Here is a 55,769-nt window from a genome sequence, read left to right on the forward strand (position 1 = left end):
CCGCCCCCACCCCCACCCCGAAACCGGCATACCGGACATACGAGGGTGGTTCGTACGTGACGCGGACCCTATGGGCGGCCTCACACCACCCACCCGTCCGCATCACCGAGGGTGAGGGCGTTTTTCGCGACGGTGAGGGACTCCTCGGAGGGGCCCTGGCCAGGGTTCTCGGTGGCGAGCGCCTGGTTGAGCGCGACGAAGGGGCGCATGCGCTCCTCGTACCGGAGCAGCGCGTCGGCCACCGACGCGGGGGACGCGCCCAGCTCGCGGGCGAGGACGTACGCACCGACCAGGGCGAGGCTGGTGCCCTGGCCGGAGAGCGGCGAGGGACAGTACCCGGCGTCGCCGACCAGCGCGACGCGGCCCCTCGTCCAGTGGTCCATGCGGACCTGCGCCATGGGCGCGAAGTAGAAGTCGGGGGCCGTGCGCATCGCGTCCAGCAGGGTGCCGGTGTCCCCGCCGAGAGCGGCCGTGTTCGCGGCCAGCAGCGCCTTCTGCTGCTCGGGGTCGCGGTGGTCGTAGTCGAGCGGCGGCGACATGAAGCCGAGCGTGGCGCGCAACTCGGTGTTCCCGCGGACGGGGTAGAGGCAGTAGCTCGCCCGCTCGTCGCGGACCCACACCTGCCAGTTGTCGAGCCCGAGGAAGTTGTCCGTGCTGAAGACGGCGACGTGTGCGCCGAGGTGGTGGAGGTACCGGTCGGAATCGGGGCCGAAGGCGTGTCGGCGCACTCCGGAGCGCAACCCGTCCGCCCCCACGACGAGGGAGAAGGTGCGGGTCAGACCGCTCGCGAAGGTGGCGTGGACGCCGCCTTCCGGGTCCGACTGGTCGAGGGCGGTGACGGAGTCGCCGAACAGGAACTCGGTACCGCCCTCCTCGTCCGTGTCCGCGCGGACCCGCCGGTGGAGGAGTGCGGTCAGGTCCTCCCGCAGGAGTTCGATGTCGTCACTGTCGAGCCGGCCGCTGCTGTAGGTCATCTCGGTGGAGCGCCACAGTTCGTTGCCGTCGCCGTCGTGCATCGACATGCCGCGCATCCGGGTGCGGGCCCGGCGCGCGTCGGCGAGGAGGCCCATCCGGTCGAGGACTTCGAGGGCGACTCCGCGCACGTCGACGGCGTGTCCGCCGGGCCGCACCGAGGGAGCGCGCTCGACGACCGTGGGCGCGAGTCCCGCCCGGCGGAGCCAGTGGGCGAGGGCGAGTCCGGCGATTCCGGCACCGGAGATCAGAACGTTCCGCATGGCGACTCCCGCACTGCTGGACGCAGGCGCCGTACAACGTACGCACCCCTGCGGCGCGCTCGCTGCGCACGACCCTGAACGTACGGCGTACACACAGCGCTAGCAAAGCAGTCTCTGCCCATCTGATCTAGTACAGAGAACCCCCGAACCCCCTCCAGTACTGCTAGCGTCTGTCCTAGTACAGGAAATCGGGAGGAGCAGACGTGGCGCAGCTCACACCGCCGTACGCGCGGATCGCGGCCGAGCTGCGGCGCCGCATCGCCGAGGGGGAACTCGCCCCCGGCGACCGGGTGCCCTCGACCCGGCAGCTCGCCCGCGAGTGGAACGTCGCCCTGGCCACCGCGACCAGGGCGCTGACCGCGCTGCGCCAGGAAGGACTCGTGCGGGCCCGGCCGCGGGTGGGCACGGTGGTCGCCCGGCGGAGCCGCCGCACGGCCGACGCCTCCGCGCCCTCCGGGGACCCGGCAGCCGTGGCCGGCGGCGCGGCGGCAGGTGCGCAGCCGCGTGCCGACCGGGAGCTGTCCCGGGAGCGTGTCGTCGGCGTGGCGGTCGGCATCGCCGACGCCGAGGGACTCACCGCACTGTCCATGCGGAGCGTCGCCGCCCGCCTGGGCGCGGCGACGATGGCGGCCTACCGCTATGTGCACAGCAAGGACGAACTGGTCCTGCTGATGGCGGACACCGTCTTCGGTGAACTGCGGCTGCCCCGGCACCCCGCGGCCGGGCCGGCGCCCGAGGACTGGCGGGCCCGGCTGGAGCTGGGCGCCCGGGCCCTGTGGCGCGTGCACCGGGACCATCCCTGGCTGGCCCAGATCGGTCCGCTCACCCGTCCGCTGCTGCTGCCCAACCTGCTGACGTACTCGGAGTGGATGCTCGGCGCCCTGGACGGCTGCGGCCTTGCCCCGGCGACCGCACTCGACCTGAACGCCCTGCTCTACAGCCATGTCCTGGGGCTGGCCATCCAGCGCGAGCGGGAGACCGCCGCCGAGAGCAGCACCGGTCTGACGGAGGACGACTGGATGGCGCAGCAGGCGGCCACCCTCGCGTCGCTGACGGCCTCCGGCGCCTATCCGACGTTCGCGCGCCTCCTCGACGCGCTCGGGGACGACGGCTACGACCTGCGTCTGGACGGGCTCTTCGAGACCGGGCTCGCCGCCATGCTCGACGGCGTGTCCCGGCTCGTCGAGGGGCGGTAATCCGCTCGCGCCCGCTGCCGGGCTTCGGCACCCTTGGCCCATGGAAGCCGACATCTGGCCGCTGCACGGGCTGCGCCTGACAACTCCGCGCCTGGAGCTGCGCCTTCCGGACGACCGGACCCTCGCCGAGCTGGCGCGGCTCGCCTCCGGGGCTGTGCATGCCGACTCCGAGATGCCCTTCGGCGTCCCGTGGACCGCCGCGCCTCCCGCCGACCGCGCCCGCGGCTGCTTCCAGCACGTCCTGGGCACCATCGCGGGCTGGCGGCCGGAAGAGTGGACGCTGAGCCTCGCCGTCCTGCACGGCGGCCGGGTGATCGGACGGCAGGATCTGAGCGGCACCGACTTCGCCGTCGTACGGGAGACGCACACCGGCTCCTGGCTGGGCATGGAGCACCAGGGCCGGGGTTTCGGCACCGAGATGCGCGCCGCGGCGCTGCATCTGGCGTTCGACGGGCTGGGAGCGCGCAGCAGCCTCTCGGCCGCGATGACGGACAACCCGCGCTCGCGGCGGGTTTCGGAGAAACTGGGCTACCGGCCGGACGGTCTGCTGACCGAGTCCGTACTGGGCCGGGCCCGCACTCTCGAACGGCTCCGGCTCGACCGGGCCGGCTGGGAGGCGCACCGCACGGTACCGGTGGAGACCGCGGGACTCGGAGCCGCCGCTCTGGCACTCTTCGGAGTCCGCGGGCCGGGCGTGCCGGGCGCGGACGCAGCAGCACCGGACGAACCCCCGAGCGAGAGGACCGCGTCATGACCACACCGGGCAAGGGCCACACGATCACCGTCGAGGAGGGCACCGAACGCGTGCGCGTCGTCACCCGCGACGGCCGGGTGCTGGCGGAGAGCAGCCGGCCGCTGCTGCTGCGCGAGACGGGCTACCCGGTGCGGTACTACCTGCCGCCCGAGGACGTCCGCACCGATCTGCTCGCGCCGTCCGACACCCGCACCCGCTGCCCCTTCAAGGGCACCGCGGCGTACTGGTCGCTGGCCGACGGTACGGCCCAGGACGTCGCCTGGTCCTACCCCGAGCCCCACGACCAGGTGGCGGCCATCGAGAAGCACCTCTGCTTCCCGGACGTCCAGGTCAGCTGACGGCGGTGGCCGCCGCGGGCTGAGAACCGGAGCCCGGAACCGGTGGCCCGGAGCCGGAGCCCGGACAGCCGGAAGGGCGGGCACCCCGTGGGGTGCCCGCCCTTCCGCCGCCCTCGGCGGGCGGTGGTGGTGCTGTGTGCGGCTCGGACTCAGAAGTCCATGCCGCCCATGCCACCGGCGGCAGCCGCGTCGGCGCCGGCGGCGGCCTTCTCCGGCTTGTCGGCGATGACGGCCTCGGTGGTGAGGAAGAGCGCCGCGATGGAGGCGGCGTTCTGCAGCGCGGAACGCGTCACCTTGGCCGGGTCGAGGATGCCCTCGGCGATCATGTCGACGTACTCGCCGGTCGCCGCGTTCAGACCGTGGCCCGGGGTCAGGTTGCGCACCTTCTCCACGATGACGCCGCCCTCGAGGCCGGCGTTGACCGCGATCTGCTTGAGCGGGGCTTCCAGAGCCAGCTTGACGGCGGCGGCACCGGTGGCCTCGTCGCCCGCCAGGTCCAGCTTCTCGAAGACCGAGGAGGCCTGCAGCAGGGCGACGCCACCGCCGGCGACGATGCCCTCCTCGACGGCCGCCTTCGCGTTGCGGACGGCGTCCTCGATGCGGTGCTTGCGCTCCTTGAGCTCGACCTCGGTGGCGGCACCGGCCTTGATGACGGCCACGCCGCCGGCCAGCTTCGCCAGCCGCTCCTGGAGCTTCTCGCGGTCGTAGTCCGAGTCGCTGTTCTCGATCTCGGCGCGGATCTGGTTGACCCGGCCGGCGACCTGGTCGCTGTCGCCCGCACCGTCGACGATGGTGGTCTCGTCCTTGGTGATCTGGACCTTGCGCGCCCGGCCCAGCAGGTCGAGGCCCGCGTTCTCCAGCTTGAGGCCGACCTCCTCGGAGATGACCTGACCGCCGGTGAGGATGGCGATGTCGTTGAGCATCGCCTTGCGGCGGTCGCCGAAGCCCGGAGCCTTGACGGCGACGGACTTGAAGGTGCCGCGGATCTTGTTGACGACCAGCGTGGACAGGGCCTCGCCCTCGACGTCCTCCGCGATGATCAGCAGCGGCTTGCCCGACTGCATGACCTTCTCCAGCAGCGGAAGGAGGTCCTTCACGTTGCTGATCTTGGAGTTGACGATGAGGATGTAGGGGTCCTCGAGCTCCGCCTCCATGCGCTCCATGTCGGTGGCGAAGTAGGCGGAGATGTAGCCCTTGTCGAAGCGCATGCCCTCGGTGAGCTCCAGCTCGAGCCCGAAGGTCTGCGACTCCTCGACGGTGATGACGCCTTCCTTGCCGACCTTGTCCATGGCCTCGGCGATCAGCTCACCGATCTGGGTGTCGGCCGCGGAGATGGAGGCGGTGGAGGCGATCTGCTCCTTGGTCTCCACGTCCTTCGCCTGCTCCAGCAGAGCGGCGGAGACAGCCTCGGTGGCCTGCTCGATACCACGCTTGAGGGCCATCGGGTTGGCACCCGCGGCGACGTTGCGCAGACCCTCGCGGACCAGCGCCTGGGCGAGCACGGTGGCGGTCGTCGTGCCGTCACCGGCGACGTCGTCCGTCTTCTTGGCGACCTCCTTGACCAGCTCGGCGCCGATCTTCTCGTAGGAGTCCTCGAGCTCGATCTCCTTGGCGATGGAGACACCGTCGTTGGTGATCGTGGGGGCGCCCCACTTCTTCTCCAGAACGACGTTGCGGCCCTTGGGGCCGAGCGTGACCTTGACGGCGTCGGCAAGCTGGTTCATGCCACGCTCAAGACCGCGCCGCGCCTCCTCGTCAAAGGCGATGATCTTGGCCATGTGGGTTGGTCCTCCCTGGCTTCCCCCATGCGTCGAGCGCAAGGGGAGGGTTGGATTTCTCCGGACCGCGTGGCGCCCGCGACGGACGGCCTGAGACCCGGCGGTTCCTTCCCCACCCGGCTGCGGCCTCACCGACCCGGTCCTTCTTTGTCACTCTCACTCGCAGAGTGCTAACCCAATGATTAGCACTCGGGCATGGAGAGTGCAAGCGACGGCGGAGCCGTCTCAGGGTGGGGTGGTGGTCGGTGGGAGGCCCCCGGCCGGAGGCCGGAGGGAAGGCGCGGGCGACCGCGGGGGGCGTCCCGGCCGGGGGTGGCGGAGTCGCTCCGGGCCCGGGAAGCGGAACCCGGGAGGGGATCCGGGACCCCGGGGAGACACCAGTCCCGGCGGGCGGCGGACGGGACAGCGGTCAGCGGACAGCAGACAGCGGAGAAGGGGCCGCACCTCGGGCGCGACCCCTTCTCCGCTGTGTCTGCAGCTCTGCGCAGTCCGGCGACACTCAGCCGGTCACGCGGACCATGTCCGCCTGCGGCCCTTTCTGACCCTGCGAAATCTCGAACTCGACCCGCTGCCCTTCGTCGAGAGTGCGGTAACCGTCCATCTGGATCGCGCTGTAGTGGACGAACACGTCCGCACCACCGTCGACCGCGATGAAGCCGTACCCCTTCTCCGCGTTGAACCACTTGACGGTGCCCTGAGCCATTCCTAACTCCCCTATTACTGGCCCTTGCGCGAGCCCGCACTTCGCGAACCCGGGTCAGACCTCACCCCCATGAGCAAGCGGGGGCGTGCGCCGGAACGCGTCGACCGCCGCTGAATGTATCTGCACGGACGCCCTGTGCAACAGGTCAATCGGACGAGAATTCTGGGCACGACTGATCGGAAATAAGCCTCAACTGCCCCTGAAGCGGGGCAAGTCGGGCCAGACATTTGGAGTCTTCGCGACAATTGACGTCCGGTTTTCGACCGTAACTTGTCCCGTTGTCGTCGCGGCGCTGTCCGTCCTCGGCCGTGCCCGCCGCGGGCTGCGCGGCGGTCGGCGGGTGCCGGGTGGGGGAACTCCCGTCACTCTACCGCCTCCCGAAACACGGAATCGCCCCCTCCGTTTCTCTTCGGAGGGGGCGACGCCACGGCGTAGGCCCTGCTGGCGAGCGGTGGTCCGGGACCGCGCGGACCACCGGTGGTCCGGCCGCGTACCGCCCGGTCCGGACCGGGCGCGCGGGCGACCGGTCACCCGCCGGCGACCGCCGGGATGATGGAGACACCGGTGCCGTCCGGGGTGGGGGTCTGCAGACCCTGTTCGAAGCGGACGTCGTCGTCGTTGACGTAGACGTTGACGAAGCGGCGCAGCTTCCCGGCGTCGTCCAGGACGCGGGCGGAGATGCCCGTGTGGTTCTTCTCCAGGTCCGCCAGCACCTCGGCGAGAGTCCCGCCCTCGGCGCTGACCTCGGCCTGGCCGCCCGTGTAGGTGCGGAGGATGGTGGGGATCCGGACGTTGACGCTCATGTCGATCTTCCTCACGTGTAGGGGGACGCGTCCCAGGGGCCCGCTCCGGCACTCCCGATGCGGAACACCGGGCAAACACCGGGGGGCGGATTTCAGCCGTTCGAGGCGCTGCGGGCCTGCGAGGCCCGCGGCCCTCCGAGGCACCGCGGTGGCTTCCGGGGCACCGCGCCCCGGAAGACCCCCGGTCGGGCCGTCAGGCCAGACCGGCCTCGCGGAAGGCGGCCAGGTTGGGGCGGATCACGGCGGTGGGCCGCGCCGTGGCGGCCACGGCGTCGAGAGTCTTGAGTCCGTCGCCGGTGTTCAGGACGACCGTCGTGAGCGTCGGGTCGATGGCACCGGACTCGATCAGCTTGCGGGTCACGCCCAGCGTGGCACCCCCGGCCGTCTCCGCGAACACCCCTTCGGTCCGGGCCAGCAGCGCGATCGACTCCACGATCTCGGCGTCGTTCACGTCGTCGACGGCGCCGCCCGTGCGCGTGCAGATGTCGACCACGTACGGCCCGTCCGCCGGGTCCCCGATGGCCAGCGACTTGGCGATGGTGTCCGGCTGCTTGACCGGCCGGACGGCGCCGGTGCCGTCCTTGTACGCGCGGGACACCGGCGAGCAGCCCTCGGCCTGCGCCGCGTAGATGCGGTACGGCTTGTCCTCGACGAGCCCGAGCCGGATCAGCTCCCGCAGCCCCTTGTCGATCTTCACGAGCTGGCAGCCGGAGGCGACGGGGATGACGAGCTGGTCGGGCAGCCGCCAGCCGAGCTGCTCGCAGATCTCATACGCCAGCGACTTCGAGCCCTCGGCGTAGAACGGCCGCAGATTGACGTTCGTGAAGCCCCACCCCTCGCCCAGCGGGTCGCCGATGAGCTCGGAGCAGAAGCGGTTCACGTCGTCGTAGGTGCCGTCGATCGCGACGAGTTCGCCCCCGTAGATCGCGGCCATCACCACCTTGGACTGCTCCAGCCCGTCCGGGATGAACACGCACGAGCGCAGTCCGGCCCGGGCGGCGGCGGCACCCACCGCGCCGGCCAGGTTCCCGGTAGAGGAGCAGGAGAGGGTGCTGAACCCGAAGGCGCGCGCCGCCTCCAGGGCGATGGCGACCGGACGGTCCTTGAAGGAGTGGGTCGGGTTGCCGGAGTCGTCCTTGACGTAGAGGCCGCCGGTCACGCCCAGTTCGGCGGCGAGCCGGTCGGCCTTCACCAGCTGGGTGAGGCCGGGGTTCAGGTTCGGCTTCTCGGCGACGTCGGCCGGCACCGGCAGCAGCGGCGCGTAGCGCCACATCGAGGCGGGCCCGGCGGTGATGCGCCGCCGCAGCTCCTCCGGGTCGCCGGAGGGGAGCTCGTAGGCCACTTCCAGCGGGCCGAAACACTCCAGGCACACGAAGCTGGGGCCCAGCTCGGTGCGGGTGCCGCACTCGCGGCAGGAGAGGGCCACTGCGGCACCGAGGTCGTAGGGGGTGCTTCCGGCGGTGCCGGTGGAGGTGGTGCTGTTCGCTGCAACTGTCTGCACAGCCATGGAGGCGAGGCCCTTTCTCCTCATCTTCCCCGTGGCGTATCTCGTCACGGGCCGGAATTGGCACCGTCCCCACGAGGCGGTCTCGCCTTTGAGTCCGCGTACGCGCGGATCGCGGGATGGTTGCCGGGGCTTCAACGGGCCGTTCCCTCTGCCCCTCTGGATGAGCTGCACTATGGCTACGGGCGGCCGACAGCCGCCCGGGCGTTTGTGTCGCGGCGACCCCGAGATGCGGAGGTCACCTGCGCTGTTCAAGACTGTAACCGACGGCGGTCACGCTTGAGGGGGACGTCCGAACCGCGAGATGGATCTTCCACTGCCCGTCGTCCCCGGTCCGGGGCGGCAACGGCACCGCCGGGCGCTCCTCGGCACGCCCGACCGGACCGACCCGACCGCCCGACCGCCCGACCGCCCGACCGCAGAGCAGACCGACCACCCGACCACAGGGCCGACCGGACCGACCAGCCCGACCACGGACCCGACCGGACCGACCACAGGAAGGCGCGCACGTGCTCGACGAAGTGGGCCGCTGGCTGCGGCGCCGTTCCTGGCGCGTCGCGGACCGGCCGCTGGAGGACCTGCTGGCGGTCAAGCGCCGCACCGGCACCACCGTCAGCGTGGTGCTGCCCGCGCTCGACGAGGAGGCCACCGTCGGCGACATCGTCTCGGTGATCCGCCGCGAGCTGGCCACACCGCACCCCGGCACCGGGACGGCGCTGGTGGACGAGCTGATCGTGATGAACTCCGGCTCCACCGACCGGACCGCCGAGGTCGCCGCGGCCGCCGGGGCCGAGGTGGTCCACCGGGACGAGGTGCTGACCAGGCTGCCGCCCCGCCCCGGCAAGGGCGAGGTGCTGTGGCGTTCCCTGCTGGCGACCAGCGGCGACATCGTCTGCTTCGTCGACGCCGACCTGCGCGAGTTCTCGCCGGACTTCGTCACCGGCATCGTCGGGCCGCTGCTGACCGAACCGGACGTGCACCTGGTCAAGGCGATGTACGACCGTCCGCTGCGGGACAACCCGGCGGGCGGCGGGCGGGTGACCGAGCTGGTGGCGCGTCCGCTGCTGAATCTGCACTGGCCCCGGCTGGCCGGCCTCGTCCAGCCGCTGGGCGGCGAGTACGCGGCCCGTCGTTCGCTGCTGGAGCGGCTGCCGTTCCCGGTGGGCTACGGGGTCGAGCTGGCGCTGCTGGTCGACACGCTGGAGCTGGTGGGGCTGGACGCGCTGGCCCAGGTCGATGTCGGGGTCCGGCGGCACCGCAACCAGGACGGGCAGGCGCTCGGCCGGATGGCGACCGCCATCCACGCGGCGGCCGAGCGCCGCATCGCGCGGGGCCCGGCTACGGTGGACGGCGCGCGCGGCGGGATCGAGGCGCTGTCGGGCGGCACGGCGCTGACCCAGTTCGAGCGGGACGGGACGGGCTGCTTCGTCCCCCGCGGCCACCTGGTGGACGTCGAGGAGCGCCCTCCGATGTGCACCGTGCCCGAGTACGGGCAGCGGATGGCGGCCTGAGCGGCCCGGAGGTACCCCTGTCCGTGTTCGGGGGCCGACGGGCACGTTTGAGCGGTTTCGGCTGTGGCTAGGCTCAGCGGCATGGTCGCTGGAGGAACACCGCCCGGAGCAGCACCGCAGGGAGCAGCACCGCGGGGAGCAGGGGAAGCGCCGGGGGCGCGGCAGGCCGGGGGCGGCTCGGCCCGGGTGCTGGTGGCGTCCAACCGCGGACCGGTGTCCTACACCCGCGCCGACGACGGCACGCTCTCCGCCAGGCGCGGCGGCGGCGGGCTGGTCTCCGGACTGTCGGCCATCGGCCCGGAGGCGGACGCGCTGTGGGTGTGCGCCGCGCTCGGCGACGGCGACCGGGAGGCGGCCAGGGCGGCGCGGGGCCGGCTCGACACCGGGGACACCGGCGGGCAGCCGGTGCGGATGCTGGACATCCCGGCCGACACCTTCGAGGCTGCCTACCACGGCATCGCCAACTCCGTACTGTGGTTCACCCATCACATGCTGTACCACGTCCCCCTGGAACCCGTCTTCGACCAGGACTTCAGCGGCCAGTGGGCCGGGTACGAGGCGTACAACGCCGCTTTCGCGGAGGCGCTGGCGCAGGAGGCCGACGCCGGCGCCGCCGTCCTGGTGCAGGACTACCACCTCGCGCTGGTGCCCGGCATGCTCCGCGCCCGCCGCCCCGACCTGCGGATCGGCCACTTCTCGCACACGCCGTGGGCGCCCGCCGACTACTTCCGGCTGCTCCCGGACGACGTCGCCGCGCAGCTGCTGCGCGGCATGCTCGGCGCCGACCGCACCGCGTTCCTGACCGCGCGCTGGGCCCGGCTGTTCGCCGAGTGCTGTGCGCGGGTGCTGGGTGCCACGGTGGAGGGCGGCGGCTCCCCGGGCGGGGACGCCGCACCGCCGGGCACCCCGGGGGATGACTCCGCACCGGAGGACTTCTCGCTGACGGTGACCTACGAGGGCCGTACGACGCGGATCGGGGTGCATCCGCTCGGTGCGGACGGCGACTTCCTGCGCGAGCGGGCGCACCGGAGCGACGTCGCCGACCGGCTGGCGCAGTTGCGCGACCAGGTGGGCACGGGCCCCGAGGGGGCCCCGCGCCGGGTCCTGGTCCGGGTGGACCGCACCGAGCTGTCCAAGAACATCGTCCGGGGCCTGTACGCCTACCGGCGGCTGCTGGCCGACCACCCGGAGTGGCGCGAGCGCGTCGTCCACCTCGCGTTCGCCTACCCCTCGCGGCAGGACCTCGCCGTCTACCGGGACTACACGGCCGAGGTGGGGCGGGTCGCCGAGGAGATCAACCGGGAGTTCGGCACCGGCGGCTGGACGCCGGTCGTGCTGCATGTGAAGGACGACTTCGCGCGGTCGCTGGCCGCCTACCGGATGGCGGACGTCGCGCTGGTGAACCCGGTACGGGACGGGATGAACCTGGTGGCCAAGGAGGTCCCCGTGGTCTCGGACGCGGGCTGCGCGCTGGTGCTCTCCCGGGAGGCGGGCGCCCATGAGGAGCTGGCGTCCGACGTGCTGTCCGTGAACCCGTTCGACGTGCGGGAGACGGCGGCCGCCCTGCGCACCGCGCTGGAGGCGGACCCGGCCGACCGCGCGGAGCGGACCCGCCGACTGGCCGCGACGGCCACCTCCCGGCCACCGGCCCGCTGGTTCCTCGACCAGTTGGAGGCGCTGCCCGGCTGAACCCGCCCGCACGGCCGGCCCGCCCCCGGATCCGCGCGGGCCGCCGGGCGGTGGCAGCCGGCCGATGGCCGCCGGGGCGTGCCGGCTGTGCGGTGTCCGCGGGTCAGTGCGGCGGCTGGATGCCGTCCGCCAACGCCCGCAGCCAGGCCACCAGTCCGGCCGGGCCCGGGACCCGGACGTCCGCTCCGTCGCGGAGTTCGGGAACCGCCTCGGCCGCCGCCTCGGGCGCGCTGTAGAGCAGCAGTCCCGGTACGCCCTCGGCGCGCAGGGCCGCGACGGCGGCGTAGGCGGGCAGGTCGCCGCGGTCGTCACCGGCGTAGACGACGGCGGTGGCGGACCGCTCGCGGACGAAGCCGGTGAGCGCCGCGCCCTTGTCGGCGCCCGGCGGCCGGAGTTCGAGCACCATGCGGCCCGGCTCCACCACGAGTCCGTGCCGTTCGGCCAGCGCGTACAGCGGCTCCCGCAGCCGGTCGAGGGCCTCGTCGGGCGAGGCGGCGCGCCGGGTGTGCACGGCGAGTGCCCGGCCCTTGTCCTCCGTCCAGGTGCCCTCCGGTGCTTCGGACGCCCGCAGCAGCCCGGGGAGTTCGGCCCGTACCGCGGCCACGCCGGCGGGTGGTTCGGGGGCGCGGACGACCGCGTCCGCCGCGTCCCACCGTTCGGCCCCGTAGCCGCCCAGGACGGTGAGCCCCTCCAGTCCGGCGGCGCCGTCGAGGCCGCCGTACCGTACGGCTTCCGCCGCCGGGCGGCCGGTGATCACGGCGACGCCGGCCAGCCGCGGGGCGAGCCGCGCCAGCGCGGGGACCGCCTCGGGGTGCGCCCGGGCCTCCCGCGGATCGCCGACGATGGGCGCGAGGGTGCCGTCGAAGTCGAGCGCGAGCACGGTGCGCGCGGGGTCGGCGCGGACGGCGGCGAGCCCGGCGCGCCCCGTCTCCGTCTCGGGTTCGGGCAGCGGGGGATGCGCGGAAGGCGGCGGAAGCGACATGTCCGCACCCTAGCGAGCGGGCGGGTGCGGGGCCCGCGGGTCCGGCGGAATGTGCGGTTCTAGTGGGTGCGGTCCCGGGCGGCCTGCCGGAGGCGCCGCAGGCGGTTGACCGTCACCGGAGCGTGCCGGGCCGCGCGGGGGTCGTCGAGCAGCGCGTTGAGGTACTGGTAGTAGCGCACGGGCGACATGCCCAACTGCTCCCGGACGGCGCGCTCCTTCTCGCCGGAGGAGGGCCAGCCGCGGGCCGCGAAGGCGAGCACCGCGCGGTCCTCCGCGGAGAGGTCGCCCGCTGCCGGGTGCGCCGCGCCGTCGGGACCGTCCCCGGCCGCGTCCGCGGCGGCGTCGGCAGGCCGGTCCGGCGTACCGGACGCGTCCGTCCCGCCGTCCGCGCCGCCGCTGTCCCGCACGTCCTCCGTACCGCTCACGCTTCCACCGTACGTGCCGGGGCAGTCGCCGCGGTCGCGCGGGAGGGGCGCTCGGCGTCAGCGGGGGCCGCCCGGCGCAGAGAGAGCGGCGCCTCGGCGCCCGCAGCCGCGCTCGGCGTCAGGAGGGCTTCGCCTCCTCCTCGGCTTCCGCCTTGCGCTGGAGTTCGGTGAGCACGGCCTTCGGGTCGCCGCCCTTGACGGCGGCCTGCCCGATGGATTTCTTGATGGTCGCGTTGGTACTCGCCCAGGAGACCTTGCCCACCGGGTAGAACTCGGCGCCGGCGAGTTGGTCGAGGAAGGGCCAGAGCTTCTTCTGCTCCTTGTCCTTGCGCATCTTCTCGGAGGCGCTGGTGGTGACGGGCAGCAGTCCGTACTGGGAGACGAAGGAGTAGTGGTTCTTCGTCTCGAAGACGAAGGCGAGGAACTTGCCGCACGCTTCACGGTGGCCGTTCTTCTTGAACGCCATCATCCAGTCGGCGACGCCGAGGGTGCCCTCGGCGGGGCCCTTGCTGCCGGGCAGCTTGCCGGTGCCGTAGGAGATGTCCTTCTCGTCGGCCTGCTGCATCAGGGTGGGGTGGCCGTTGAGGATGCCGACGTCGCCCTCGGTGAACGCGTCGAACAGCTTCTGCCGGTCGGTGCGCTGGGGGCTGGGTTCGGTGTAGCCGGGCGTGACGAGGTTGTCACGCAGCCACTGGAACGTCTGGATGTTCTCGGGGGAGTTGATGGTGTAGTTGCCCACGCTGTCGACGTAGGCGCCGCCGTTGCCGAGCATCCACATCAGGGACTCGCCCTGCGCCTCCTCCGGGCCGAGCGGCAGCCCATAGGGGATCCGCACCCCGGCGGACTTCAGGGCGCGGGCCGCCGACTTGAGCTCCTGCCAGCTCTCCGGCGGCTTCTCGGGGTCGAGTCCGGCCTTCTCGAAGAGGTCCTTGTTGTAGAAGAGCACCCGGGTGCTGGCGACGAACGGCAGTCCGTACTGGACGCGGCGCACCTCACCGGCCTCGGCGAGGGAGACGAGGAACTCGGCCTGCGCGGGGATCGGGAGCAGCTCGCTGACCTTGTAGAGCTTTCCCTCGTCGGCCCAGTCGGCGTACGAGTCGACCTGGGCGATGTCCGGCGGGTCGCCCTTGTCGACCATCTCGGTGAGCTTCTTGCCGATGTCGTTCCAACTGTGCACGGTGACATCGATTTTGATGTCGGGGTTCTTCTTGGTGAAGGCGTCGGCGAGCTTCTGCCAGTAGATCTTGGAGCTGTTCTCGGCGCCGGGGTTGCCGTAGTCGGCGGCGACGAGCTTCAGCGTCACCTCGCTCGATCCCGGGCCGGCGCCGCAGCCGGACAGTGCGGTCACACCGGCCGCCCCGGCCACACCGGTCGCGGCCATACCCAGGAATCGACGCCGTTCCATCTTCTTCATACCCCTCAGCCCTGCGAACCCTCAGAACATACTGCGAGCCCCATGAGTGCCTCAGTTCCCCCCTGGCACCACCAGCCCCCGGCCCGTCCGCCCGGAGTCTCCCTCTCCGAGGGCCCGAGCGTCCACCGAAACCGGATACCAGTACGGATCAGGTTGGCTTCCATTCGGATCACGAATGAAGTCCGGATGCGGACGAACCGCTCGCCGTACCGCACGGAACGCCCGGCAACAGGAAGAAGCCCCCCGAGTGGACTAGACCTTTACACTCCTCACGCGGGACACTGTCCCGCGTGAGTACCCGTGACAAGGCCCCCCGTGCGTCCGCCGCGGCCGGCGACGCCTCCCGGACGCAGACCCGGGAAGCGCCCCCCGTGCCGTACGTCATCGCTCTCGACGTCGGCGGCACCGGGATGAAGGCCGCCCTCATCGGCACCGGCAACGAACTGCTGCACGAGGCGCGTCGGGCCACCGGCCGGGACCGCGGCCCCGAAGCAGTGGTGGCGGGAATCCTCGACTTCGCCGCCGAACTGCGCGCCGAGGGCGTACGGCGGTACGGCACCGAACCGTCCGCCGCGGGCGTCGCCGTCCCCGGCACCATCGACGAGGAGCACGGCATCGCCGTCTTCTCCGCGAACCTCGGTTGGCGCGACGTGCCGATGCGCGCGCTGCTGGGCGAACGGCTCGGCCGGGGCCGGGACACCCGGCTGCCGCCGCTGCCGGTCGCGCTCGGCCACGACGTGCGCACCGGCGGGCTCGCGGAGGGCCGCATCGGCGCCGGGGAGGGCGTGGACCGCTACCTCTTCCTCCCGCTGGGCACCGGCATCGCGGGCGCCATCGGCATCGGGGACCGGGTCGAACCCGGGGCGCACGGCAGCGCGGGCGAGATCGGCCACATCGTCGTACGGCCCGACGGCCCGCCCTGCGGCTGCGGCCAGCGCGGCTGCCTGGAACGCCTCGCCTCGGCGTCCGCGGTCGGCGCGGCCTGGGCGACGGCCTGCGGCGACCCGGAGGCGACGGCCGCCGACGCCGCCGCAGCCGTGGCCGCGGGCGATCCGCGCGCCCAGCGGGTGTGGGCCGACGCCGTCGATGCGCTGGCCACCGGCCTGGTCACGGGACTCACCCTGCTCGACCCCCGCACACTGATCATCGGCGGTGGCCTCGCCGAGGCGGGCGACATCCTCTTCGTCCCGCTCCGGGAGGCGGTGCGCGAGAAGGTCACATTCCAGCCACTCCCGACCATTGTGCCCGCGGCCCTCGGAGACGCCGCGGGCTGCCTGGGCGCGGGTCTCCTCGCCTGGGACCTACTCTCCGCGGAGGTTGCGAGCCGATGAGCAAGCGAACGGTGCTGACCGGTGCCCGGGTGGTGGTACCCGAAGGGGTACGCGAGAACGGCAGCGTGGTGGTCGAGGGCCGCACTCTCGCCGGCATCGGCCCCGGAGGGCCCGCCGGCGCGGACGCGCCGGACGCGCCCGCGCCGGTCGCCGAGACGCTCGACCTGAGCGGGCACTGGATCGTGCCCGGCTTCGTCGACCTCCATGTGCACGGCGGCGGCGGCGCCTCCTTCTCGGCGGGCAGCCACGAGGAGTCGCTGACCGCCATCCGGACCCACCGCGCACACGGCACCACCACCATGGCGGCCTCCACGGTCACCGGGGACCTGGACGACCTGTGCCGACAGGCGGCCTCGCTGAGCGAACTCGCCGAACAGGGCGATCTGGCCGGCGTCCACTTCGAGGGCCCCTTCATCTCCTGCAACCGGCGCGGCGCGCACGACGAGTCCCTGCTGCGCGACCCCCACCCCGGCGAGGTGCGCAAGCTGCTGGACGCGGCACGCGGCCGGGCCGTGATGATGACGCTCGCCCCCGAACGCCCCGGCGGACTGGACTCGGTGCGGCTGCTCGCCGACAGCGGCGTGATCGCCGCGATCGGGCACACCGACGGCGACTACGCGGGCACCCGGGAGGCCGTCGACGCCGGCGCCACCGTCGCCACCCACCTGTTCAACGCCATGCCTCCGCTGGGCCACCGGCAGCCGGGACCGATCGCCGCGCTGCTGGAGGACGACCGCGTCACGGTCGAACTGATCAACGACGGCACCCATCTGCACCCCGCCGTGCTGGGGCTGGCGTTCGAGGCCGCGGGCCCTGACCGGGTCGCCTTCATCACCGACGCGATGGGCGCGGCGGGCATGGGCGACGGCCGCTACCCGCTCGGCGGCCTGGAGGTCGTGGTGCGCGACGGCGTGGCCCGGCTGGTGGAGGGCGACTCCATCGCCGGTTCCACCCTGACCCTCGATCAGGCGTTCAAGCGCGCGGTCACCGTCGACCGGCTGCCGGTCGCCGACACCGTCCAGGCGCTGTCGGCCAACCCGGCGCGCCTGCTGGGGGTCGCCGACCGGACGGGCTCGCTGGAGCCCGGGAAGCTGGCCGACCTGGTGGTGCTGGACGAGGAGTTCACCCTCACCGGCGTCATGCGCCAGGGCTCCTGGATCGTCCGCCCGCCCGGCTGAGCCGAACCGCGCGTCGCCCCGCGCGGGTTCCCGGGGGCATCTCCCGCCCATAGGCTGGGTGAGGCATGATCGCTCGCGCGGTCGCGGCAGGCCGCGGGCCGCGCAGGGCCCGCGCGTGCCGTGCCCGGCGGAAGTGTCGTCTGCCCTGGGTTGTATGTCATGAATCGTCGTTGGACGGGTGAGGGTGGTGCGCGCGGATGATCCTGACCGTCACGCTCAATGCCGCGCTCGACCTCACCTACCGAGTGCCCCACCTCGTCCCGCACGCCTCGCACCGGGTGCGGGAGGTGACCGAACGCCCCGGCGGCAAGGGGCTGAACGTCGCCCGGGTGCTCGGGGCGCTCGGCTTCCGGACGACCGTCACCGGCTTCGTCGGCGGTGAGACGGGCCGCACGCTGCGGACCCTGCTCGCCGCGGACGGCGACCACGGAAGCGGCGGAATCGGCGGGGGCAGCGGAGTCGGCGAAAGCGGGGGAAGCGCCGCTGTCACGGACGCGCTGGTCGAGGTCGCCGGGGCCACCCGGCGCACCGTCGGCGTCGTCGACGAGAGCACCGGCGACACCACCCAGCTCAACGAGCCCGGACCGCACGTCTCGCCGGAGGAGTGGGAGGGCTTCCTGGCCGCCTACCGCCGCCTGCTGGAACAGGGCGTCGAGGCGGTGGCCCTGTGCGGCAGCCTGCCGCCGGGCGTCCCCGTCGGCGCCTACGCGACACTCGTGCGCGAGGCGCGCACGGCCGGGATCCCGGTCCTGCTGGACACCAGCGGGGAACCGCTGCGCCGCGGCCTGGCCGCCCGCCCCGACCTCGTCAAACCCAACGCGGACGAACTCGCCGGGATCACCGGCACCGCCGAACCGCTGCGCGCCGCGCGCGCCGCACAGCGCCGCGGCGCCCGCGCGGTCGCGGCCTCGCTGGGGGCCGACGGGATGCTGCTGGTCACCCAGGACGGCGCCTGGAGCGCCGCCGTCCCGGAACGGTTGGTGGGCAATCCGACCGGCGCCGGTGACTCGGCGGTCGCCGGTCTGCTCTCCGGCCTGGCCGAGGACCTGCCCTGGCCGGAGCGACTGGCCCGCGCGGTCGCCCTGTCGGCGGCGACGGTGCGCGCTCCGGTGGCGGGCGAGTTCGACGAGCAGACCTATGCCCGGATGCTGCCCTCGGTCCGGGTCCGCGGCGCGGAGACTCCCTGACGGACGACCCGCTCCCCGCGGACGCCCGGCCGCCCCGCCCGCGTGCGGCGCCGGGGCGCTACGCGCCCGGCGTCGGGCGGCGGTGCGGCCCGGAACGTCGGCCGCCCGGGTCCGCACCGGCGCGTCAGCCGCCGGTGCGGACCCGGTGTGTCAGCCCTTCCAGCCCTTGGTCAGCCAGACCTGGTCGAGGTTGACCTCGCACTTGTTGCCGTCCTCGCAGGAGATCTTGACCGAGTTCTGGCCCTTCTGGAGCTGGATGTTCGACCAGGTGTTCTGCCAGCCGTGCTCCCAGTCGCCTTCCTTGGCGCCGGAGAAGTTCTTCATCCGCAGCGGCCGGCTCTCGGGCTTGCCGTTGACGGTGAGGGTGGCGTCCGCGTCCTTGCCGGGCACGCCGTAGCGGACGTGCAGGGTGTACTTGCCGCCCTCGGGGATGTCCTTCAGCGCCCAGGTCGCCGAGGAGCCGGGCTGGTTCATCCCGCCGACGTACGCGCCGCCCTGGCCCTTCGCCCCCGACACGTCGGTGGCCGCCGTGGCGCCGCCGTCCAGCCGGAGACTGGCCGCGTCCTCCTTCGGCAGCTTCTTCGACGCGGGCTCCTGGTCCTTCTTCTCCTTGTCGCCCTCGTCCTGGCCCTGGTCGTCCTGCTGCGAGCTGCCGGTGTTCCGGGCCTGCGGCTCGTCGGCGTCACCGTCGTCGTTGAAGACGATGGCGGCGCCGATGCCGATCACCACGGCCGCCACGACCGCTATCGCCCCGATCAGCAGACCGGTCCGGTTGCGCCCGCCGCGGCCGGGGCCGCCCTGCTGCCGAGCGGCGGCCCGGCCGCCGGGCACCGTCTCGGGCGCGGCGTAATGCGGGCTGGGCTGGTGCTGCGGGGGCGCCGGCTGCTGCGCGGCGCCGTACCCGGGCTGCTGGGGATAGCCGTAGCCGGACTGCTGCTGCGGGTAGCCGTAGCCAGAGCCCTGCTGCGGGTAGCCATAACCGGAGCCCTGCTGCTGCGGCTGCTGCTGCGGGTAGCCGTAGCCGTACTGCCGCTCGCCGACGGCACGGACCTGGTTGTAGGAGCGACGGGGAACGCCGGGCTGCTGTCCGGACGCGGGCTGCTGGGCGCCGCCCTCCTGCCGGTACAGATACGCGAACGGGTCGTCGTCGCCCCCCTCCGGCGCAGCGCCCGTGCCGTTGTTCTCGGCGGTCATCCCCTCACTCCCTACTGCGTCAGGTATCCGGGCGAGCCTACCTCTCCTGGGTGAACCTCTTGGCCCTGTTGCCGACCGATCGCCGACCGGATTGCCGACCGATTGCCGACCGGGCATCCCGGGCTGCGCTAGCCCGCCCGGCGCTGTCCCTTGGACCGGGACCGCTTCTCCACATACATGCGCTGGTCAGCGGATTGCAGGACTTCTTCGGCCGTCATTCCGCAGCCTGCCCAGCCGATGCCGAAGCTGGCGCCTACCCGTACCGTCCGGCCGTCAATCTGGATCGGCGGGATGATCGCGTTCCGCAGCCGCACCGCGAGGTCCTGCGCCTCGGCCGGGCCCAGCCCGTCGGCCAGCACCACGAACTCGTCGCCGCCCAGCCGCGCGACCGTGTCGTCGTCCCGGACCCCCGCCTCCAGGCGACGGGCCACGGCGATGAGCACACCGTCCCCGCAATGGTGGCCGTAGCGGTCGTTGATGGACTTGAAACCGTCCAGATCGCAGAAGAGGACGGCGAGCCCCTTCTCACCGGGCCCGTCGCCCTTCGGCGGCACCACGTGCACATGGTGCGGATCCGCTCCCCCGTCCGCGCCGGGCCCGCCGAATCCGCCGGCGCCCGGGGAACCGGGGGGACCGCCGGGTGCCACGGCGGTCGCGTACGGCGCGGGGGCCTGCCGGCTGCCCGCGGTCTGCGGGCCGGTGCCGGGTTCCGCCCCGGCGCCGGGTATCCCTCCCAGACCCTCCAGGTCCCAGAAGCCACCCCCCTGCCCGTACAGCTGGCCGGGCCCGCCCTCCGCGTACCCGGAGGGGCCGGCGCCGGGCAGGACGCTGGACTGGACCGCCGGCCGGTCCGGCCGCGCACACAGCCTGCTGCCCAGCCGCGCCCGCAGCTCGGCGCTGTTCGGCAGCCCGGTGAGCTGGTCGTGGCTGGCGCGGTGCGCGAGCTGGAGTTCGTGCCGCTTGCGCTCCTCGATGTCCTCGACGTGGGTGAGCAGGTAGCGCGGCCCGTCGGCGGTGTCGGCGACCACGGAGTTGCGCAGCGAGACCCAGACGTAGCTGCCGTCGCGGCGCGCCAGCCGCAGCTCGGCCCGGCCGCCCTCGGCCGAGGTGCGCAGCAGGGTGCGGATGTCCTCGGGGTGCACCAGGTCGGAGAAGGAGTAGCGGCGCATCGCGGCCGCCGGGCGGCCCAGCAGCCGGCACAGCGCGTCGTTGATCCGCAGCAGCCGCCCGTGCTGGTCCCCGCCCATCTCGGCGACCGCCATCCCGCTGGGCGCGTACTCGAACGCCTGCCGGAAGCTTTCCTCGCTGGCCCGCAGCGCCTGCTGCTCGCGCTCCAGCCGCACCAGCGCGCGCTGCATGTTGGACCGCAGCCGGGCGTTGCTGATGGCGATGGCGGCCTGGGAGGCGTACATCTGCAACGCCTCGCAGCCCCAGGCGCCGGGGCGCCGGCCGTTGCGCGGACGGTCGACGGACAGCACCCCCAGCAGTTCGCCGTCGGAGGCGTACAGCGGCGCGAAGAGGCGGTCCATGGGGTGCCAGGCGTCCGGGGTGTCCCGCACCGGCGACGGTGCGTGCCACTCCGGCACCTCGTCGTCGTCCAGGACCCAGCCCTCGGTGTACGGGACGAAGTGCAGCGCTCCCCACTGCTGGCCCAGCGACAGCCGCCGTTCCCAGGCGGTGCGCGACCCGGAGCGGCCCGCCATCATCGCCTCGGCCGCGGCGCTCCCGGCGACGGCGGCCACGACCAGTTCGCCCTCGGCCCGCACCAGGTGGACGGCGGCTATCTCGAAGCCGAGGCCCTCGACCACCCCGTTGGCGACCGTCTGCAGGGTGTCGGCGAGGCTGCGGGCCGTGTTGAGCTGCGCCACGACGTGGTGGAGCTGCCGCAGGCTGGCGAGGCGGACGTAGGGCTCCGACTCGGTTTCCATAGCCCTCCCCCTGAGCCTTGCTCGTCAACTCCAGGTGCTCGTGGCGTCGCTTCCGGGCCTCACTGACTCAGTGCTTCGGCTGTCTTTCGGCTGCCACCGCCACTGAATCACAGCGAGCTGTTCACTCGGTACACAGGGTCAACAATTAATGCCCTCTGTGACTCAAGTCACAACAGTCCGCGATTAGTTGATTGCGCAACGTGTACCCCCGCAGGACAGCGGTATACGCCGCGTACATCTCGTGCACATTCCCCGCATGCTCCGGACGGCCTCGGCCGGTCCTAGTACCCGCCTGGTCCCCGAGTCCGATGCGGGGTCGGGAGAGCGCCCGTTAGCGTAGCCGACGTGTCCCACGCAGTGCAGCAGCAAACGACCCCCGTGCCCCCCGGCCCCGCCATGCCCCATGCTGATGGGGTGAGCGACGAGGAATTCCGCGCGGCGATGGCCCGGCTCGCGTCCGGGGTGGTGCTCGTCACCGCACACGACCCCGAGGAGGGCGTGCGCGGTGAGGACGTCGGCATGACCGCCACCGCGTTCCTGTCCGTCTCGCTCGACCCGCCCCTGGTGCTGGTCAGCGTGCGCGAGGACTCCCGGATGGACGAGCTGCTCTCCCGCCAGAACCACTGGGCCGTCTCCCTGCTCACCGAGGCCCAGCACCAGACCGCCGGTCGCTTCGCAATGAAGGCGCGGCTCAGCGACCGGCTCCTCTTCCAGGAGCTCCCCCACACCCGCGGCCCCGTCAGCGGCGCACCCCTGGTCGACGGCGCGCTGGCGGCCGTCGAGTGCCGCACCGAGCAGCGGGTCACCGCGGGCGACCACACCCTGGTCATCGGGCGCGTCCTGGCCACGCGGCTCACCCACGGGGAGAGCGGGCCGCTGCTCTACCACAGCGGGCGGTACCGGTCCTTGCGCTGATCCGCGGGCCCGCGGCCCCGAGCCGCCGTCAGTCCCAGCCGCGGCCCGTCCGGCCCCGCTTCAGATCGCTGCGCTGCTTCTTCTGGCGCAGCCTGCGCTCATTGATCCCGCGGGGCGTCTTCTTCTTGCGCCGCGGCGGCGGAGGGGGCGCCGTGGCCTCCGCGAGCAGCGCCGTCATCCGGACGGCCGCCGTCTCCCGGTTCCGCCACTGCGAACGGTGCTCACTCGCCCGCACGACCAGCACCGCACCGTCCACCAGCCGGTTCGCGAGCCGCTCCAGCGCACGGCGCTTCCACACCTCGGGCAGCGCCTGGGTGCGGGCCAGGTCGAAGCGCAGCTCCGCCTGGCTGTCGCTGGTGTTCACATGCTGGCCGCCCGGACCCGACGAACGGGTGAAGCGCCACGTCAGCTCGGCCTCGGGCAGGGCGACGTCGCCGCGGATGAAGTGGGGACCGGACATGCTCTCCATGGTCCGGCCTCCGGGCGCGGCCGTCATCCGCTTTTCCGGACACCCGCGCCAGCACCGCTCCTGCCCCTGCTCGGCCCCGGACGACGCCGCGAAGGTAAAGAACGCAAAGTGGCCCGGGAAAGCTGGAACCCGTCCGTCCTCCGGCTGCGTTGTGCAGGGTGTGAGGCGTACGGCCGCGGACCCCGGTGAGGTTCCGTTCCGGCGCCGGTGATTCCCTCGGAGTCACCACCAGAGCCAGACACGACAGAAGGGCACCCCATGGCTGTAAGCCTGTCCAAGGGCGGCAACGTCTCGCTCACCAAGGAGGCACCGGGCCTGAGCGCCGTCACGGTCGGCCTCGGCTGGGACGTGCGCACCACCACCGGTACGGACTTCGACCTCGACGCGAGCGCCATCGCGGTGACCGCCGAGGGCAAGGTCTACTCCGACCAGCACTTCATCTTCTTCAACAACAAGGCGACGCCGGACCAGTCGATCGTGCACACCGGTGACAACGTCACCGGTGAGGGCGAGGGCGACGACGAGCAGATCAACGTCAACCTGGCCGCGCTGCCCGCCGAGATCGACAAGATCGTCTTCCCGGTCTCGATCTACGACGCGGAGAGCCGCAGCCAGAACTTCGGCCAGGTGCGGAACGCCTTCATCCGCATCGTCAACCAGGCCGGCGGCACCGAGATCGCCCGCTACGACCTGAGCGAGGACGCCGCCACCGAGACTGCCATGGTCTTCGGCGAGCTGTACCGCAACGGCGCGGAGTGGAAGTTCCGCGCGGTCGGCCAGGGCTACGCCTCCGGCCTCGTCGGCATCGCCCAGGACTTCGGCGTCAACGTCTGAGACCTGCGGCCGCCGCCCGGCACGCCTCACCTCGGCGCACCGGGCACCCGCCCGACCCCGGGCCCTCCGGAGCCCAGGCCATCTGGCGGGGACCGACCGGGCACCGGCGGTGGGGGGGCCGGGGCCCCCGCGGCCCCCCCCCCCCCCGCCCCCCCCCCCCCCCCCCCCCCCCCCCCCCCCCCCCGCCCCCCCCCCCCGCCCCCCCCCCCCCCCCGGCGGGGGGGCCCCCCCCCCCGCGGGCGCCCCCGGCAACCAAAAAAAAAGGCAGGCGCCCCCGGGGCCCCCCCCCCGCCCCCCCCCCCGGGGCCGCCCGGGCCCCCCCCCCCCCCCGGGCCCCCCCGGCCCCCCGGCCCGGGGGGGGGCCCCCCCGGGGCCGGGGGGGGGGCGCCCCCGCCCCGGGGCCCCCCCCCGCACGCCTGCACGCCCGCACACCCCGACCGCGCAAGAGCCGCCCGGCGCACGACCGGGACGGCCCGACGCCCGGAACCACGCGGCCGGAACCGCGCGGCGGCGGGAGTCCGGCGGGCGTGACACCATCGCGCCGTGCTCGACATCGGCTACGCCCTCTCCCGCCGCTTCCCCGACCCGCCCCAGACGGACTACCGCACCGCCGACGTGCGGACCCTGCGGCACGATCTGTTCTGCGGCGACATCTACCTCGCCGACACCGACTCCGACCGCGAACTGTCCACAGCCTGGGGATGGGTGCCGGTGCTCGACTTCGCCTGGGCGCTCTGCGACATCGCCGAGGAACTGGACCGCGACCCGCTGGGGAGCCGCTCCCCGGGTCCGCACCGCGCCACCCTGGACTTCACCGAGTCCGCGGAACTGCTGCGCTTCACCCGCCGGTTCGGCTGGGTGGAGATCACCGCAGACTGGTCGCCGGACGGCGAGGAACCGCTCTCCTTCTCCCACAGCGCCCTGCGCCGGGAGGCCCGCGACTTCCTGCACGACCTCGTCGCGGACCTCACGGACCTGCACGAGGACCTGGCCGCCAACCCGGCCGTCCACGTCCTGACCTCCCGCTTCCCCCGGGTGCCCTGACTCCGTGCCCGTGCGCCGGGGCGCTCGGCGCCGCGGCCTCAGGGCTCCACCCGCACTCCGATCCGCGCCGCGAACGCGGGGGCCAGCTCCATCAGCTGCCCCGGGTTGATGGTGGCGCCGGCCAGCCGCTCCACACCCGAGGCGATGTCCAGCTCGGTCGCTCCCCGCAGATCCACGTCCTTGAGCCGCACCTCGCGCAGCTCGGCCCGGCGCACCGTGCAGTCGCGGAAGGCCACCCGCTCCAGCGCGGCACCCGCGAAGTCCGGCTCGTCCAGCACACAGCCCTCGAACGTCACGTCGGTGAGCGACGCCTGCCGGAGGTTCAGGAAGTCGATCTTCCCACCGGACACCAGCACCCGGTTCCACCGCGCCCCGTGCAGCCGGACACCGCCCAGCCGCGCATCCCGCAGTTCCACGTCACGGAACTCGGCACCCGCCAGCTCCGTACCGACACCGCGGACTCCCTCCAGCACCGAGTCGATCACCCGGAGCCGCCCCAGCCGGGCCTCGTCCAGCACGCACCGGTACATCCCCACGTCCAGGAACGTCGCACCGCCGCCCTCGGTTTCGCTCAGGTCCAGTTCCTCGAACCGCACCCCGTCGTAGTCCCCGTCCGGCTCCAGCTCCCGCCCCTCGAAGGGCCGCAGCTCGGGAAGGGAGATCTGCGGGCGCCGCGCCGCCCGTACTGCCGATGTCGCCATCCCCTCATGGTGCGGCCGGCCACTGACAACGGCGGCACCGACGGCGGAGCGGCGAGGTCGGCGAGTCGGAGGGGCGGCGGCGCACCCGCACCGCCCGGGCCGGCTGCGCGCGAGCCGCGCGGAAAGTGGTTCTGGTCCCATAACCGGTATCCGGGCCCCACCACCCGGCCCGCTGGCCTAGCGTTCTTCCCATGACCACCAGGACCGGGAACCGGAAGCGATGGCTCATCGCGGTGGCTCTGCTGTGCGCCCTGGCCGTGACCGCGGCCGCCGTGGTGCTGATCCGGCAGTACCAACAGGACCGGGCGTCGAAGCCCTTCGTCGTCCCCGAGGGGTGGCGCGCCACCCAGGTGTACACGGCGGCCGACAAGGCGCTCTCCGTGCCCGAGGGCACGACGCGGAAGGCCGCCGAGCGCGCCGCCCACGCGGGCGAACTCCCCCTCCCCGCCGCGGCGAAGCACAATCCCGAGGGGTACCTCTACCCCGCCACCTATCCGGTGCGCGCCAGGACGACACCGACCGCGCTGGTCACCTTCATGGCGAAGACGGCGAAGGAGCGGCACCTGGCCGCGGGCGTGGACGACTACGACACCCTCGTCATCGCCAGCCTGGTCCAGGCGGAGGCCGACACCCCCGAGGACATGGCGAAGGTCGCCCGCGTCATAGCCAACCGCCTCAAGCGGGACATGCCGCTTCAGATGGACTCGACCATCAACTACGCCCTCGGCCGCTCCACCCTCAACACCAGCCACGCCGACACGCGTCTCGACTCGCCCTACAACACCTACCGCCACAAGGGCCTGCCCCCCTCCCCCATCAACAACCCGGGCCCCGAAGCCCTCGAAGCGGCCCGGCACCCCGCTTCCGGCGACTGGCTCTACTTCGTCACCGTGAAACCGGGCGACACCCGCTTCACGGACGACTACGCGCAGCACGAGAAGTGGGTGGAGGAGTTCAACACCGAACAGGCCGACGGCGCCTGAGCCGGACGCCACTCGGCACCAGCGCCGGCCCCAGGCCCCAGACCGGGACCCCGCCCGCGACCGAAACCGGGACCCGGAACGGACCCGGCGACGGGAGTGGCCGGGTCCGATTTCCCACCGAACCCCGCAGGCACCGGACATGAGTACTACGATTTTCCTGGTGTGTCGTACATCACATCGCGAGGGCGACAGGTGGGCCGCGCGGGAGAGCTGTGTGCCCCGCACGGGAGATGGGGGGGCGTTTGTGCGCGAGATGACCAAGGGGATGAACGTAGGGCTCAGCTCGCTGAGCCCCCATGCCGGCTCGGTGCTCGTCGGCCTGAGCTGGGTCAGCCCGATCGGGGACGGCGACGCGGACGTGTCCGTCCTGCTGCTGGACGCGAACGGCAAGGTGCGCGGAGACAGCGACTTCTACTTCTACAACAACCCCGCCGCGGCCGACGGCAGTGTGCAGCTTCTGGGCAAGACACCGACGGAGAACGGCGACGAGGACCGCATCGGCTTCGACCTGACCGCCGTCCCGCCGGAGGTCGACCGCATCGTCGTCACCGCGAGCCGCTACGGCGGCCGGGATTTCGGGGAGTTGGCGGACGTCGAGGTCACGCTCGCCGACGGGACCGGCGAGCGCCTCCTCCGCTTCGCCGTCGAAGACGCCGACACGGTCAGCGCGATCATCTTCGGCGAGCTGTACCGGCGCGGCGGGGAGTGGAAGTTCCGGGCCGTCGGCCAGGGGTACGCCGGCGGACTGGCCGGGCTGGCGACGGACTTCGGCGTCGACATCGAGGACGACGCCGATGACGCTGACCACGCGGACGGCGCCCAAGCCGAGGACGGCGAGGAGGCGCCCCGGGACGAGCGGGACCCCGCCCGGACAGTCCGGGCCGGGCAGACCGCTCCGGACCCGCACAACAGCGCGAACGCCGCCAGGAACGGCACCGGCACCGGCACCGGCACCGGGAAGGAGACCGGGCCCGGAGACGGAACCGCGCAAGCCGACGGTCCGGACCCGCGAACGACGCCCGGCTCACCCCCCGCTCCGGCTCCGGCTCCGGCTCCGGAGACGACGCCCGGCCCGGTACTGGCTCCGCGCGCGCCCGACGGCACCGTCCCGCCCCCGCGACCGACCCGTCCCCGCACCGCGAAGAAGAAGGTCACTCTGCCCCGGGCGGACCGGAAGGCACTGGCGGAGAACGAGTCCTGGCGGCCCTCCCGGCTGGTACCGGTCCCGACGCTCAAGAGCGACCGGGACCGCGAGGTGCGGGCCACCTCGGTGCTGCTGTCGGTGATGGCCCAGGTGCCGGAGTTCGGCAGGAGGCTCACGGCCGCGTTCGGGGCGCCCGCCGGGCGCATGGAGACCTACACCGAGGTCGTCCTCCCGCACGGCGAGACACCGCGCCGCCCGGACGGGGTGATCCGCGTCGAGCGGGCCGGAAAACTGTGGACCGCCCTCGTCGAGACCAAGACCAACGGAAGCGCCCTCAAGCCCGACCAGGTGCAGGCGTACATGGACATCGCCGCACGCCGCGGCTACGAGGCCGTGATCACGGTGTCCAACGACGTGGCGCTGGAAGGCAGCCCGCTCGTCGACGTCAAGATCGACGGGCGGCGCAAGCACCGCGTGGCCCTCCGGCACCTGTCCTGGGCCGAAGTCACCTACCAGGCACAAATGCTGATCCGCCACGAGGGCGTCGGGGACAAGGCGCACGCCTGGCTGCTCCAGGAGCTGCTGCACTACCTGCAGCACGAGAACTCCGGCTGCCATGGCTTCCAGAACATGGGCGCGGCCTGGGTGCCCGTACGCAACGGGATCAACGACGAAACGCTGTGCGAGGGTGATCCGCGCGCGCTGGACGTGGTCGAGAGCTGGGAGCGACTCGTCCGCCAACTGTGCCTCGGCCTCGGCGGCGAACTCGGACAGAAGGTGCTGCCCGTCCACCGGGCCAAGCGCGGTGCCGACCCCGCCGCACGCCGCAACCGCCTGGCCGACCGACTCTGCCGCGAGGGGCTGCTCCAGGCGGAGTTCCGGATCGACGGGGCACCCGGAATCCTGGCGCTCAACGCGGATCTGCGCACGGGGAAGCTGCGCACCTCCATCGAGATCCCGGCCCCCGAGCAGGGCTACCCGCTCAGCAGGGCGAAGCGGCTGCTCCGCCGGCTGGCCGGGGCCCCGGCGGACCTCCACGTGGAAACGCTGCTGGAAGGCGGGGCGGGCGGCCCGCGGGGGACACTGGAGCGGCTGCGGCCGGAGCCGGCGGACATGCTCCCGAAGGGCGACACCCCGGTCACCGGCTTCCGGCTGTCGTTGTTCAAGAGCATGGGGAACAGCCGGGGCAACGCCGAATCCGGTTTCATCCGCAGCGTCGACAACGCGGTGCACCGCTTCTACGCGACTGTGGTGGTGCATCTCGACCAGCCCTGACCCCCTGTCGGTCCCCGCAGGGCAGCGGGGACCGATGGATTCAGGCCGTCGCAGGCGGTCGGCCGACCCGGCCGCACACCCCTCGCCCGAACCCGCGCGCATCCGCCGCCCGCACGTCGTACGGCTCTCCGGTGGAGGTGCCGCACCCGTCCCCATGGAGGCACGGAAAGTGGCCGAATGACAGCGCCGGGTCAGAAACGTCCTGTACCGGACGGGGGCGGGACCGCTATGGTGAGGGCCCGTCATACACGTTGCGGAGAGGAACGAGAGGAGGAATTCCGTGCCCTACCGAGAGACATGCTGGAACGCCGCAGACCCCTCGCGGATCGGCGTACACCGTGACCGGCGAGAAGCTGCTGGAGAGGCCGGATCCTCCAGCTTCTCCGCGCGAGGAGCAGTCTTCCTTTCGTTGTGAATCGCAGAGTGCACGCCCGGCCCGTGTGCGGTCAGGCGAGCGCGATGTATCTCGATCTCATGGAAGCCCTCGGCACATTCTTCGGCGGTCTCGGCGCCTTTCTCGCCGCCACGACCCAACTGCTGAACACCTTGCAGAAGAAGGACGGCGAGGAGAGGGGCGCCGGCAGCGGCAACGACGCACCGGTCGGCTGGGACATCCCCCAGGCACTGGCCCTCCACCCGACCACCGCGGCCTGACCCGCTCCCCCTGACCCGCCCTCGGGAGACGCCACTCCGCACCATGCGTCCCTCGCACCGGTCCATTGCGGCCGGCATCCGGGCGGCCGGGCAGCGACATCAGACCGCGGGCACCTCACTCCGGCGTTTCCGGGCACCACACGCGCAACGCACCCGCAGCCCGTCCGCACAGGGGGAGGAGCCGTCACGCTCCTCCCCCTGTCGTCGACGCACCCATGGCCCGAGGTCCAACAGCGGGCATCGGATATCCGGCCTCACGCGCCACACGGCTCCCACACGCCCAGCACGCCCCGCCTCGAACGCGAAAGCCTCCGCACCGGCCCAGTCCCGGCCCGAGCGCTGGTCACAGAATGGCCACCTCTCCCCCAGGTTCTCCACAGAGTGCGCCGCAGAGCACTACGGTCACTCCACCCGAAACACACGTGGGGGACGAGATGACCAATCCGTACACCGCTCCCATACCTCCGGCTCCGCGCCCGCCCGACACCCGTCCGCTCCGCAAGCGGGTGCTCGTATGGGTCGGAGGCGTGGCCCTCTTCGTCGTGGGCGTGGGCGTCGGCGCCACCGGCGAGGACGGGCAGCAGCCGGTCGGCGACGAGGCGAAGCCCGCGACGACCGTCACCGCGCCCCGGACGGCGACGCCCGAACCCGCGCCCACGGTCACCGAGACCGTCAAGGCCAAGGCCGAACCCCGCCCCACGGTGACCGTCACCAGGACCGCAGCCGCGAAGGCGGCCGACGACGGCGACGCCGGAAGCGGCGGCAACAGCGGCGACACCGGCGGCGGCCAGGACGGCCCGGACACCTGCTCGATCATCTCCAGTTCCGGGAACTGCTACTCGGCGGGCCAGTTCTGCCGCAACAGCGACCACGGCGCCACCACCTCCACCGCAAGCGGCCGGACCATCAAGTGCGCCTCTCGCTCGGGCTCCTGGCGCTGGACGTACAACTGACGTCGGCTCAGTCCCGCACGGACACGGCGTCCCGGTCCTCGACCCGCTCAGTCCGCTCGGCGGTCCCGGGCGGGCCGGACCGGCGCAGGACGAGAACCGCGACGAGGACGGCAGCGGCCAACAGCCCGGCGCCGAGGCGCAGACCGAGCGCATACCCCGCGTCGAGCGCCTCGGGGGTGACGGCGCCGCCGGTGCGGTGCTGGGCCGCGGTGCCCAGTACGGCCAGCCCGAGGGAGGCACCGATCTGGCGGGAGCTGTTGAGCAGGCCGGACGCGGTGCCCACCTCATGCGCCGCCACCCCCGCGGTGGCGGTGGAGACGACGGGTCCCAGGCAGAGTCCGAAGCCGGCACCGGCGGCGACCGACGGCCCCAGGACATCGGTGGCGAACGTGCCGTCGGCGCTGATCAGGCCGAACCAGGCGAACCCGGCCGCCGTCAGCGTCCCGCCGGCGACCAGCAGGGTGCGGGGCGCGACGCGGTAGCCGAGGACGATGGCGAGCACCGACCCGGCGATCACCGCGAGGGCGAAGGGCAGGAACATCACCCCGGTCAGCGCCGGGCCCTTCCCGAGGACCTGCTGGAGGTAGAGGGAGACGAAGTAGAAGGACGCCGCCATCGCCGCGCCCACCAGCAGGTTGTAGGCGTTCGCGCCCGCGACCGACCGGTTGGCGAACAGGCCCGGCCGGACCAGCGGTTCGCGTGCCGTGGTCCGCTCGACGTGGAGGAAGGCGGCCAGCAGGACGGCGGCGGCCGCCAGCGTCGCCAGGGTGACCGGTGAGCCCCAGGCGTACCGGTCGGTCCGGACGATGCCGAACACCAGCAGCGTCGTTCCCGCCGTCGCCAGGACGGCACCGAGCACGTCCGGACGGCCGCGGGAGACCGGCGCGCTGTCGGCGACGCCGCGCCAGGCCAGGGCCAGCGCGCAGGCGGCCATCGGCACGTTCACGAACATCACCCAGCGCCAGTCGGCGTACTCGGTGAGCAGCCCGCCCAGCAGGACTCCCATGGCGCCGCCCGCGGCGTTCATCGCACTCCACACACCGAAGGCCCGGACCCGCGCCCGCCCCTCGGGGAACGTCTCGGCCAGCACCGCCAGCGCGGCCGGCGCCAGCCCGGCGGCCCCGACGCCCTGCGCGGCCCGGGCGGCGACGAGGTGACCGGGCGCCTGGGCCAGGCCCCCGACCAGCGAGGCGAGGCCGAACAGGCACAGCCCGAGCAGCAGGACGCGCCTGCGACCGTACCGGTCGGCGGTCCTGCCGCCCAGGAGCAGCAGCCCGCCGAAGGCGAGGGCGTAGGCGTGGATGACCCAGGTCAGGCCCGCCGCGCCGAAGCCCAGGCCCTCGGCGATCTTCGGGAGTCCGACGTTCACGACCGACAGGTCCAGCGACACCATGAACTGCACGACGGCCACCGCGGCAAGCGTCAGTCCGGGGCGGGCGGTTGAGCTCTTCGTCATCGCGTTCTTCTCCGTTCCCGGCGGGGGCGCACGATGAGGCGGGCAACTTTTCGAACATGTTCCGAAAGTAGCATCGAACCGCCCGCCGCGCACGCGAAGAGCTTCGGGAGCGGCACGGCTCCGCGGACGGCGACGAGCCGCCGCGCTCGGCGCGGCATGGGCGGGGACGGCCTCGTCCAGGGCAGAGGCGCCGCCCTCGTCCCGACAGGCGGGACGGCATGATGGGGCAATGCCCCGACCGCCCGAACCGTCCGAGCCGCCCGGCCCACACCAGTCGCCCGAGACACACGAGACGCCCGACGCACGTGAGACGTCCGAGACACGTGAGACGTCCGACGCACGCGAGTCACCCGCACCGAGACCGCAGGACGGGGCCGCTCGCAACAGCAGTCGCACCGGCCCCGCCGGGGACACCGAACCCACCGGACGCATCGGCCGCACCGGCCGCACCGGCCGCCCGCGGCTGACCTCCCGCGCGGAGATCCTGGCGGCCGCCCGCCGGCTCATCGACCGGGACGGCTGGGAGAAACTGACCATCCGCCGCCTGGCCGCCGAACTCGGCATCGGCGCGACGACCCTGTACCACCACATCCGGAACAAGGACGAACTGCTCGTCCTCCTGCTCAACCACCACGTCGACCGGATCGCACGCCCGCAACTGCCCGACGATCCGCGCGAGCGCGTCGTCGCGGCCGCCACCGCCCTGCACGACGCCCTCGCCGACTGGCCCTGGGCCGCGGAGATCCTCACCGCCGACGGATTCGTCGGCCTGCTCGACGCATCGGCCCTGTGGATGGTCGAGGCCGTCGTCGCCGGAGCCGAGGACTGCGGCTGCACCCCCGCCCAGGCCGTCGACGTCTTCCGCGACCTCTGGTATTACACCGTCGGCGAGATCCTCGTCCGCGCCCACTCGGCCCGCCGGCCGACCGAGGACACCCACCCCGCCCCCCGCGGCGCCTCCTTCAGCGACCTCGACGCCGCCCAGGTACCCCGCCTCGCCGCCATCGGCGACCGGTGGCCAGAGCTGGCCGCACGCGACACCTACCCCCGGGGACTCCGCGCCTTCGCCGACGCGCTCCTCCCCCGCACCCCGCCGACCACACCCCGAACCGGCACCTGAGCCCGCGCGCCCGACAAGCGCCAGCGGGCCGCCGCGACGACAACGCGCCGCCGCGACTCTCCTCGGATGCGCGAAGTTTCCGCCTTACGCGCCGAACGGGGATGACTCCGCCCACGACGGGTACGGCGTCCCACACAGCGGCGACCGCCCGGACCCCGGGAATCCGGACCGGGCGCTGCCGACGGTCCGCATGCACACTGCCGGGGGGCTCCATGGACGAGAGCAACTACCTGCGTGAGCGGCTTCACTGGGCACTCCGCGCAGGCGGCGCCCTCACGGCGTTCTGCGTCGTAGGGGCGGTGCTGTCCGCCCTGTTCGACGCTCCGGACGTGGTGTCCTGGCCTCTGGCAGCCGGTGCGGCCGTCGTCGGCTGGCGCGGCGGCAACCAGCTGATGCGGCGCTACGAAGGCCGCCGGTGACGCGGTAGCAACAGGCGGAAGCCAAAACGGTGTTGCGGCCCGACATCCGAGTTGCGGGCGGGCGGCCTGCCCCGAAAAAACGATGGAGCGAGACCCCCGGGTACCGCTACCGTGCTACCGCCTTTGTCGCCTCACCGAGGACGCGCCCTTGTACACCAAGTGAGACCCCCCGAGTGCTGATCTGTCGCGCGTCGCGCCTGTGCGCCGCGCTGCTTTCCGCTGCGGACTTCTCACTGAAACCGGTGTACTGCTGTGCAAACGACCTGGGTGGTCGTTCCCACCTGCCTGCCCGAAATCCTCCGCCGTTGTCATGTCTGCGCCTCCGAGCGCTTCCGGACGAGCGGAAAATTCCGCGTCAACGCGAACCACAAACTCCTCGACGCCTGGCTCCTCGCCCTGTGCACCGGCTGCGAGGAGACCATCAAGCTCACCGTCCTGGAGCGGACCAACGTCCGTTCCATCCGCCCCGAACTGCTGGACCGCCTCCACCGCAACGACCCCGGCCTGGCAGCCGAACTGCTCCAGGACCCGACCGTACGGCGCCGCAAACATCGCCCTCGACTGGCGCGACGCCCGGCGCCTGGAGACCTCCGGCCCGGCGTCACCCGACACCGAGGACGTGCCTGGCGAGAGGACACCGGCGGACGTGGCAGCGGCCCAGCCGGAAGGCGAGACGCTCGAAGTCTCGGTCCGCTTCGCGGCGCGGATACCCGTCCGCCCGGTACGCCTCATCGCTGACGGCTTCGGCCTCTCACGGGCCGAAGTGGAGAGGCTGGTCGCCGAGGGGAACCTCGTCTCGACGGTCCGCCTGAGCGGCAAGCTCTCCGCCGACTTCACCTTCACGTTCAAACGCTGAGCCGGGCCCCACCGGGTAGGTCCGGCCCAGCGCGGCGGGCCGGACCTACCCGGACTCCACGATCGACTTGAGCCGTGCGAGGTCGGCGGCAACGGTGTCCGCGTCCCGCTCGAAGTCGGCGTCGCTCATCTCCGGCCGCCGACGCAACGTGAACACCACCTCGCTCCCCGCACCGTGGGCGATCACGCGCACCGGGTTGTAGACGGTCTGCCCCGAAGGCAACGTCACATCGTGATCCAGCACGCCCAACTCATTGCGCGGCGCGAAGGCGACCACCACCCGCCCCATCGGCGACGACTCCGCGACCCACCCCTCGTCCCCCTGCTCGATGGAATCCCCCAGCCCATGGGCCCACACGGGCAGATTCACCGGGTTCGACGCATAGGCATAGACCTCGCCGAGGGGCCGATCGATGTAGACGCTCACATGGCGTGATGCGGTGACTTCGCTGCTCATGGGAACGACGGTAGCCCTCCCCCCGCGCCTCCTTCTTGAACGAATCGGCCGTTCCTCCGCACCGGTCCCACGTCCTCCGGGTCGCCCTCCGCCGGGTCACCGTCAACCGGATCGCCGTCCGCCGGGTCGCCGTCAACCGGATCGCCGTCCGCCGCGTCCCGGTGCTCCGCGACATCACAGACGTAAAGAGACCAGCGAAGCACCGTGCCAAGCCCACCAACCTCCCGTACCCCACAAGAGTGAAGGAAGTGAACTCGGCTCGCTTTCCTGCCCATTCGCTGGCATAGGCTCCAGCCGAGCACCCGCTCCATCCGTACGACGCCGAAACGGCGGCCGCACGAGAACCCGCACGTCAACTGCACGACGCCCGCACGACGACAGCACACATACAACGGCCCCCGGCCGGGACTGCCATCCCGATCGAGGGCCTGACCACCGAGGAAGAAGAGCCTTCCCCATGGCTGTTCAGCAGCTTAACGCGGCTGCGCCCGCGCGCCCGCCCTCTCGCCCGTACCGACGTTGCACCGCCGCCAAGTCCGCACCGGCCCCGGCCCGGCCCGGCGTCGTCCACATCAAGTACCGGCACCGCGAGCGCTTCACCGTCGTCGGCAACCATCTCGCCCAGCACCGCGAGCTGTCGCTCCTCGCGATCGGGCTCGCGGTGCACATCCAGTCCGTGCCGGACGGCACCCGCGTCGACATCAAATCGCTCACCGCACGCTTCCCCGAGGGCGAAGCCCGTATCGCGGCCGCGCTGCGGGAGCTGGAGACGTACGGCTATCTGACGCGGACCGCGCGGCGCGCACCCGGCGGGCGGATCGTCACGCACACCGTGTCGTACGACAATCCAAGGGCGCCCCAGCGCCGCCCCCACGCCGTACCCCGCGTAACGGAGGAACCCCGGCCCACGGCCGCCGCCTGCGCCGAGCCCCCACCGCCCCGCACACCACCCCAGGCGACGCCAGCACCGCCGCCCCAGCCGGCGCCCACACCACCCCAGCGACCCACGACCACTCCTCCCCCGGCACCGAGACCGCCCCTCCCGGAACCGCGCACCCCCGACCCCGTACGGCAAGGCACCGCGGCCGCGCTTCTCGCCGGGCTCCGCCGGGACGACGACCGTCTGCTGCTCTCCGAGCGGGACGTGGCCCGCCTCACCCCCGCCGTCGGCGCCTGGCTGGAGCGCGGCACCGGACCGGAGGCCGTGCGCCGCACCCTCACGGCGCACCTCCCCGCCGGGCCGCTCCGCCGTCCGGCCGCCCTCATCTCCCACCGCCTCACCGTCCAGCTCCCGGCGCCGCTGCCCGAGGCCCCGCCCCCGGACCGCCGCCCGGACCCGTTCCAGGAGTGCCCGGAATGCGAGCTTCCCTTCCGCGCCCCTCGCCCGGGCCGATGCCGGAACTGCCGCAGCGGGGCGTCATAGCGGACCCCGCCACGGGCGGCGCCGCTAAAGTGAAGGGCCTGGTCTCCGGTCACCGCAGAAGGGAGCGAACGCCGTGACGATCACCCCGCACCACACTGATCACGACTCCTTCCAGTACCAGGCGATGCGCGACATCGTGCGCCGCATGAGCGACGTGGTGCCCGGCAAGCTGGAGATCACAAAGGAAGGCATCGTCCACGACATGGTGGCACCAGGAGGGCCGCACGAGCTGACAGCAGCCCGCATCAGCCGTCGGCTGGAGCAAGTGATGCCGGACGAACTGCTGGCACACACGGGTACCCCGGACGTCGAGGACGTGGCAGAGGGCGTACTGCGGCACCCGGAGGTCATGGTGATCGCCGAGGCCGACATGGAAGTGGAGGGCGCCTTCGACCCCCGTTCCGTCCTCGCCGCCATCTAGGTCGTCTCCCGCTCCAACCCGGACAACGACTGGGCGAGCAAGATGCGGGACTATCCGCTGCTCGGCATCCCGATCTACGTGATCTTCGATCCCCGAACCGGTGAAGGCGCGGTCTTCTCCGACATCCACACCACCCCCGCGGGTTTCCGCTACACCACCCGCAAGGACTCCCTCTACGGGGAGGCGGTCACGATCCGCGAGTGGACCATCTCCACGGACGGACTCCCCCGCTACGCACCCTGACCCCGGCGGGCGCGATGCTCGTGGCGCCGCTGACGACGACAACCACCTGCAAGTGGCTTCGTGTTGATCAGACCAGTAAGCGAGAGCGACGAAGGCCCGCGGAGCTGGTCCGCGGACCTCTGACCTGCGGAGCCGCCTGTCGGATTCGAACCGACGACCTTCTGTTTACAAGCTGTGGAGAGGTCGGGCATCTGTGGTTGGAGTGGTCGCACGACCGGCGTTCACAGGGGACTACGGCCACCAACGGTCCGCGCGGTTGCTGTACTTCGCTGCTGTACAGCAACCGCCAGCGGTCTGCACGTGAGACGCCGCGGTCACGAAGTGACCGGCAGTTCCCTGGCCCGCTGCCGCGCCTGCGAACGCAGCTCGGTGAGACGCGGGTGGAAGGAGTTGTGCCGGTTCTGATCGAGGTTCAGCGGGAGGTCGAGACTGCTGATCAACTCTGCCTCGACCGTCCACGGCTCCGGATGCTCCAGCCAGCACACCCGCGCGTGCTCGGCCATCCACTCACTCAACACCGCCTCGCCGGCCTTGGTGAACGTCATGCGCTTCCCGCTGCCGACGCGACGCAGTTCCAACCCGAGCAAGCACCCCAGGGTGAGCCGCAACGTGGACCCGTAGGCGTTGCCTCGGAAGTGGTATCGCACCCGCTTCCGCAGGTTCTGCGTGCTCGTCCTGGTCGTCATGTGCCGCGGCGCGATCCCCACGTATAGGAGCCGGCCTGACGGCAAGTCCGGGTGCGGCGCCTCCTCGAAGTGCCACCCGTACACCCCTGCCACTCCAGGGACGGGTCCTGGACGTGACAAGACCTCACCGGCCGACCAAAGTTGCCCCGGTCTGGTCAGAGCGTCCGCGTGCACCACAAGCCTCCTGCAGTCGACTCACGGGTGTCGAAGCTACCTCGCACTCGCGCGCCCCTGCTGAGGCGCCCTCGGAGTCCTGAACTTGGGAATCACGGGGTTGGCGGGTGTCGCTGGTGATACTTGACCAGCGACAACGCGTTGGGCTGCCCAAGGGCCTCTCGTGCTGACACCCGCCGTTGACCGTGGCTTACCGACGTGTCGGGCACGGTTGTGAGCACCGCATGAGGAGTCCGGTTCGGGCATCCTCCATGTCCAACCAACATCGGGGGACGTGCTCGGGAGTGCCTGCCCAGTTCACGAACACGTGAGTCAGTCAATGAATCGTTGACGCTCTCCCGATCTTGAACGAGGTCCCACGGCTCCGCCACCTGCGTGGTCAGTACCGAAGAGCCCTCTTTAGCCCCGGATATGTATTTCTTGATCGGCGAGGCTGTGCCCAGGGTAATCCAGTATTGATTCACGACATCACATTCGTATCCAACAAGGAGGTACCCATGCTGGGGCTGCGATTCCGAAGGGTTGTGCGGCTAATGCGCACGCTCAATGCAGGAATCATCGTTCAACTGGGCTTGCTGATCCTATGCTCGCGGTTTGTCAGTCCGGAGCAAATGACTGCAGTCTCAGGGATGCTGTTGGTTGCACATCAAGAGTCGGCGAGCAAAAAGAAGGAATCTAGGAGTCACCCTCCGAGTCCTCTTCGATCTCTTCCGAGTGAGCAGAGTCAAGCGAGAGTACGCGAAATGCCACCTGTAGATTCATGAGGTGGGATTCGTGCCTATCCTGCGCATCAATGACATAGCCGAAGCGCTTTTGGCGACGTCGGTTCATGTGTGCCTGCTCCGCCTCCCTGCGGCCACCGGCGATGCGGAGAAATCTCTGTTCTGCGGCTTGCCTGCTCTGCAATGCCATGGCATCTGCAATCTCCCGAAATGTGATACCGCGACGCCTGGATTCACGGAGTAAGCGCTCTTCTGAGTGCTCGACTAGGACCTTCAACTCGCTTACCAAAGTGAGGCCGTCTAGCAAATCCTGCCTAGTTCTTCGAGTGCCACGTTGGGGATGCGACATGATTGCCAGGAATGCGGCAACGTCGATCATGAAGTGGCCCGCTTCTTGGAACTGCTTGCCGTGGCGCCTGGCAAGTCGCATGCACGCGTTGACTGCCATACTCGGCAGCCATCCGTAACGCTCGGGGTGTCTCTGGTGCTTGTTGGTCATGGGGTTGATTCTAAGCATTCGCGCGAGATCGTTCAGAGGTACAATTGCCTTCGCTAAGCAATTTGAGTCATCTCCTCTCTCGGCAGCGGCGTGGAATCTTCCCCGGTATGACCTCGAGGGGGGAAGGTCAGCAACGACGGTGGGAGAGCTGGCCCAAGTACCCGTCTGTGGTCTCCTCAACTGCCCACCGGCATCAGCCACGCTTACCGGCTCTTGATCTTTAGCCTGCAGACGCCTCCGCGAAGCCTCGGCTGGTGACTTGGCGCTGGCGGGACCGGCCACGCAGGCCGCGACGATGCCTGAGCGCCGCCCCACGGACCTTGTCGGCGTGCCCAGTGGCCCAAGCCTGGCCGCCATCGTGGCTCATGCATGACTGCAGATCAGCCAAGCGATGAGAGAGCCAGGGCTCATGGGTATGCGTGCTGCTGCTTTGGGTTGCGCGCTGAGCGGCTCGGGGTCGGCGCGGAGCGGGGCGGAGACAGGAGCGGGCGGCGGCCACGGGCTGCCAGCGCGCGCGGCCCGCGTGAGCGGGCCGCCTTGAAGTCGCAGAGAAAGTTGTTACGCACGCGCTTCGGGTGCTGGTGGGCACGGTATCGGGCTGACTGTCCAAGTGGCCCGGGTGCTGCGCTGCTTGAGTGTGAGGGTGTGGGGCTTGCCCTGTTGGAGGTCGTGGGCTGCTGCTGGTTGGCCGTGGTCGAGCCATGTGCGGGCTCGCCGATAGGGGGCTTCATCCAGGGTGGTTGCGATCATCATGAGGCTGATGCGCATCCATCACAGGGCTTCGCGTGGGCTGTAGGCGTCGTAGGTGCCGATGCGGCGCTCGTTGACGTAGCACTCGCAGTAGTAGACGCATTGAGGCGGCTGCGGTCGCTCGCTCATGCCATCGACCTCGGGGCGGGTAGTGCGACGCGGTCTCCTCGCGCTGTGGGCCTGGCCGGCGCCTGGTGCTCGTCGTTGATCTCGACGGTGACCGTTCGGCCGTAGTCGTCTCCGCTGACCCGTACGCGGTTGGCCAGTGCTGCGACCAGGCCCAGGCCGCGCCCGTGAATCTCGTCCTGGTCCGGGGTCTCGACGTGGGGCTTCGTTGCGCCTCCGCCGGTGTCGGTGACCGCCAGGACGACGGTGCCGGGGGTTCGGTGCAGGAAGACGTGGAAGCTCCCGTTGGGGCTGCCGCTGGCCGAGTGGACGAGTGCGTTGGAGCCCAGCTCGCTGACGATCAGTGCTGCGTCGTCCGCGTGGGGGCTGTCGTGCAGGACGTCGCGGGTCCAGCGGCGGACTCGGCCGACCTCTTCGGGGAGTCCTGGGCAGGTGAGTTCCCAGATCCGCTCCGTACTCATATACTCGTGCATACAAGTTCCTTCGTGCTGGTGGCCGCTATGGGTAGTGGGTGTGTGCTAGATGAGTCGCACGCCGTCGTGGGCCCGGATGGCCGGCGGGGATGCCCCGTCGAGCGCGTCCAGGACGCGGACCGCGTATGCCTCGTCGGCGAGCTGGGTGACTTCTTCGCGGGTGGCCCAGCGAAGGGCGTAGGTCTCCTCCCCGGTGGTCGGGGAGCCGTCTACCGCTTCGCAGCGGAAGACCATGGAGACGATCAGGCCGGTCATGTTCTTGTAGATGCCTGTGAGGGTCGCCGGGAGGGCGATCTTCATGCCGGTCTCTTCGAGGACCTCGCGCTGGAGCGCGTCGGGGATGGTCTCCCCGGGTTCCAGGACGCCGCCGGGTGGCTCCCACTGGCCGTTGTCGCGGCGCTGGATGAGCAGCGCTCGGCCTGCGTCGTCAACGATGACCCCTGCGACGCTCACGGAGTGGGGGCGCTCTACCGTGCTCACGTTCCTCGGTCCCCTCAGATGGCTAGGCTTCTCCACCGTAGCAACAGAACTCAGTAGCTCGTCTAGATATCCAAAGGAGTACCCGTTATGGCTGCACTGTCCTCCGGAGTTCTCGGGGCGCTCGACCCGACCAGTGATCGCGCCGTCTTCCGGCAGATCGCCGACCAGGTCCGGGAGGCCATCGACAAGGGGCGCTTCAAGGAGGGCGCCAAGCTGCCGTCCGAGGCGGAGCTGGTCGAGCACTTCGGGGTCTCCCGGATGACCGTGCGGAACGCGCTCTCGATCCTTCAGAGCGAGGGTCTGGTCTCCTCCGAGCACGGTAAAGGCGTCTTCGTGCGACCACGACCCCCGGTTAGGCGTCTGGCCTCGGACCGGTTCGCACGTCGGCATCGTGATCAGGGCAAGTCAGCTTTCACCGTCGAGGCGGAAGCCGCGGGAAGCAAGCCCGAGGTGGACAGCCTGGAGGTGCGCGAGGAGAAGCCGGCACCGGACATCTCCGCGCGCCTGGGCTCGCCCCGCAAGGTCCTCGCCCGGCGGCGCCGCTATCTCCTCGACGGACGGCCCGTCGAGTTCGCCGTCTCCTACCTGCCCCTGGACCTGGCGCGCGGTACGCAGATCGCCGAACCCAACCCCGGGCCCGGCGGCATCTACGCCCGGCTGGAAGAGCTGGGGCACCGCCTGGACCACTTCGACGAAGAGGTCCGCGCCCGGATGCCCTCCCCGGCCGAGGTCAAGATGCTCCGCCTCTCCTCCGGCGTCCCCGTGATCAGCCTGATCCGCACCGCCTACGACACCGAGGGACGCGCGGTCGAGGTCTGCGACACCGTCATGGCCGCCGACGCCTACGTCCTCGCCTACCAACTCCCCGCCAACTAGGACATGTCGGGCCCGCGATGACGGCGCTGGGTTGTTTCTCGCGGACTCGTACACACCGAGAGGCATACTCGTATAGACGAGTGGGCAAGACGTGTGGCAGAGTATCCGCATCCCAGCAAGTACGTCCGGGGCGAACCATCCGTGAGCTTGTCTAGACGACTAGCTCTCATCGCTCCGGCGTACGGACAAGGAGAAACGACTTTGCGCACCATCCGAGTTGAGACCACTTCTGCAACCATCCTCCTGACCGAGGCACCCGCGCCCAAGGTCCGCGACCGGCAGACCGGCGAAGTCGCCAAGGACGCGGTGAGCGGCGAGACGCTGATGAAGGTCGGCGTCGTCTACATCGATGAAGGCGAGTCCTCGCTGATTCACGTCACCGTTCCCGAGAGCGGTGTGACGGACGGGCTCGCCCTCGGCGCCCCCGTGTCGTTGCCGGGTCTGGTGGCCCGGCCGTGGGACTCGGTGTTCAACGGGCAGCAGCGCCACGGCATCGCCTACCGGGCCGCCGCTGTTGCCCCGGGTGCCGTTCCGGCGGGTGTGGGGGCCTGACCGTGTCCGAGCTGATGACTCTGGTGGAGGTGGGCGGCCCGGTGGCCGGTCTCGGTGCCGGTGCCGCCTACCTCCGGGCCCGGCACCCGGCTGCCTACTGGTCGACGGTCGGCATGCCTGCCTCCGCTTTCCGCCTGGTGGGCTCGTACGGGACGGTCATGGATTCGTGCGGGCTGACCGTGCCACCTTCCCGTCTGCGGGCGCTGGCCGTGCGGGCGACCACTCGTCGTGAGGTGCGGCCGGTGCCTCCTCGTCGGGGCCTGCTGCGGCCGACCTCGACCGGCCTGCGGATACGTCTGCGGCTCGCTCCGGGGCAGGAGCCGGCCGACGTGGCTGCCTCTGCTGAGCGGCTGCGGCACGCCTGGGGTGTGCACGGCGTCTACGTGGAGCCGGTCAAGCCCGGTGTGGTCGAGCTGCGGCTGGTCGGCTTCGACGTCCTGCGGCGGGTACGGATGCCGCGCAAGGCGGGCGGTGGGTTCCTGCGGGTGCCGGTGGCACTGCGGGAGGACGCAACCGCCTTCGTCCGCGACTACCGCGCAATCCCGCACGAACTGGTCCTCGGGGCCACGCTGTCAGGCAAGTCCATGTACCTGCGGCACCTGATCACCGGCCTCGCCGCACAGCCGGTCGCGCTGGCCGGCATCGACTGCAAGCGGGGCGTGGAACTGGCGCCGTTCGCGCCCCGGCTCTCAGCCCTGGCGACCGACGCGGGGCAGGCCGCCGAGCTGCTGCCCACACTCGTGCAGGAGATGGAGGACCGATACGACCTGATCCGTGCCCGGCAGGGGATCGCCCCGTCCACGCCTGATGAGGAGATCACCTCGGATGTGTGGGGCCTGCCCGAGAGCGAACGCCCGGTGCCGATCGTGCTGTTCGTCGACGAGGTGGCCGAACTCTTCCTCGTCGCCAACAGGAAGGATGAGGAACGTCGGGACGAGATGGTCACCCAGCTCATCCGGCTCGCCCAGCTCGGCCGCGCCGCCGGGATCTACCTGGAGGTGTGCGGGCAACGCTTCGGGGCCGAACTGGGCAAGGGCGCAACGATGTTGCGAGCCCAGCTCTCCGGCCGCGTCTGCCACCGCGTGAACGACGAACCCTCGGCCAAGATGGCTCTCGGCGATATCGCCCCCGAAGCAGTCGGCGCCGCCTGCACAATCGCCCCCGAACGCCCCGGGCTGGCCGTCGTCGGCGACACCTCCGGCGGCTGGTCCCGCATCCGCACCCCGTATCTCTCCCTGGCCGACGCTGCCGCTCGCTGTGAGCGCACCGCGCACCTGGTGCCCGAACTGCCCGCGCTCAAGCCGTTCCGGCCCACCTCTACCGCCTGACCTCACCGCTCTCCGATTCGGCCGGCGCGGCCATCTCGCGCCAACTCCCTACCCCTCCCATGCCGAAATCAGAAAGGAGGTGCCATCCATGCGCGCCCACCTCGCCCGTGTAGACGCCGTGCTCGTCCAGGCCGTCATCGCTGCTGCGCTGTCCTTCGCCCACTTGCACGACCTGGCCTCGGCCGCCGGGCAAAACGGCTGGAAGGCGTGGGCCTACCCGGTGTCGGTCGACCTGCTGCTGGTCGCCGCCTGGCGTCGGCTGCGCTCGGGTCGTGACCGGGCGGCGGGCTGGTGCTGGTTCCTCGTCGCCCTCGCGGCCTCACTGGGCGCCAACATCGCCACGGCCGGGCTCCTGGACCTGGGCGACGTTCCCGACTGGCTGCGCATCCTCGTCGCCGGGTGGCCCGCCCTGGCCTTCCTCGGCGGAACCCTCCTCGCCCACACCACGCACGAACTCCCAGCCGAGCCGGCCCCCGAGGAGTCAACCGGCCCCGAGATCGCAGAGCCAGCCCCCGACGCCTCCGCGTCGGATGCGCCGGAGCTCCCGACGCCCTCCACCACGGCTGTTCCGGCCGCCCTGGTCGAGCACGCCCGCAAGATCGCGACCGCTCATCAGGAGCGCACCGGCACCCCCATCGACACCCCGACCCTTCGCGCTCGCCTCGGTGTTCCCGCACCGCTCGCCGAGCAGATCGCCGCTCACCTCACCTGACCGAACCGGAGGACCCGCCATGCCGCTCAACCGCCGCTTCCGCCGAGTGATCCGCATCGGCCCCGTGCAGGTCGGCACCGCCAACGACGGCCGGGGCCGCGAGAAGCACACCGCCGCGTGTACCGCCCCGCGCTGCGGCTTCTCCGCCGACTACGACTCCCGCGCCGCTGCCGAGCTGGCCGCACGCACCCACCGCTGCCCCATCCGCTGAAGGAGAGCTTTCCGTGTCCGTGAACCTGCCCCTGGTCGTCGTCCTGGGCCTGCTGGTGTGGGGCGCCGTGAAGTTCCTCGGCGTCCGGGTCTGGCTCGTCGTCGTGATCGCCCTGTTCGGCTTCTACCTCGCCGACACCTTCCTCGCCCCTGCCATCGACAACGGCACCCGCACCGGAGTCGAGACCGTCAACGGCAACCACGACTGACAGGAGAGCAACCGATGTTCCTGCGCCCCCAGCTCCCCGAGACACCCACCCCGAACCTGCCGACGACTGGCCAGCACGCGCACGTCCCTGCCTGCGACTGCCAGCACTCCGCACCCGGCGCCATGCCTCCGCAGCGCTCGCTGCCGACGGTCGGCTCGGGGGCCGTCGCGGCCGTGGTGGTCGGCGGTGTGGTCGTCGTCGCGTTGCTGGCTGCGGTCGTCGTGACGGCCGTCTCGGTCGCCGTGGCTGCGCTGGTCCTGCGCTCGCTCCTCGGCTCCCGCAGCGGCATCCACCACCACCGCTGAGTGGCCACCGGGGCGGTCTCGATACCGCCAAGCATCCACCGCCCCGGCAGCCCGGCCCCTTCCCCCACCCCGTAGGCCAGAGAAGGAGAAGCACCATCATCGCGCGCACCACCCCCGCCCCGCTCACCGACCTGGCAAACCTCGCCGCAACCGGCTCCCTGCCCGGTATCCTCCGCCAGCTCTCCGGACTGGGCGGCTGCACCAATCCCGTCCGCCTGGCCGGCCACCGCACCGAACACAACCTCGACACCAACACGGGCGAGATCGGCCCGGCCCTGCGCCGCCTCGACTCCGCCGAGCTGCCCGCCGGTGATCTCCTCGTCCGTTGCGGCAACCGGCGCACCACCCGCTGCCCCGCATGCGCCGAGACCTACCGCCGCGACACCTTCCACCTCATCACCGCCGGACTACGCGGCGGCAAAGGCACCCCCGAGACGGTGACGACACACCCGCGCGTCTTCGCGACGTTCACCGCACCGAGCTTCGGTCCGGTCCACAACCGGCCCGGCATCCGCGCCTGCCGCTGCGGACGCCGCCACGCTGCCGACGATCCGGCGCTCGGGTCGCCCCTGGCCCCGGACCGGTACGACTACGAAGCCGCGGTGCTCTGGAACGCCCACGCGGGCGCTCTGTGGCGCCGCTTCTCCATCCACCTCCGCCGCGAGATCGCGCGCCGCGCCGGACTCACCCAACGGGAGCTCCCGGAACACGCTCGCGTCTCGTTCGCGAAGGTCGCCGAGTACCAGAAGCGCGGCGCCGTCCACTTCCACGCCGTCATCCGCCTCGACGGCCCAGCCGGCGGCGACACCCCGCCCCCGCACTGGGCATCCGCCGAACTGCTGGGCGACGCCATCCGTGCCGCAGCATCCCGTGCAGTCGTGCCCGGCCCCGTCCTCGACGGCCGCACCCACACGTTCGCCTTCGGCACCCAGCTCGACATCCGCACCATCTACGGCCCGGACCTCGACGGCGGCCAGGCACTCACCGACCGCGCGGTAGCGGCCTACATCGCCAAGTACGCCACCAAAGGCGCCGAGACAGCCACCGGCACCCTCGACCGCCGCCTGCGCTTCATCGCCGAACTGGCCACCCTCAACCTCCCACAGCACGCCGAACGCCTCATCCGCACCGCCTGGGCCCTCGGCGCACGCAAAGACCTCGCACACCTCCGCCTCCGCGCCTGGGCCCACATGCTCGGCTTCCGCGGCCACTTCTCCACCAAAACCCGCCGCTACTCCACCACCCTCGGCGCCCTCCGCACCGCCCGAGCCGAATGGCAACGCCTGCAAGCCGCCATCGCACGCGGCGACGATGCACAGCCGGTGGACGACGAAGAGACAACACTCGTCCTCGCCCACTGGGCCTACGCGGGAACCGGTCTCACCGCCACGGAGGAGTGGCTGGCCGCATCCCTCGCCGACACCCCAACAATCCCCACTTCGGAAGGAGACGCCGCCCGATGACGGCGACCACGACCACCATCACGCCCAAGTGGCACACCACGGCCGAAGTCGCCGCCATGCTCGGCTTCGGCCTCTCCAAGACCAAGATGCTCGTCCTCACCGGGGAAATCCGCTCCGTCAAGGTCGGCCGCAACCGCCGCGTCCTCCCGGCCTGGGTGGACGAGTACATCGAGCGCTGCGCGGCGGAAGCCGAAGGAATCGGCGCCGAGAGGTGGTCCGCGTGAGTGGCAAGCGGGGCAACGGCGAAGGTTCGATCTACCCCTACCGCAACGGCGGCTTCGCCGCATACGTCTGGGTCACCACCCCGGACGGCAAACGCAAGCGCAAGTACGTCTACGGCAAGACCCGCCCGGAAGTCCACGAGAAGTGGCTGAAGCTCCACAACGAGGCCAAGAAGGGCCCGGTGGCCACTCGGCACCGCACTGTGGACGGCTTCCTCAACTACTGGCTGACCTCCGTCGTGAAGCCCAACCTGGCGCCCCTGACGTACGTCGCGTACGAGGGTGCCGCTCGCCTCTACATCGTGCCCCGCCTCGGCTCCAAGCGGCTCGACAAGCTGACGGTTCGCGACGTGCGCGAGTGGCTGACGGAGCTCGCTGACACCTGCCAGTGCTGCGCCCAGCGCAAGGACGCCAAGCGCCGTCCCGAGCGGCAACGCTGCTGCGCCATCGGCGAGTGCTGTGAGCAGTATCCGAGCGGGCGGGTCGTCCAGATCGCCCGGGACACCCTCCGCGCGGCTCTGAGTCAGGCCGTGGTCGAAGAGGAGATCCCGCGCAACGTCGCCAAGCTCGTACGCGTCCCGAAGCCCCGGCGCCGGAAGGTCAAGGCGTGGTCCGTCGGTGAAGCCAGCCGCTTCCTGGAGCACGCCGTCACCTCGGACGACCCGCTGTACGCGGCCTGGGTCCTGGCGCTCACGCTCGGACTGCGGCGCGGGGAAATCCTGGGCCTCACGTGGGAGTCCATCGACTTCGACACCGGAGAGCTCTACATCGACCACCAGCTACAGCGCGCAGGACGTGAGGTCCTGCACCGCGAGACGAAAACGGAGGACTCGGAGGACTTCCTCCCCCTGCCGGAACTCTGCCTCGCAGCGCTCCGCCAGCGCCGCCAGCAGCAAGAGGAGGACCGAGAAGCGGCCGGTGAGCTCTGGCAGGACGTACATGGACTGATCTTCACCACCCGCTACGGGACACCGATCGAGCCCGGCAACCTCACCCGGGCCTTCGCCGTCCGCATCCGCCAGGCCGGCGTCCGCGCGATCCCGCTCCGGAACACCCGGCACACCACCGGTTCGCTCCTCGTCGCGATGAAGGTGCACCCCAAGGTGGCGCAGCGGATCTTGCGGCACTCCAAGTTCACGATGACCTTCGACGTGTACTCGGAGGCCAGTGACGAGGAGATCCGCGAAGCACTGCAACGGCTTTCCCGCGGCTTCGGCCAGAGCGCGACGGACGCCCCCGAGGAGTCCGACGAGGACTCGTAGCGGCCCGTAACGATCATCCCGGTTGCTGTACTTCGCTGCTGTACGGCACCGCAGAGGCCCCGCATCGATCATGATGCGGGGCCTCTGACCTGCGGAGCCGCCTGTCGGATTCGAACCGACGACCTTCTGTTTACAAGACAGATGCTCTAACCAGCTGAGCTAAGGCGGCGGGGGTGCGTCGCTCGTGCAGTGTACCTGGGAGATGGATCGTGATGCTTGCGACTACTGACAAACGGGCGTGCAGCGGCTAGCGTCTCGCCAGGTCCACGCAGTGGACTACACCTCCCTTTACGACGGATCGTCCGGCACGTACCTGCCGGTGAAGGAGAAGAGAACATGGCCACGGTCACCTATGACCAGGCGACCCGGGTGTACCCCGGCGCCGACACCCCCGCCGTCGACAAGCTCGACATCGAGATCGCGGACGGGGAGTTCCTCGTTCTCGTCGGTCCCTCCGGCTGCGGCAAGTCCACCTCGCTGCGGATGCTCGCCGGCCTGGAGGACGTGAACGAGGGCAACATACGCATCGGCGAGCGCGACGTGACCCACCTTCCGCCGAAGGACCGGGACATCGCGATGGTGTTCCAGAACTACGCGCTCTACCCGCACATGACCGTGGCGGACAACATGGGCTTCGCGCTCAAGATCGCGGGTGTGGCGAAGACCGAGATCCGCAAGAAGGTGGAGGACGCCGCCAAGATCCTCGACCTGACCAAGTACCTGGACCGCAAGCCCAAGGCGCTCTCCGGCGGTCAGCGGCAGCGGGTCGCGATGGGCCGGGCCATCGTCCGGGAGCCGCAGGTCTTCCTGATGGACGAGCCGCTCTCCAACCTGGACGCCAAGCTCCGCGTCCAGACCCGTACGGAGATCGCGAGCCTCCAGCGGCGCCTCGGGATCACCACCGTGTACGTCACCCACGACCAGGTCGAGGCCCTGACCATGGGCGACCGGGTGGCCGTGCTCAAGGACGGGCTGCTCCAGCAGGTCGACAGCCCGCGCAACATGTACGACCGCCCCGCCAACCTGTTCGTCGCGGGCTTCATCGGCTCCCCCGCCATGAACCTGGTCGAGGTCCCGATCACCGACGGCGGCGTCAAGTTCGGCAACAGCGTGGTGCCGGTCGAGCGCGAGGCCGTCGGCTCCGCGGCGGACAAGGGCGACAAGACGGTCACGGTCGGTGTCCGTCCCGAGCACTTCGAGATCGTCAACGGTGACGGCGGCGGCAAGGGCCTCGCCAAGGACGAGCACGCCGGTGTTCCCGTCACGGTGAACGTCGTCGAGGAGCTGGGTGCCGACGGCTACGTCTACGGCACCGCCGACATCGGCGGCGAGCAGCGCGACCTGGTGGTCCGCGTGCCCGGCCGCAGCGTTCCGGAGAAGGGCTCCACCATCCACGTGGTGCCGAAGGGCGGCGAGGCCCACGTCTTCGCCACCACGTCCGGCGAGCGCCTCAGCGACTGAGCGGACTGAGCGACTGACGTCCCGCTTCCGCGCGATCCGGTTCCCGGCCCCATGCGAGCACTTCGCCCGCATGGGGCCTGCGCTGTACCGGCCCGATCCGCCGGGCAGGGCCACGATTCCGACCCGGATCGGGGAGCACCACTCGTCCTTCCCGCACCCTCTCCGAGATCTGCTGCAGGCCGCCCCGACCTGACGCATGCAGCGCGGCCCGCCGCCCGCTGATCCCGACCTGCCGCGGGGCCGTCTCCGGCCTGTCGGTCCGTGCGGGCGAGTTGCCCACTCCGTATCCTCGTTCCGTTCCGTTCCGCCCGGCCGCCTCCTGCCGGCCGACCGTGCGGGGCGTACCGGGCTCAGGCGTCATCTCACCGCCGCGCTGTTCCCCCTCCCGTGCGGTGTCTCTTCGAACAAGCCGGATTCCTGTCACCCGAAATGATGACACAATGTCGCCAAATCACCACCCACCGCTACCATCGCGGGCGTGAACCATGCAGCCCGCCGTATCGGCCGATCCCTCGCACTCGTACTCCCGGTCGTGCTCGTCCTGTCCGGGACCCTCGCCGTCACGTATGTTCCGTGGGCATCCGCGCCCGCGGACGCACCGGTTCTCGCCTCCTCGGCACAGAAGGCGTCGGCGGACACCGCCTCGACGCCCGCCGGGCCGGCGAGCCGCCACACGCCGGAGCACCAGCTCCGGGACCGGCTCATCGCCGAACTCCAGGAGCAGGACCCCGGGGTGGCGCTGAACAGTCTCCAGCGCGCCATCGCCCGCAAGCCGTCGCTCGCCGATCACTGCGCCTCGATCGCCCGTGCGCTGGGGAAGGCCGCCGTCCACAAGTACGGGGCCCAGCGCGCGCAGCGCTTCTCGCGGCCGGTGTGCGACACCTCGTTCGCCTACGGGGTCGCGCAGTTGAGCTGACGCCGGAAAGGAGCGGGAAGCGCCGGGCCGGGGCGTGGCAACCGGCGCGGGTCGTGTGGCGCATAGGCTGCGCCACATGACCCAGCACCCGACCCAGGCCGTGATCCTCGCCGGTGGACAGGGATCACGGCTGCGGCCGTACACCGACGACCGCCCCAAGCCGATGGTCGAGATCCCCGGCACGGGAGTACCGATCATCGGCCACCAGTTGGCCTGGCTCGCGGCCGAGGGCGTCAGCGACGTCGTCGTCTCCTGCGGACACCTCGCCGAGGTGCTCGACGAGTGGCTCACGCAGACGGAACTCCCCTGCCGAGTCACGACGGTGGTCGAGCGCGAACCGCTGGGGCGCGGTGGCGGGCTGAGGTTCGCGGCGCGTTCGCTGCCGCGGCCCGACGAGCCCTGGTACGCGACCAACGGCGACATCTGGACACGCTTCTCGCTGCGCGAGATGGCCGACTTCCACGCCGAGCGCGACGCCACCGCCACGCTCGCGCTCGCCCGTCCGCGCATCCCCTGGGGTGCGGTGGAGACCGACGAGTTCGGTCACGTCCTCGACTTCATCGAGGCGCCGCCCTCCCCTTATCTGATCAACGCGGGCGTCTACGTCTTCTCCCCCCGGTTCGTCGGGCTGCTGCCCGAGCGGGGGGACCATGAGCGGACCACCTTCCCGCGGCTCGCCCGCGAGCGGGCGCTGGCCGGCTTCCCGCTTCCGCAGGGCTCGTACTGGCGGGCCATCGACACCGCCAAGGACCTGCGCGAGGCCGCCCGCGAGCTCGCCGACGGCACCCCGCGCTGAAGGCCCCCGGAGCATCCTGAACGTTCCTGCCGCGCCCGCCGCGCCTGTCGTCCCTGCCGGGCCGCCGCGCCTGCCGCGCCTCTCCGGCACGCCCCTTCGGGGCTCCGGCGGCTGCCGGCCCGCGCGCGAGGAGCGAAGCCGAGCCCTGCACGAGCACCCCAGCACCCGAGTTCCCGGGTACCGGGGCAGGTCCGGTCAGAGCCGGTCGACGTCCGGAGACCCGAAGCCGGGTGGGGTTGTCGATCTCCGAGGATCGACAACCCCACCCGGCTTCGCACGCCCGTGGCCGCCTCGGCGGCGCCCCGGCCACGGGACCGGAACGGCCACCGGGGCCCGTCCGCCGCCGCGGATCAGTGCCCGAGCAGTGCCCGATCAGTGCCCGAGCAGTCCGCCCAGTGCGCCGCGGCGGCCGCCGCTGCCGCCGGACGAGGATCCGCTGCCGGAGCCGGACGACGAGGCGCCCGTGCCGGAGGAGTCGCTGGAGCCGCCGGAGCTGGAGCCGCCGTTGCCGCCGGGGTTGGCCTGCGGCTGCTGCGGGGCGGGCTGCTGCTGGGCCGGCGGTGCCGTGGTGCCCTGCTGCTGGCCGGGGGTGGCGGCGCCCTGTCCGCTGCCCTGGTCGGCGCCCTGGGTGCGGCCCTGGCTGGGGGTGGACTCGGGGCCGGTGGTGGCCCGCTGCTCGCCCGGGCTGGTCTCCTCCGTCGAGGGGCTGCCGTCCTTGTCCCGACTGTCCTTGTCGCCGTCCCGCCCGTCGGCACCGGACGGGCCCTGGGTGGCCTGGCCGGAGCTGGAGCGGCCCGGCTCCTGCGGCATGGGGGAGCCCGGCAGCCGGTTGGTTGGCAGGTCACCGCGTCCGGGCCCGGAGGCGGGCTGCGAGGTGCGGACGGCGCTGCCCAACAGGGAGCCGACGAGCAGTGCGAGGCCGACGACGACGGTGGCGATGACGGTGCCGCGGCGCAGTACGCGCCGCCGCAGATCGCGCAGTTCGACGCGGGGGCCGAGCTTGCGCCAGGCCTCGCTCGCCAGCCGGCCGTCGAGGGAGAAGACGGGGGCGCCCGCGATGATCAGGGGGCTCCAGGCGGCGAGGTAGATGATGTCCGGCGCCTCGTAGGCGGGGACGCTGCTCCAGCTGACCGTCATCAGCAGGGCGACGGAGAGCAGGGCTCCGATCCCGGCGGCGACCCGCTGCCAGAGTCCGAACATGGTCAGTACGCCGACGATGACCTGGAGGAAGGCGACCGTGAGGCCGGCGCCGACGGGGTGCGCGAGAGCGAAGTCCCGTAGCGGGGTGGCGATGGTCCACGGGTCGAGGGAGCGCAGCCAGGTGACCATGGAGCCGCGTTCGCCGCCGTCGAAGTAGACGGGGTCGCACAGCTTGCCCATCCCGGCGTAGACCGTGATGAAGCCCAGGAAGAGCCGCAGCGGCAGCAGGACGACGCCCAGGTTCATCCGGCGGCCCGGGTAGTACGCGTGCCGGACGGTGTCACGGCGGCGTCGGGCCCCGGTGTCGCCCTGGCTGTGCTCGTCCTCGTCGTCCGCGTAGGCGTCGTCCGGGTACGTGTCGTCCCCGTAGCGGGGGCCGCCGGGACCGCCGGGGTGGAGGTCGCCGCCACGGTGGGTGACGGCCGGCAGTTCGCCGGTTTCCGATCCGGCCGCCTCGAACTCGCCGGTGTCCTCGTCGAACGCGCTGCGGGCCGGGCGTACGCCCTTCAGCAGGGGTTCGGTGCGGTGTTCGCGCGGCGGGAGCGGGCCGCCGCTCTCGGAGGGCTGGGGTCCGCGCGGCGGGCCGACCACGGTGGCCGGGCCGTTGCCGGTGCGGCCCGGACCCGCGGTACCGGGGCCCTTGACGCGGGGCAGCGTCTGGGTCGCGGTGGGATCGGACTCGGCGGTGCCGCCCTCGAAGCCGACCAGGCCCGCCGTGCGGGCGGCCTGGATGAGCTTCGTCGCACCCGTGTCGTCGGGCTCGGGGCCGCCGCTCCACACCACGGGTGTGCGGCGTCCGGCCCCGGGGCGGCGGGTGCCCGCGGGGCTGCCGCCCGCGGTGACCGGCACGGGCCCGGTGTCCTCGAACGCCGGCGCCCCGCGTCCGTCCGCGGGTCCGGGCTGCGACAGCGGCCAGGTCGGCGACGTCGGCACCGTGGCGGTGGCCGCGGGCGACAGCGCGCCCCGGGCGTGCACCGCCGAGGCGGCGGACGGTGCGTACGGCATGGCCGCGGTGGGCGGCGCGGCCGTCCCGCCGAGCCGCACGCGGAAGCTCGCGTGGTTGACGACCACCTCGGCGGGGTCGGACGGGACCTTGACCGTGCTCAGCACCGGTTCGTCGTCGAAGAAACCGCGTGGGCTTCCCGCTGGGCTGTGCCCGGAGCCGCGGCCCGAAGCGCCGGGTGCGCGGGGTGTTCTGGTGTCCACACTCATCTAACCGAGTGACGGACGGTTAGGACACTGCCTTGACCGTCTCGATCTGTCCGAGGTCCGTCAAGAGATCATCGGAGTGGTGAACCGAGGAGGCACCGGAGTGCGCCCCGAGGAGCGGCCCGGACCGCCCAGGGTGCGGCCCCCGCGGTGCGGCGGGCCACTTCGACCGCCCTACGCACGGAACGCCGCCGCGCGCGACAGCAAGGTACTGCCGAAGCACGCGGAAGCCGTCCGCTCGGTGTCAGGAGTCGCTCGGCGTCAGGAGTCGCTCGGCGTCAGGCGCGGCGCCGTGCCGCCTCGTAGAGTACGACGCCCGCCGCGACGCCCGCGTTCAGCGACTCGGCCCCGCCCGGCATCGGAATCCGCACCCGCACGTCGCAGGTCTCGCCGACCAGCCGCGACAGACCCTTGCCCTCGCTGCCGACGACGACCACGAGCGGTCCGTCGAGCGCGGCGACGTCGCCGAGTTCCAGTTCGCCGTCCGCCGCGAGCCCGATCACCGTCAGTCCCGCCTTCTGGTACCCCTCCAGCGCACGGGTGAGGTTGGTGGCGCGCGCGACCGGCGTGCGCGCCGCCGTCCCGGCGGACGTCTTCCAGGCACCGGCCGTCATCCCGGCCGCGCGGCGCTCCGGAACGACCACGCCGTGCCCGCCGAACGCGGAGGCGGAGCGGACGACGGCGCCCAGGTTCCGCGGGTCGGTGACCCCGTCCAGGGCGACGATCAGCGGGTCCTCGCCGCGGTCGAAGGCCGCGGCTGCCAGGTCCTCGGGGTGCGCGTACTCGTACGGCGGTACCTGAAGGACGACGCCCTGGTGGTTGAGGCCATTGGTCATCCGGTCCAGTTCCGGCCGGGGGGCCTCGACCAGGCGGATGCCGCCGCGTTCGCCCGCCACGCGGACCGCCTCGCGGACCCGCTCGTCGTTGTCGATGAACTGCTGCACGTACAGCGCGTTCGCGGGGACACCCTCGCGGAGGGCCTCCATGACGGAGTTGCGGCCCACGACCAGCTCCGAGGTGCCCTTGCTGCCGCGCTGCGGACGGCCCTGGGAGCGGCGGGCCTTCGCCTGCGCGGCGCGCTGCTTGGCGTGGCCCTTGCGCATCTCGGCGGGCGGCGTCGGGCCCTTGCCCGCCAGACCGCGGCGGCGATTGCCGCCGCTGCCGATCTGCGGCCCCTTCTTCTTCCCGGGCATGTGGGCACCTACCTTGCTGTCCGCGGCCTTCGGGGCCTGTCGTCGACCCGGTCGCGGGTCTGTCCTGGCCCGTCGGGCCTGTCGTCGTTCGTGGAGCGGCCGGCCGTGGGCGGTCGGCCGCAGGGCCGGACGTACGCAGCGCTCGCCGAGCGGTCGGATGTACGTACGGCCTTACCACGGTACCGGTTTCCGCCCCGTGGCCCGCGCCCCGTTCCGGGGAGCGGGCCGGAGGCCCGCCGCGCCTCTTCCGGAGGCGGGCCCCCTTCCGGAGGCGGGCCCCCTTCGGGAAGCCGGGCCTTCCGCCGGGCCCGGAGAGGCAGGCGGCAGGCGCCCCCGGGGCCCGGGTCACTCCCCGGCGAGCTCCCAGCGGGGTCCGGTGGGGGTGTCCTCGACAGCGAGCCCGGCGCGCTTGAGCTCGTCGCGGATGGCGTCCGCGGTCGCGTAGTCCTTCCGGGCCCGCGCCGCCTGCCGCTGCTCCAGCACCAGGCCGACCAGCGAGTCGACCACGGAGTCGAGCCGGGCACCGGCGCCGGAGGCCACGCCGGACCACTCGGCGGCGAGCGGGTCCATGCCCAGCACCCCGAGCATGGCCCGGACCTCGGCGACGGCCGTCGCCACGGCGGTGGTGTCCCCGTCGGCCAGTGCGGCGTTGCCCTGCCGGACCGTGGTGTGGACGACCGCGAGGGCCTGCGGCACGGCGAAGTCGTCGTCCATGGCCGCGGCGAACGCCTCGGGTACCTCGGCAGCGGGCGCCACCTCGCCGACGAGTTCGACCCCGCGCTGCAGGAAGCCTTCGATGCGGCCGAGCGCCGACTCCGCCTCGCGCAGCGACTCGGCGCTGTACTCGATGGTCGAGCGGTAGTGCGGGGTGCCCAGGTAGTAGCGCAGGACGAGGGGGCGCCACTGCTTGACCATCTCGCTGACGAGCACCGAGTTGCCCAGCGACTTGCTCATCTTCTCGCCGCTCATGGTGACCCAGGCATTGTGGGCCCAGTAGCGGGCGAAGTCGTCGCCGAAGGCGCGGGACTGGGCGATCTCGTTCTCGTGGTGCGGGAAGACCAGGTCGACGCCGCCGCCGTGGATGTCGAAGACCCGGCCGAGGTACTTGTGCGCCATCGCGGAGCACTCCAGGTGCCAGCCGGGGCGGCCGGGCCCGAAGGGGGTCTCCCAGCAGGGCTCGCCGGGCTTGGCGGCCTTCCACATGGCGAAGTCGCGCGGGTCGCGTTTGCCGGTCTCGCCCTCGCCCGCGGGCTGGAGCAGATTGTCCAGCTCCTGGTTGGAGAGGGCGAGGTAGTCGCCGAAGGAGCGGACGTCGAAGTAGACGTTGCCGTCGGCGGCGTAGGCGTGCCCGCGGTCGATCAGGACCTGCATCATCTCGACCATCTCGGGGATGTGGCCGGTGGCGCGGGGTTCGTTGGTCGGCGGCAGGC

Annotated in this window: 52 protein-coding genes, 1 tRNA gene, 2 pseudogenes and 1 riboswitch (1 of these 56 running past the window's edge); of the genes and pseudogenes, 33 read left to right on the top strand and 22 right to left on the bottom strand. The window is 71.9% G+C overall.

Annotation, left to right across the window (positions count from 1 at the left end):
• Positions 1-80: 80 nt before the first annotated feature.
• Entirely contained in the window at positions 81-1,235 is a 1,155-nt protein-coding gene (locus ACFYMO_RS27825; protein ID WP_366774972.1) for an FAD-dependent monooxygenase, read from the bottom strand.
• A 203-nt stretch (positions 1,236-1,438) separates the two neighbouring features.
• Between ACFYMO_RS27825 and ACFYMO_RS27830 the strand changes: the two genes are divergently transcribed.
• From ACFYMO_RS27830 to ACFYMO_RS27840, 3 genes are read left to right on the top strand one after another with little or no spacing between them, the layout of a single operon-like run.
• Entirely contained in the window at positions 1,439-2,431 is a 993-nt protein-coding gene (locus tag ACFYMO_RS27830) for a TetR/AcrR family transcriptional regulator C-terminal domain-containing protein (RefSeq protein WP_366774973.1), read from the top strand.
• 40 nt (positions 2,432-2,471) lie between these two features.
• The gene (locus ACFYMO_RS27835) at positions 2,472-3,185 is read left to right on the top strand and encodes a GNAT family protein (RefSeq protein WP_366774974.1); all 714 of its coding nucleotides are present in this window, start codon (positions 2,472-2,474) and stop codon (positions 3,183-3,185) included.
• Positions 3,182-3,523 (top strand): DUF427 domain-containing protein, encoded by a 342-nt coding sequence (locus tag ACFYMO_RS27840; protein WP_366774975.1) that lies wholly within the window; start codon positions 3,182-3,184, stop codon positions 3,521-3,523. The genes ACFYMO_RS27835 and ACFYMO_RS27840 overlap by 4 nt, the downstream gene beginning before the upstream one ends.
• A 149-nt stretch (positions 3,524-3,672) precedes the next feature.
• Here ACFYMO_RS27840 and groL read toward each other — a convergent pair whose 3' ends face one another.
• The 4 genes from groL to thrC form a co-directional block, all read right to left on the bottom strand.
• Entirely contained in the window at positions 3,673-5,301 is a 1,629-nt protein-coding gene (gene groL / locus ACFYMO_RS27845) for a chaperonin GroEL (RefSeq protein WP_019355143.1), read from the bottom strand.
• 499 nt (positions 5,302-5,800) lie between these two features.
• Entirely contained in the window at positions 5,801-6,004 is a 204-nt protein-coding gene (locus ACFYMO_RS27850) for a cold-shock protein (RefSeq protein WP_016472377.1), read from the bottom strand.
• A 527-nt stretch (positions 6,005-6,531) separates the two neighbouring features.
• The gene (locus tag ACFYMO_RS27855) at positions 6,532-6,807 is read right to left on the bottom strand and encodes a MoaD/ThiS family protein (protein ID WP_019355144.1); all 276 of its coding nucleotides are present in this window, start codon (positions 6,805-6,807) and stop codon (positions 6,532-6,534) included.
• Between the two features lie 193 nt (positions 6,808-7,000).
• A complete protein-coding gene (gene thrC / locus ACFYMO_RS27860; RefSeq protein WP_366771917.1) occupies positions 7,001-8,314 on the bottom strand; it encodes a threonine synthase in 1,314 nt (437 codons plus the stop codon).
• Between the two features lie 17 nt (positions 8,315-8,331).
• Positions 8,332-8,481: riboswitch (SAM riboswitch) on the bottom strand.
• Between the two features lie 339 nt (positions 8,482-8,820).
• Between thrC and ACFYMO_RS27865 the strand changes: the two genes are divergently transcribed.
• Complete coding sequence (locus ACFYMO_RS27865; protein ID WP_366771916.1) at positions 8,821-9,822, top strand: glucosyl-3-phosphoglycerate synthase; 1,002 nt, start codon at positions 8,821-8,823, stop codon at positions 9,820-9,822.
• Between the two features lie 81 nt (positions 9,823-9,903).
• Positions 9,904-11,511: a trehalose-6-phosphate synthase gene (locus ACFYMO_RS27870; RefSeq protein ID WP_366771915.1), complete on the top strand. Its 1,608-nt coding sequence runs from the start codon at positions 9,904-9,906 to the stop codon at positions 11,509-11,511.
• Positions 11,512-11,614: 103 nt separating this feature from the next.
• Here the strand turns inward: ACFYMO_RS27870 and otsB are convergent, their stop codons facing one another.
• The 3 genes from otsB to ACFYMO_RS27885 form a co-directional block, all read right to left on the bottom strand.
• Positions 11,615-12,493 (bottom strand): trehalose-phosphatase, encoded by an 879-nt coding sequence (otsB, locus tag ACFYMO_RS27875; protein WP_366771914.1) that lies wholly within the window; start codon positions 12,491-12,493, stop codon positions 11,615-11,617.
• Positions 12,494-12,552: 59 nt separating this feature from the next.
• Positions 12,553-12,918, bottom strand: a complete 366-nt coding sequence (locus ACFYMO_RS27880) for a DUF3263 domain-containing protein (RefSeq protein ID WP_360301101.1) — start codon at positions 12,916-12,918, stop codon at positions 12,553-12,555.
• 118 nt (positions 12,919-13,036) lie between these two features.
• A complete protein-coding gene (locus tag ACFYMO_RS27885) occupies positions 13,037-14,332 on the bottom strand; it encodes an extracellular solute-binding protein (protein ID WP_366771913.1) in 1,296 nt (431 codons plus the stop codon).
• Between the two features lie 371 nt (positions 14,333-14,703).
• On the opposite strand from ACFYMO_RS27885, the gene ACFYMO_RS27890 reads away from it, so the two are divergent.
• The 3 genes from ACFYMO_RS27890 (at position 14,704) to ACFYMO_RS27900 (ending at position 18,028) form a co-directional block, all read left to right on the top strand.
• Positions 14,704-15,663 (top strand): ROK family protein, encoded by a 960-nt coding sequence (locus tag ACFYMO_RS27890; protein WP_366771926.1) that lies wholly within the window; start codon positions 14,704-14,706, stop codon positions 15,661-15,663.
• On the top strand, positions 15,660-16,841 hold the full coding sequence (gene nagA / locus ACFYMO_RS27895; protein WP_366771912.1) for an N-acetylglucosamine-6-phosphate deacetylase: 1,182 nt from the start codon (positions 15,660-15,662) through the stop codon (positions 16,839-16,841). Before ACFYMO_RS27890 ends, nagA begins: the two co-directional genes overlap by 4 nt.
• Positions 16,842-17,038: 197 nt before the next feature.
• Positions 17,039-18,028, top strand: a complete 990-nt coding sequence (locus tag ACFYMO_RS27900; RefSeq protein ID WP_388549791.1) for a 1-phosphofructokinase family hexose kinase — start codon at positions 17,039-17,041, stop codon at positions 18,026-18,028.
• Positions 18,029-18,178: 150 nt separating this feature from the next.
• Here ACFYMO_RS27900 and ACFYMO_RS27905 read toward each other — a convergent pair whose 3' ends face one another.
• Positions 18,179-19,222, bottom strand: a complete 1,044-nt coding sequence (locus ACFYMO_RS27905) for a hypothetical protein (RefSeq protein ID WP_388549794.1) — start codon at positions 19,220-19,222, stop codon at positions 18,179-18,181.
• 128 nt (positions 19,223-19,350) lie between these two features.
• Complete coding sequence (gene cdgB / locus ACFYMO_RS27910) at positions 19,351-21,150, bottom strand: diguanylate cyclase CdgB (protein WP_388549796.1); 1,800 nt, start codon at positions 21,148-21,150, stop codon at positions 19,351-19,353.
• A gap of 396 nt (positions 21,151-21,546) precedes the next feature.
• On the opposite strand from cdgB, the gene ACFYMO_RS27915 reads away from it, so the two are divergent.
• A complete protein-coding gene (locus ACFYMO_RS27915; RefSeq protein ID WP_051019399.1) occupies positions 21,547-22,065 on the top strand; it encodes a flavin reductase family protein in 519 nt (172 codons plus the stop codon).
• A gap of 28 nt (positions 22,066-22,093) precedes the next feature.
• Here the strand turns inward: ACFYMO_RS27915 and arfB are convergent, their stop codons facing one another.
• Complete coding sequence (arfB, locus tag ACFYMO_RS27920) at positions 22,094-22,534, bottom strand: alternative ribosome rescue aminoacyl-tRNA hydrolase ArfB (protein WP_366771907.1); 441 nt, start codon at positions 22,532-22,534, stop codon at positions 22,094-22,096.
• 258 nt (positions 22,535-22,792) lie between these two features.
• Between arfB and ACFYMO_RS27925 the strand changes: the two genes are divergently transcribed.
• On the top strand, positions 22,793-23,368 hold the full coding sequence (locus ACFYMO_RS27925) for a TerD family protein (RefSeq protein ID WP_276476027.1): 576 nt from the start codon (positions 22,793-22,795) through the stop codon (positions 23,366-23,368).
• Between the two features lie 543 nt (positions 23,369-23,911).
• Positions 23,912-24,412 (top strand): hypothetical protein, encoded by a 501-nt coding sequence (locus tag ACFYMO_RS27930; protein WP_027761536.1) that lies wholly within the window; start codon positions 23,912-23,914, stop codon positions 24,410-24,412.
• A 38-nt stretch (positions 24,413-24,450) separates the two neighbouring features.
• Here ACFYMO_RS27930 and ACFYMO_RS27935 read toward each other — a convergent pair whose 3' ends face one another.
• The gene (locus tag ACFYMO_RS27935) at positions 24,451-25,113 is read right to left on the bottom strand and encodes a pentapeptide repeat-containing protein (RefSeq protein WP_366771906.1); all 663 of its coding nucleotides are present in this window, start codon (positions 25,111-25,113) and stop codon (positions 24,451-24,453) included.
• Between the two features lie 191 nt (positions 25,114-25,304).
• Here ACFYMO_RS27935 and mltG point away from each other — a divergent pair, with 191 nt between their 5' ends.
• From mltG to ACFYMO_RS27955, 4 genes are all read left to right on the top strand, one after another.
• Positions 25,305-26,096 (top strand): endolytic transglycosylase MltG, encoded by a 792-nt coding sequence (gene mltG / locus ACFYMO_RS27940; protein ID WP_388549801.1) that lies wholly within the window; start codon positions 25,305-25,307, stop codon positions 26,094-26,096.
• A gap of 244 nt (positions 26,097-26,340) precedes the next feature.
• Positions 26,341-28,515, top strand: coding sequence for a TerD family protein (locus ACFYMO_RS27945; RefSeq protein WP_388549804.1), 2,175 nt, complete (start codon positions 26,341-26,343; stop codon positions 28,513-28,515).
• A gap of 459 nt (positions 28,516-28,974) precedes the next feature.
• Entirely contained in the window at positions 28,975-29,169 is a 195-nt protein-coding gene (locus tag ACFYMO_RS27950) for a hypothetical protein (RefSeq protein WP_366771903.1), read from the top strand.
• 434 nt (positions 29,170-29,603) lie between these two features.
• On the top strand, positions 29,604-30,122 hold the full coding sequence (locus tag ACFYMO_RS27955; protein WP_366771902.1) for a hypothetical protein: 519 nt from the start codon (positions 29,604-29,606) through the stop codon (positions 30,120-30,122).
• Between the two features lie 7 nt (positions 30,123-30,129).
• On the opposite strand, the gene ACFYMO_RS27960 is transcribed toward ACFYMO_RS27955, so the two are convergent.
• Positions 30,130-31,578 carry an MFS transporter gene (locus ACFYMO_RS27960; RefSeq protein WP_366771901.1) on the bottom strand — a complete coding sequence of 483 codons (1,449 nt, stop codon included), beginning with the start codon at positions 31,576-31,578 and terminating at the stop codon, positions 30,130-30,132.
• 463 nt (positions 31,579-32,041) lie between these two features.
• On the opposite strand from ACFYMO_RS27960, the gene ACFYMO_RS27965 reads away from it, so the two are divergent.
• The 3 genes and pseudogenes from ACFYMO_RS27965 to ACFYMO_RS27975 all read left to right on the top strand — a co-directional run bounded on the left by ACFYMO_RS27965 (position 32,042) and on the right by ACFYMO_RS27975 (position 33,973).
• Positions 32,042-32,698, top strand: coding sequence for a helix-turn-helix domain-containing protein (locus tag ACFYMO_RS27965; protein ID WP_366771925.1), 657 nt, complete (start codon positions 32,042-32,044; stop codon positions 32,696-32,698).
• A 212-nt stretch (positions 32,699-32,910) separates the two neighbouring features.
• Positions 32,911-33,117: a hypothetical protein gene (locus ACFYMO_RS27970; RefSeq protein WP_366771900.1), complete on the top strand. Its 207-nt coding sequence runs from the start codon at positions 32,911-32,913 to the stop codon at positions 33,115-33,117.
• Positions 33,118-33,369: 252 nt separating this feature from the next.
• Positions 33,370-33,973: pseudogene (locus ACFYMO_RS27975) on the top strand (DUF1062 domain-containing protein).
• Positions 33,974-34,018: 45 nt separating this feature from the next.
• Here the strand turns inward: ACFYMO_RS27975 and ACFYMO_RS27980 are convergent.
• Complete coding sequence (locus ACFYMO_RS27980) at positions 34,019-34,429, bottom strand: SRPBCC family protein (RefSeq protein ID WP_366771898.1); 411 nt, start codon at positions 34,427-34,429, stop codon at positions 34,019-34,021.
• Between the two features lie 457 nt (positions 34,430-34,886).
• On the opposite strand from ACFYMO_RS27980, the gene ACFYMO_RS27985 reads away from it, so the two are divergent.
• Both ACFYMO_RS27985 and ACFYMO_RS27990 read left to right on the top strand, forming a co-directional pair.
• Complete coding sequence (locus tag ACFYMO_RS27985) at positions 34,887-35,852, top strand: hypothetical protein (protein WP_366771897.1); 966 nt, start codon at positions 34,887-34,889, stop codon at positions 35,850-35,852.
• 124 nt (positions 35,853-35,976) lie between these two features.
• A pseudogene (locus ACFYMO_RS27990) lies at positions 35,977-36,516 on the top strand (Uma2 family endonuclease).
• A 314-nt stretch (positions 36,517-36,830) separates the two neighbouring features.
• Here the strand turns inward: ACFYMO_RS27990 and ACFYMO_RS27995 are convergent.
• From ACFYMO_RS27995 to ACFYMO_RS28010, 4 genes are all read right to left on the bottom strand, one after another.
• On the bottom strand, positions 36,831-37,379 hold the full coding sequence (locus ACFYMO_RS27995) for a GIY-YIG nuclease family protein (RefSeq protein ID WP_388549810.1): 549 nt from the start codon (positions 37,377-37,379) through the stop codon (positions 36,831-36,833).
• A 672-nt stretch (positions 37,380-38,051) separates the two neighbouring features.
• Complete coding sequence (locus ACFYMO_RS28000) at positions 38,052-38,597, bottom strand: hypothetical protein (RefSeq protein WP_388549813.1); 546 nt, start codon at positions 38,595-38,597, stop codon at positions 38,052-38,054.
• Positions 38,598-39,472: 875 nt separating this feature from the next.
• Positions 39,473-39,946: an ATP-binding protein gene (locus tag ACFYMO_RS28005; RefSeq protein ID WP_388549816.1), complete on the bottom strand. Its 474-nt coding sequence runs from the start codon at positions 39,944-39,946 to the stop codon at positions 39,473-39,475.
• A 45-nt stretch (positions 39,947-39,991) separates the two neighbouring features.
• Positions 39,992-40,399 carry an NUDIX hydrolase gene (locus tag ACFYMO_RS28010; RefSeq protein WP_209209655.1) on the bottom strand — a complete coding sequence of 136 codons (408 nt, stop codon included), beginning with the start codon at positions 40,397-40,399 and terminating at the stop codon, positions 39,992-39,994.
• A gap of 114 nt (positions 40,400-40,513) precedes the next feature.
• On the opposite strand from ACFYMO_RS28010, the gene ACFYMO_RS28015 reads away from it, so the two are divergent.
• The 10 genes from ACFYMO_RS28015 to ACFYMO_RS28060 all read left to right on the top strand — a co-directional run bounded on the left by ACFYMO_RS28015 (position 40,514) and on the right by ACFYMO_RS28060 (position 47,564).
• On the top strand, positions 40,514-41,302 hold the full coding sequence (locus ACFYMO_RS28015; protein ID WP_027759825.1) for a GntR family transcriptional regulator: 789 nt from the start codon (positions 40,514-40,516) through the stop codon (positions 41,300-41,302).
• Between the two features lie 201 nt (positions 41,303-41,503).
• Entirely contained in the window at positions 41,504-41,854 is a 351-nt protein-coding gene (locus ACFYMO_RS28020; RefSeq protein ID WP_075002727.1) for a hypothetical protein, read from the top strand.
• Positions 41,855-41,856: 2 nt separating this feature from the next.
• Positions 41,857-43,182, top strand: coding sequence for an FtsK/SpoIIIE domain-containing protein (locus tag ACFYMO_RS28025; RefSeq protein ID WP_388549821.1), 1,326 nt, complete (start codon positions 41,857-41,859; stop codon positions 43,180-43,182).
• An 88-nt stretch (positions 43,183-43,270) separates the two neighbouring features.
• Positions 43,271-43,894, top strand: a complete 624-nt coding sequence (locus ACFYMO_RS28030; RefSeq protein ID WP_388549823.1) for a DUF2637 domain-containing protein — start codon at positions 43,271-43,273, stop codon at positions 43,892-43,894.
• A gap of 19 nt (positions 43,895-43,913) precedes the next feature.
• Positions 43,914-44,105, top strand: coding sequence for a mobile element transfer protein (locus tag ACFYMO_RS28035; RefSeq protein ID WP_388549826.1), 192 nt, complete (start codon positions 43,914-43,916; stop codon positions 44,103-44,105).
• 13 nt (positions 44,106-44,118) lie between these two features.
• The gene (locus ACFYMO_RS28040; RefSeq protein ID WP_019355180.1) at positions 44,119-44,313 is read left to right on the top strand and encodes a hypothetical protein; all 195 of its coding nucleotides are present in this window, start codon (positions 44,119-44,121) and stop codon (positions 44,311-44,313) included.
• 14 nt (positions 44,314-44,327) lie between these two features.
• Positions 44,328-44,618 carry a hypothetical protein gene (locus ACFYMO_RS28045; RefSeq protein WP_388549830.1) on the top strand — a complete coding sequence of 97 codons (291 nt, stop codon included), beginning with the start codon at positions 44,328-44,330 and terminating at the stop codon, positions 44,616-44,618.
• Positions 44,619-44,776: 158 nt separating this feature from the next.
• Complete coding sequence (locus tag ACFYMO_RS28050; RefSeq protein WP_388550019.1) at positions 44,777-46,081, top strand: replication initiator; 1,305 nt, start codon at positions 44,777-44,779, stop codon at positions 46,079-46,081.
• Positions 46,078-46,305: an excisionase family DNA-binding protein gene (locus tag ACFYMO_RS28055; RefSeq protein ID WP_388549833.1), complete on the top strand. Its 228-nt coding sequence runs from the start codon at positions 46,078-46,080 to the stop codon at positions 46,303-46,305. The genes ACFYMO_RS28050 and ACFYMO_RS28055 overlap by 4 nt, the downstream gene beginning before the upstream one ends.
• Positions 46,293-47,564 (top strand): tyrosine-type recombinase/integrase, encoded by a 1,272-nt coding sequence (locus ACFYMO_RS28060; protein WP_388549836.1) that lies wholly within the window; start codon positions 46,293-46,295, stop codon positions 47,562-47,564. The genes ACFYMO_RS28055 and ACFYMO_RS28060 overlap by 13 nt, the downstream gene beginning before the upstream one ends.
• Before the next feature lie 95 nt (positions 47,565-47,659).
• Here the strand turns inward: ACFYMO_RS28060 and ACFYMO_RS28065 are convergent.
• A tRNA-Thr gene (locus ACFYMO_RS28065) sits at positions 47,660-47,733 on the bottom strand.
• Positions 47,734-47,900: 167 nt separating this feature from the next.
• On the opposite strand from ACFYMO_RS28065, the gene ACFYMO_RS28070 reads away from it, so the two are divergent.
• From ACFYMO_RS28070 to ACFYMO_RS28080, 3 genes are all read left to right on the top strand, one after another.
• Positions 47,901-49,025, top strand: coding sequence for a sn-glycerol-3-phosphate ABC transporter ATP-binding protein UgpC (locus tag ACFYMO_RS28070; protein ID WP_366771887.1), 1,125 nt, complete (start codon positions 47,901-47,903; stop codon positions 49,023-49,025).
• 478 nt (positions 49,026-49,503) lie between these two features.
• Positions 49,504-49,941, top strand: a complete 438-nt coding sequence (locus tag ACFYMO_RS28075) for a hypothetical protein (RefSeq protein WP_366771886.1) — start codon at positions 49,504-49,506, stop codon at positions 49,939-49,941.
• 76 nt (positions 49,942-50,017) lie between these two features.
• Complete coding sequence (locus ACFYMO_RS28080) at positions 50,018-50,737, top strand: NDP-sugar synthase (protein ID WP_388549840.1); 720 nt, start codon at positions 50,018-50,020, stop codon at positions 50,735-50,737.
• 372 nt (positions 50,738-51,109) lie between these two features.
• Here ACFYMO_RS28080 and ACFYMO_RS28085 read toward each other — a convergent pair whose 3' ends face one another.
• From ACFYMO_RS28085 to cysS, 3 genes are all read right to left on the bottom strand, one after another.
• Positions 51,110-53,149 carry a DoxX family membrane protein gene (locus tag ACFYMO_RS28085; protein ID WP_366771884.1) on the bottom strand — a complete coding sequence of 680 codons (2,040 nt, stop codon included), beginning with the start codon at positions 53,147-53,149 and terminating at the stop codon, positions 51,110-51,112.
• A 275-nt stretch (positions 53,150-53,424) separates the two neighbouring features.
• Positions 53,425-54,339, bottom strand: a complete 915-nt coding sequence (gene rlmB, locus ACFYMO_RS28090; protein ID WP_366771883.1) for a 23S rRNA (guanosine(2251)-2'-O)-methyltransferase RlmB — start codon at positions 54,337-54,339, stop codon at positions 53,425-53,427.
• 345 nt (positions 54,340-54,684) lie between these two features.
• A protein-coding gene (gene cysS / locus ACFYMO_RS28095; RefSeq protein WP_388549843.1) for a cysteine--tRNA ligase crosses the window boundary here: on the bottom strand, positions 54,685-55,769 show its 3' portion. Its footprint extends 316 nt past the window's final position; the window shows 1,085 of its 1,401 coding nt (coding positions 317-1,401); the start codon falls outside the window, past its right edge; it ends in the stop codon at positions 54,685-54,687.

This window comes from Streptomyces sp. NPDC007025, assembly GCF_042869455.1.
Classification (GTDB): domain Bacteria; phylum Actinomycetota; class Actinomycetes; order Streptomycetales; family Streptomycetaceae; genus Streptomyces.

Coding starts and splice junctions, on each gene's coding strand:
- ACFYMO_RS27850 (WP_016472377.1), bottom strand. CDS start 6,004: ATGGCTCAGGGCACCGTCAAGTGGTTCAACGCGGAGAAGGGGTACGGC.
- ACFYMO_RS27955 (WP_366771902.1), top strand. CDS start 29,604: ATGACCAATCCGTACACCGCTCCCATACCTCCGGCTCCGCGCCCGCCC.
- thrC (WP_366771917.1), bottom strand. CDS start 8,314: ATGGCTGTGCAGACAGTTGCAGCGAACAGCACCACCTCCACCGGCACC.
- ACFYMO_RS27840 (WP_366774975.1), top strand. CDS start 3,182: ATGACCACACCGGGCAAGGGCCACACGATCACCGTCGAGGAGGGCACC.
- ACFYMO_RS27980 (WP_366771898.1), bottom strand. CDS start 34,429: ATGAGCAGCGAAGTCACCGCATCACGCCATGTGAGCGTCTACATCGAT.
- ACFYMO_RS27935 (WP_366771906.1), bottom strand. CDS start 25,113: ATGGCGACATCGGCAGTACGGGCGGCGCGGCGCCCGCAGATCTCCCTT.
- cdgB (WP_388549796.1), bottom strand. CDS start 21,150: ATGGAAACCGAGTCGGAGCCCTACGTCCGCCTCGCCAGCCTGCGGCAG.
- ACFYMO_RS28045 (WP_388549830.1), top strand. CDS start 44,328: ATGTTCCTGCGCCCCCAGCTCCCCGAGACACCCACCCCGAACCTGCCG.
- nagA (WP_366771912.1), top strand. CDS start 15,660: ATGAGCAAGCGAACGGTGCTGACCGGTGCCCGGGTGGTGGTACCCGAA.
- ACFYMO_RS27885 (WP_366771913.1), bottom strand. CDS start 14,332: ATGAAGAAGATGGAACGGCGTCGATTCCTGGGTATGGCCGCGACCGGT.
- ACFYMO_RS27905 (WP_388549794.1), bottom strand. CDS start 19,222: ATGACCGCCGAGAACAACGGCACGGGCGCTGCGCCGGAGGGGGGCGAC.
- ACFYMO_RS28070 (WP_366771887.1), top strand. CDS start 47,901: ATGGCCACGGTCACCTATGACCAGGCGACCCGGGTGTACCCCGGCGCC.
- ACFYMO_RS28015 (WP_027759825.1), top strand. CDS start 40,514: ATGGCTGCACTGTCCTCCGGAGTTCTCGGGGCGCTCGACCCGACCAGT.
- ACFYMO_RS27915 (WP_051019399.1), top strand. CDS start 21,547: ATGCCCCATGCTGATGGGGTGAGCGACGAGGAATTCCGCGCGGCGATG.
- ACFYMO_RS28055 (WP_388549833.1), top strand. CDS start 46,078: ATGACGGCGACCACGACCACCATCACGCCCAAGTGGCACACCACGGCC.
- ACFYMO_RS27835 (WP_366774974.1), top strand. CDS start 2,472: ATGGAAGCCGACATCTGGCCGCTGCACGGGCTGCGCCTGACAACTCCG.
- ACFYMO_RS27925 (WP_276476027.1), top strand. CDS start 22,793: ATGGCTGTAAGCCTGTCCAAGGGCGGCAACGTCTCGCTCACCAAGGAG.
- ACFYMO_RS28005 (WP_388549816.1), bottom strand. CDS start 39,946: ATGCACGAGTATATGAGTACGGAGCGGATCTGGGAACTCACCTGCCCA.
- ACFYMO_RS28000 (WP_388549813.1), bottom strand. CDS start 38,597: ATGACCAACAAGCACCAGAGACACCCCGAGCGTTACGGATGGCTGCCG.
- ACFYMO_RS27825 (WP_366774972.1), bottom strand. CDS start 1,235: ATGCGGAACGTTCTGATCTCCGGTGCCGGAATCGCCGGACTCGCCCTC.
- arfB (WP_366771907.1), bottom strand. CDS start 22,534: ATGGAGAGCATGTCCGGTCCCCACTTCATCCGCGGCGACGTCGCCCTG.
- ACFYMO_RS27950 (WP_366771903.1), top strand. CDS start 28,975: ATGTATCTCGATCTCATGGAAGCCCTCGGCACATTCTTCGGCGGTCTC.
- ACFYMO_RS27960 (WP_366771901.1), bottom strand. CDS start 31,578: ATGACGAAGAGCTCAACCGCCCGCCCCGGACTGACGCTTGCCGCGGTG.
- rlmB (WP_366771883.1), bottom strand. CDS start 54,339: ATGCCCGGGAAGAAGAAGGGGCCGCAGATCGGCAGCGGCGGCAATCGC.
- ACFYMO_RS28080 (WP_388549840.1), top strand. CDS start 50,018: ATGACCCAGCACCCGACCCAGGCCGTGATCCTCGCCGGTGGACAGGGA.
- ACFYMO_RS28030 (WP_388549823.1), top strand. CDS start 43,271: ATGCGCGCCCACCTCGCCCGTGTAGACGCCGTGCTCGTCCAGGCCGTC.
- ACFYMO_RS28085 (WP_366771884.1), bottom strand. CDS start 53,149: ATGAGTGTGGACACCAGAACACCCCGCGCACCCGGCGCTTCGGGCCGC.
- ACFYMO_RS28035 (WP_388549826.1), top strand. CDS start 43,914: ATGCCGCTCAACCGCCGCTTCCGCCGAGTGATCCGCATCGGCCCCGTG.
- ACFYMO_RS27900 (WP_388549791.1), top strand. CDS start 17,039: ATGATCCTGACCGTCACGCTCAATGCCGCGCTCGACCTCACCTACCGA.
- ACFYMO_RS27985 (WP_366771897.1), top strand. CDS start 34,887: ATGGCTGTTCAGCAGCTTAACGCGGCTGCGCCCGCGCGCCCGCCCTCT.
- ACFYMO_RS27970 (WP_366771900.1), top strand. CDS start 32,911: ATGGACGAGAGCAACTACCTGCGTGAGCGGCTTCACTGGGCACTCCGC.
- ACFYMO_RS27870 (WP_366771915.1), top strand. CDS start 9,904: ATGGTCGCTGGAGGAACACCGCCCGGAGCAGCACCGCAGGGAGCAGCA.
- ACFYMO_RS27855 (WP_019355144.1), bottom strand. CDS start 6,807: ATGAGCGTCAACGTCCGGATCCCCACCATCCTCCGCACCTACACGGGC.
- groL (WP_019355143.1), bottom strand. CDS start 5,301: ATGGCCAAGATCATCGCCTTTGACGAGGAGGCGCGGCGCGGTCTTGAG.
- otsB (WP_366771914.1), bottom strand. CDS start 12,493: ATGTCGCTTCCGCCGCCTTCCGCGCATCCCCCGCTGCCCGAACCCGAG.
- mltG (WP_388549801.1), top strand. CDS start 25,305: ATGACCACCAGGACCGGGAACCGGAAGCGATGGCTCATCGCGGTGGCT.